We start from the raw sequence: 57,671 nt of genomic DNA on the forward strand, positions 1-57,671 counted from the left end.
TAATCTACTCACCATCACGAACAAGCCAGGCTCACGAGGTATTCTGCGACGGACTTCGGATTGCTTGGCATGGGCGTGAGGTATTACTTCAACGTTCGGCGCACCAGTTGATTTCATAAGATCAAAACGCTGTTGAGGAGTCAGGACAACCAGAGCATCCATCAACTTAAGGTTTTCCAGAGTCTCGACAAGTTCTGGCTTCACGGGTGCACCATACCGGTGAGGATTGCTTAGGTGGCTACTGTGAAGAGTGTAGATGACCCCGCAGTTATTCGTGATTCTCAGTTTTTGAAGTCCACCAAACATGAACGCGTACTCAGAAATCAGGACGGAATTCTCGACCAAATCAGGCCGAAAGTTGCTGAGCCAATAGTGGATTAGCTCACCTCTGGACGCAAATATTGTTTCGTTCATTTCTGAATCATAGGCTCTGATCCGCCCGATATATTTGCCCGGAGATTCGTCCAGGAGGTATCTCCGACCCGACTTGGTGAAGAACTCTTCGGCCTCAAGATCGTTAGCCTGATTAAACCAAGCGACCTTTATTTCTAAGTTTCCTGAGTCGAAAAAGGATCTCTTATACCGTTTTCCGTTACGAAGATGGTCCGCAAAAAGGACCTGTCCAGAGAACGCCTCGTGCATAACGAATAAGACGTACTCATCTTCTGCGTAATATCTTACGACGTCTGCACTCGAATCATCTGGTACTTTTCGAAGCCCCGATTCATACCCTTCGAACGTTTGAAGAGCATATGGCGAAGGAGAATTACCTGGATCATCGCGAGATAAATCCTCGTGCAGATTCACTACAGTTGTATTTTTCAACAACATTCCATCTAACCTGAGTCGCTCGACTTCGAATCTCAGATTGGGCTGCCAAACATGAACCAGAAGGCAAGCCGAAATCCCAAATCCCGAGAACCCAGAAGCTCTGTTAAGTACAGATCTAACCAGTCCCGTTGCATCACGGACTAGAGACCCAGGCAGCAACATTGGGATAGGTGTTGAAATATTCGACGCTTCAGGAATCAATTTAGCTCCAATAGAAACCAACATGTTGAAGCAACCAAAGGGTGGATGCTCTTTAGCTCTCGCTCGTGTCCAAATTACACTAGTCTGGCTTCTGAGACGGGATCAGCGTTGTTCGAATATCAATCTGTGAGCGTTCAATTCCGAGTTGCATGGAGGTAATTTTCATTGTCGTGATACCGACAGTGACCAAGTCACGCGCGCCACACTGCAACTTTCGTCCGCGGCATTTCCCGGTCGTAGAGCAGGATTGTGACTATCACCGTTCCCTTTCGCATCTGCTAATCAACAATATCTAGCATGGCGAGTTCCCAATGTCCCTAAGACTCCCATGAATGAAGATCACGATCAAATGTGAAACTCTCAGGCGGACGTTAGTAGCTCCAAGTCCAGCCACCGGACTTCTCGGGGTCATACACTATTTGACCAGTTCCGTAGGGTGAGTCGAGCATCAACCTGCCATGGTCAACATCGCCGGCGATAGTGGACACGGTCTTGGGGTAGGAACCATTGCGGGAGTTCGGCGCGAACCGTCCTTGCCCGTCGCCTTTGTCGTAGCCCAGGTGGTTGCTGAGCTCTGATTTCAGGCCGCGTTCCAGCCCTGCGCGGATGATCTGCTGAATGAAGCCGTTTTTGCCGTCGAGCTGGATCTCGCCTCGGTCAATGAAGCCCATGAGTTCGTCAAAAGCACCTGATTCCTTCACGGCGTCCATGGATCCCAGGGCGGCGATTTTCTCGGCGATATCGGAGGCGTTTTCCACTGTCTGTTCGGCCTGGTCTTTCTGGATGGTCATATTGTGTTTTCCTAGTCTCTTTCTATCAATTGACTAGGGGTCTTACACAATCCATCTGACAGGCTCTACGAGTTTTCAGATACTGTGTCGCAGACCAACCCGCAGACCAACCCGTCTTTGAACCCCATTTGAGCTGGCTCCAGTTGCCTTGTTCTTTGCCGGTGAGTTTAACGACGGTCCCCTTGGACATGACGCCCAAGGAATCGGAATTCGTGGCTGGACTTTTACGCAACTTCAGATTCACCGTGGTGCTGGTCTCGGTGACTTTTTTCAGGTATTTCGACGGTGGAGCGTGTTCGGCTTCATGCCCCGCGCTTTGAATCCGTACGGACATGACCGGCTCGACGGCATGCGCCGAAGGCGTCAGTGACAACGGTGCCGCCAACGCGAGAAAGCCAACGATTGCCACAACACGTTGACTGAATTTAGGTTGTTTGCGCATCAGAAAAACTCTCCACCCATAACCACCAAGTAACCGATTTATTGGTAGCGATTAAATAGAGAGTACCGCCACGATTCTGATCATAGATAGAACGGCGGCGTCCTACAAGTCTTTTGTCGACTGTTTGTAATTTGTTCATCCTTGCAAGCGGGATATCTGGTCAAACTGCTACGAGGCCAGTCACACAACGTGGTTGATTCACCTGCTGGTGTGGAATTACGCCAAAGATATAGCTGTGGGTCGCGTTTCTTCCTAAGAAATGCGACCCACAGCCATGTTCGGATGCTTGCCGCCGAGCCGTACCGGCAAGGCCTTGGATTGGTTTTACTCTTTGTTCGAGGCGAACAGCTTGTCGTTGTCCAGTGCCGCTTTCAATCGGGCATCCAGTGGTGTGGCCAGATGCGCGGCCATGGTCTGCGACAGATGCGAGTGATCCCAGAAGGCGATCACCCCGCCGATAACGCCGTGGCATGTCTCATCCCGGCAGAATTTGTCATTCATGCTCAGCGCCACAATATTCGGATCGTCCAGGGAATTCACCGCGTCAACCTGTGGATCCATGGGAATCCACTCTTCGGCCGCGCCGCTGCATTCGCCCAGGCGCTGCTCATTTTCGGCCACGCAATCGGGCAGGTTGTCCACGGTGCTTCCGGGGAATGGGGTATCGCGGATGACCGCGACCTGCGCTCCGGTGCCTTCCCACTCGCGCAGGGTCTTTTCGAATGCTTTTTTCGCTGGCTCTGCGGACCCTGCCAGATCTTGCCCGAGCACCGGCAGCGACTGCCGGCTCGATGAGATGACCAGGTCGTAGTCCTCTTTCTCGATCTCGCCGGTGACCCACCCGGCGTACTCGGTGCAGCCATCGATGGAGGCTTGCTCGTCATAGTCCTGCGGCTCGCCCATCACGGCGCAGCGGCTGATCAGGTAGGTATCCAGTGCCCACCCGCGTTTTTCTGCGATGGACTTCACTGCGGGGACCCACTGCCCGGCATGCGAGTTGCCCACGAGCGCAACCTTGATTTTCCCCTCGCCGAAGCTGCACACGGGACGCTCGGCGTAGTTGTCCCCTTGGCCGGCGAAGCAGTCGTCCTGGTAGATATCGGGCTTGTCCTCCTTGGCCATGATGGGCGCCGGAGCTAATTGCTGATATCTGTCCGGAATGCCCTTTTTGGCCACGCATTCATCCGTCAGCCCGTTGGACGCAAAGCAATCGACGCCAACTTGGGCGCTAACCCGCTTGACGGACGCGGAGATGTCCTTGGACTCCTCCATGATGGCGCCGCTCATCGAATAGAACGCGCCGGCGGCCAAGGCCAAGGTCGCGGAGCCCGCAAGCAAGAATCGCGGCGCGCTGAAATGCTTCGATACCTCGATGAACTTGCGGAAACGGACTTCCACGAGCTTCTGCGTGAGCACCGACAGCACCAAGGTCAAAGCCAGCGCACCGAGCTGGGCCGCCACTCCAAAATCTGCCACCACGTAGGGGGCAAGGATCAGTATCGGCCAGTGCCACAGGTAGATGGCGTAGGAATTATCGCCGAAGAAACCCATGAAGCGGTTTGCCAGTAACTTGTTCGGAGACCACTTGTGTGTCGAATGAGCTAGCAGCAGCAGAGCGGTGCCAAGGACCGGAAGGAGTGCAATGTATCCGGGGAAAGGCATCTCGCCGTCGAAGCTCAGCGCACTGAACACGATGGCCGCTAGCCCCACCCAGGTGGCCAGCATACTCAGCACGCTGTTCTTTGCGGCGTAGGCGCGCTTGCCCAACGCAGCGACCAACGCGCCGGCGGCAAATTCCCATGCACGGGTGAAGGTCGAGAAATAGGCGGTACCCGCATCATTGGCCGTAGCGTACATGGAATACCCCAGCGACAAGGCGAAGATCAGCCCGACGCCGGCCACGGCAACGTTGCGCCGGTTCCATCCCAAACGCACGGCCGCCATGATCAGCGCGCCAATGAGAATCGGCCAGACCAGATAGAACTGCTCTTCGCCCGAGAGGGACCAGAAGTGCTGGAAGGGGCTTGGAGAATCCGCCTCGGCCAGATAGTCGACCTTGGAGGTGGCCAGATACCAGTTCTGGAAATAGAAGGTGGCCGCGATGGCCTGGAATCCCCAGTCCTGCCAGAGGGTGACCGGCGCCAGCAACCAAACTCCGACGAGTGCACTGAGGATCACCAGAAATGAGGCGGGCAGCAGGCGCTTGACGCGGCGCATCCAAAATTGCGCTACGTCCTTGAGGTTCTGCGGTGGACGTTTGATCAGGTGCGTGGTGATCAAGAATCCAGAGATCACGAAAAAGACGTCGACCCCGACAAATCCGCCGGGCAGGGCGGTGGGCCAGAAATGATAGAGCACCACGATTCCCACCGCGATGGCACGCAGCCCTTGGATGTCCCCACGGAAAACCGCCGGTTTGGGTTGTGGCGCGGACGCGACAGTCTTGGTTTGCTGCAGGCTCACGTGCGGCGGGATCCTTTGTCCGGGGATAGATTCGCAAGGCAAGACGGGGTATGCGCGGCTTGCCAACGTAGAAACGGCCTCGAATACTCGAGGCCTACTTTTCATGTCTATCGATCTAAGCTGAACAAAGACTGAACAGTTACCTAATCTTAGCTTGACGCGGGAGCGGCTTGATCTGCATCTATATATAAACTTCCCTACCCATCGGTGCATTCAAGGTGGTTGTTGCCCATCTGCATCGATGGCATTGTGACCCAAGGCTCAGCAAAGTTCGGTAATTGCGGGCAATAGTAATCGGCGGTGCGCAAGCATTCCCGGCAGCATCGGCATCCGTTGCTGGCTAGAATCCCCAGGTCCAACCGCCTGTTTTCTCCGGATCGTAGATCACCTGGCCTGAGCTAAACGGCGAATCGAGCATCAGCTGACCGGTGACCGTATCCCCGGCTCCGACCGCAATGTCCAAGGCGTTCGGCACCTCGCAAGAATAGGAAGCAATGGTATCCAGGTCATAGGTGATGTTCTCGTTCTCCCCCTGCGATACCCCAAAGACCGACGCGTCCAGAGGCATCAAGGCAATGTCCTCATCCACCGCGGCTGCTGCGGAGGCATCTAGGGTTGCGCTGATGTCGAGCAGCAGGAAGGTGCCGTTTTCGGGTTCGAGCTGTTGACCGAACCCGCGAAGTTGGCAACTCTCCAAGGCCTGCACCTTCCTGACCGTGATTTCGAACGAAGGCGCCTGCTCGCCTTCGACGGTGAGTTTTCCAGCCTCGCCAAGTTTCTTGACCACCTGTGATTCGGAATCCACATAGACCTTCTCCCCGGTCTGCGGATCGGTGGCTGCTACGTCTGCAATCTGGTGTTCCGCGGTATTGCTGGCCTGCGCCGGAGGGCCGTCGTTGGCGTTGGCCATGAGCACTGCGCCGGTGACCGCGCCGGCGGCGAGCATTGCACCGGTGGTGAGTCCGATAACCCGTTTGTTCGTGTTCATAGTGCGGCCTTTCGGCTTGAGCCGCCGGCGGGCGGCAGGGTGATGATCCTGGCTAGGAGCGCTTGAGGAAATCGCCGGAAGAAATAAACCGGCCCGAGTTCTTCACGACCTTCTCGGATTCGCTCGTGGTCTTATAGGTCCACGACTGCGAACCGTCTGTCATGCCGACCCGCTGCCTGGTATACATCGGCTTGCCGTTGTACTTCAGTTGGCTCTCGTAGATGTCCAATTTCCGGAGCATCTCCGGTCCGCGCGAGTCGGAGTACTGGAACTGTTCGTTGACCACCGTTCCACTGCCGTTGGTCAGAAAGGTCCAGTTGGCGTTCCATAGTTGATACAGCGAAGACCGTGCAAAGCGCTGATCCATCACCTTCTGCTGGAATCCCGCCATCAGGTTGTAGGCCGACTGTCCGGTGCGCAGCGTGCCGTACACGGCTATCGAGTACGGTCCATCTTGGCGGAGGTCATAGGATTCTTTGACGTAGCCGGTGCGGCTGCCGTAGTTCACCCTGACCCAACCGCCTTCGGCCTTGCCGGTGACAGTGACCTTATCCCCCTTTTTCAGAGTAGTCAGGATGCTGTCATACGGGTCGCTGCGCGGGGTCTTGCGCAAGGGAGCATTCTTGGAGCCAAAACAACCGTAAGGCGAAACGGAAATGGTATCCGGGATATATCCGGGAGGCTTCATGCGGTTGGTGACCCCGGTCCAGACCCAGCGGCCGTTGTGCAGGATCTCGTCCCGGCGGTTTGCCGAGCTCCAGGCGCCCCAACGCACCTTGGTGCCGCGCGAGATGGTTCCGACTTTGGTGTCGCTGGATTTATCGGCCTTGTTGTAGGTGCTTCCGTTTTCCTGTGCGTAGCGGTACTGCGGTGAGACATACGGCCTGTCGGTCACCGAACTCCAAACCCATTTGCCGCCGACCAGGATTTCATCGCGCCGGTTTGCGGAGTCCCAGCGCCGATATTCGTATTTTTCGGAGTGGTGGATGCGGCCAACGACCCTCGAGTTGCTCTTGTCCTGATGGGAGTAGATTGGGCCGCTCTTGTAGACGTAGCGGTACGCTTTGGCGGGGCGCACCTTGGTGACCTTGGAGGATGGCACCCAGCCGTAGTAGTAGGCCGTTTTGATTTGGGACCACGAACCGCTGACGTTGAGCAGGCTGACCTGGGTGCGGAAATTAACCCCGCCAATCGCACGGTTGTCATTTGCTTCCGCGAAAATCTGGGTGAATGAGGTCATGTACCGCACCGATTCGTCCTTGGTATAGGTGCGTGTTTCCAGATATTGGCTGGCTGCCCATCCGGTCCGGGATCCCCATTTCAGCTGGCTCCACGCACCGTCTTTCTTGCCGGTCGGCGTGACGACAGTTCCCTTGCTCATCACCCCGTAGGAGGTGGAATTCGTGGTCGGCTGGGAGCGCAGGTTCAGGTTGACCGTGGTTCGGGTCTCGGTGACTCGTTTAATGTATTTGGAAGGTGGCGCATTTTCGGGGTCGAAGGCGCCGGTCGCTACGCGGATAGTCTGTGCTTGGAGGCCAGAATCCACTGAAGCGGCGGAGGTGGCCGGTGCGGTCAACCCGAAGGCCAGCATGGCGCACAATGTCACCCACACCGTCAGCGCGTTGCGGGGTTTGAGATGTTCAGGTGCCATGAAATGTTCCTCTGATCCCCGCGCCATTGCGGGAGTCCAAGTTATCCGGCTGCGCCAGCTGAGGTCGTGCCGGACCTGTGGCCTTCGATGATAGGCCTCTGCGGGCGTTAGTACAACACTTATAGCTTTAAGTTCATATTGAAGAGGCCAAAGCTGGTTAATGCAGAAGGCACCTGGCGCCGTACCTAAGTACAGGGCCAGGTGCCTTTTGCCGGCGTTCGAAGATCAGTCTTCGAGCAATGCGTCCACGAATGCTTCTGGATCAAAGGGCGCCAGATCATCCGGGCCCTCACCCAGACCCACGAGCTTCACCGGAACACCGAGCTGACGCTGGATGGCCACGACGATGCCGCCCTTGGCGGTGCCGTCAAGCTTGGTCAGCACGATGCCGTTGACGTTGACGACCTCGGAGAACACCTTGGCCTGGGCCAAGCCGTTCTGACCGGTAGTCGCGTCCAAGACGAGCAGCACCTCATCGATGGTTGCCTTCTTTTCGACCACGCGCTTGATCTTGCCAAGCTCGTCCATCAGGCCGACCTTGTTCTGCAGGCGCCCGGCGGTGTCGATCATGACGATGTCGACTTCCTGGTCGATGCCGGCCGAGACCGCTTCGAAGGCTACGGATGCCGGATCCGCGCCGTCGATCTGCGAACGCACGGTGGGCACGCCCACCCGGTCACCCCAGGTAGCCAGCTGCTCGGCGGCTGCGGCACGGAAGGTATCCGCCGCTCCGAGCAGAACGTCCTTGTCCTCGGCAACCAGCACGCGGGCGAGCTTGCCGATGGTGGTCGTCTTGCCGACACCGTTGACGCCAACCACCATGATGATGCTTGGACGGTCCGGATGCGGGGCAGGCAGGTAGCTGCGGTCCAGAGTGGGGTCCACCAGCTTGAGCAGCTCTTCACGGAGCATTGCCTTCACCCGCTGCGGGTCGCGGCTGCCTTCAACCTTCACTCGCTCGCGCAAGGCGTCCACGAGTTCGAGGGCTGGTTCGGTGCCCAGGTCCGCCAGCAGCAGGGTCTCTTCAATCTCTTCCCAGACGTCCTCATCAATCGAGTCCTGGCTGAGCAGGGCCAGCAGGCCCTTGGAGAACATGTTGTTCGACTTGGTCAGGCGAGCGCGCAAGCGCGCCAGACGTCCCTGCACCGGCTCCGGAACATCCAGTGCCGGGGCGGCGGGAGCCGCCGGCGCAACGGGAGGTTCTTCGGTCAGGACTGCGCCAGCTGGGCTCTGCCCCTCTGCCGGGGTATCGCCTGGCTCGGCTGGGGACGCGCTGGTTGGCGTATCGTCTGCGTCGCGCTCGGAAGTGTACGGAGTCTTGGGCTTGCGCCCCTTGGCCACGAACGCGATGACACCAATGGCCACCACGGCGATGACCGCGACAATGATAATGGTAAATAATAGCTGATCGGTCACGAGTGAAATTCTCTCATAGTCTTGCCAAGCCGATGCTCTTAGGACCCGCACGAGTCTTCGGTCACCAGTTGAACGCCGGCTCGCCAAGACGGCATAGACTTGCTGTGGCCTTACCGCCAGCAGTTTTCATTGTCCTCAAGAAAGGTCTCGCCACGCTGTCGCGATGACAGTTTGGAACCGGTCACCATGCCACGTCAACGTTCGTCTAAGCCACGTCCGCCCATCCCCCGTGAAATCGGGATCCTCTTGGTCGCAGCCTTCATCATTGCCTTGGGCTTCGGGCTCATTGCACCGATCTTGCCGCAGTATGCGGTGAGCTTTGATGTCGGCGCAGCCGCCGCCAGCGTGATCGTCAGCATCTTTGCCTTTACCCGGCTGATCTTCGCCCCGGTCGCGGGCGTGCTGGTGGGCAAGCTGGGCGAACCGCGCATCTATGTCACCGGCGTGCTGCTGGTTGCGGTCTCCACGCTGCTGTGCGCGGTGGTCCAGGATTACACGCAGCTGCTGATCGCGCGCGGGCTCGGCGGCTTCGGCTCCACCATGTTCACCATCTCGGCCATGGCGCTCATTGCCCGTCTGGCACCGCAGGAATCGCGCGGCCGGATCTCGGGCATGTATGCCGGTTCCTTCTTGCTCGGCAACGTGATCGGCCCGGTGCTGGGCAGCCTCTTGGCACCCTTTGGCATGCGCATCCCCTTCGTCATCTACGGCACCGCCCTGGTGATCGCCGCGGCCGTCGTCTATTTCGCGCTGGGACGCCGGCGTGACCTGGACAAGGACCCGGCAAAGAACGGCGCCGCCTCCGCGGTGGAGGTGGTCACCACCCGCGAAGCCTTGAGTTCACCGGCCTACCGGGCGGCCCTGGCCTCGGGCTTCAGCTATGGATGGCTGGCTTTTGGCATTCGCACCAGCATGATTCCGCTCTTCGCGCTGGCGGTCTTCGGCGAGGACCTCGGCCCGAAGGTCGCCGGCATCTCGCTGGCCATCTTCGCCGTCGGCAACGGAATCGCGCTGATCTTCTCGGGCAAGCTCACGGATCGAATCGGACGAAAAATCCCGATCCTGGTCGGTATGACGGTACTGCTCGGCTCCATTGTGGCCATGGGCTACTTCACCTCGCTGACCGGGTTCATCATCCTCTCGGTCTTGGCTGGTTTCGGCGGCGGCATCTTGGGCCCAGCCCAGCAGGCGGCCGTGGCAGATGTCATTGGCTCGGGACGCAACGGCGGCAAGGCGCTGGCCGGATTCCAGATGTTCACGGACCTTGGGGCGATTATCGGCCCGCTGATCGCCGGGGCCATGGCGGATGCCATCAGCTATCAGGTGGCCTTGAGCGCTTCGGGGGCCGCTTGCCTCGTCGGCGTGGTCGCGTGGTTGCTGGTCCCCAAAACCATTCGCCCGGTTGCCGTTGACGCGGAGAACGCAAACCAAGGCAAATAACTGAAGTCTCCCGGACCCGCACGCGGAACAGGGCGACTTTCGTTTGTCGGTTTTATAGACTGTGGGGAATCACCGCTGACACACTCGCATTCCCTACAGGAGATTTTATGCCTGAACACCGTTGGGCAGGCACACGCCTGCTTGCGCTATCCCTGGGGGCGGCATTAGTTTTGCCGCTGGCCGCCACAGCACCAGCCGTGGCTCAACCCGCCGAAGAAACCGCCCCTAGCGCTTCGCCCTCCCCCACGCCATCACCGGGCGGCTCCGCAGAGCCGGATACCCCCGAACCTTCCGCGCCAGCAAGCACCCCTAGCTTTGCCGGGTCTGCAGCCAAGGCCATTGAAGACGGGCTAGCCAAGCGCACCGATCTTTCGGCGGAGGAACGTATTTCGCTGGCCGACCTGGCCCTGGATGCCCTCGGCGAAGATTTCATCGACGCGACCATGGGCCAAGGCCAGAAGCGAATCGATGAGTCCGGGGATCCAACCGCTCCGACGCTGGCAGAGCTCGCAGACCTCGCGCAAGAGGTGGCCGACGATACCGGGCAGAAGGAAGAGCTGGACCTCGCGGTGCCGGGGTCGCTCGAAGAACTGCGCACCTGGCGCCCGCCGGGGACATTGGGAATCGACGTCTCCCACCACCAAGGGACCGTCGACTGGACGCAGGCCTATAAGAATGGTGCGCGCTTCGGCTACATCAAGGCCACCCAGTCATGGCCTTCCACCCTCTTCAAAGATCCAAGGTTCAAAGCGAACTACGCCGCTTCGCGCAACGCAGGAGTCATCCGCGGCGCGTACCACTTCGCCATGCCCGCCCACTCTTCGGGTGCCGCGCAAGCAAAAGAGTTCCTGGCCAATGGTGGCGGATGGTCAGCCGATGGCAAGACCATGCCACCGCTGCTGGACATCGAATGGAACCCATACTCGGCCAAGGCCTACCCGCAGGGCAAGGGCGATGTCTGCTACGGCATGTCTCCGGCCCAGACGGTGAACTGGATCAAGAGCTTTGGCAGCACCATCAAGGCTAGCACCGGACGCCTGCCGATGATCTACACCGCCCAGTCCTGGTGGGATAAGTGCACCGGCGATTCCGAGGTCTTCAAGTCCTGGCCGCTGCATGTTTCAGTCTTCCCCACCGCAAACGTTCCCAAGAACCCACGTGAGCTTCCCGAAGGATGGAAGACCTTCAGCGTGTGGCAGTATTCATCGAATTCGAACCTCATTGGCAGCGCAAAGAATGTGGATGCCAATGTGTGGAACGGGGACCTCACCTCGCTGCGTGACTTCGCCAAGAACACGCGCAGCACCCCTTACCGGATGGTGACCTCATATCTTGGCAATGCGGATGTGTGGCCTACCCGGCTGGAGCCCGTACGCCTCTACGGGCACCGCTGGTTCGATACCCCGGTGGCGATTTCCAAGCGCACCTTCCCGTCCTCGGCATCCACCGTGGTGATCACCTCCGGCGAACGCTTCCCCGACGCCCTCGCCGGTTCGCCCCTTGCCTCGTTGAAAAATGCGCCGCTGCTCTTGACGCAGAAGAATTCCTTGCCCTCTTCCGTGGCCGCCGAACTGAAGCGGTTGAAGCCAAAGAACATCGTCGTCTTGGGCGGTCCGATTGCCATCAGCGAGAGTACCGTCAAGAAGATTAAAGCCTACGGCCCGGTGACCCGAATTTGGGGCAACGACCTCTACGACACCAGCGCCTTGATTTCCAAGAATTGGAAGAGCTCCAACCAGGTGTTCCTGGCCACCGGCGAGCGATTCGAAGACGCGATGTCGCTGGCAGCCGTGGCCTCCGGACGCGAGGCCCCGATGCTGCTGACCAAGAAAGCCTCGGTTCCGGCGGCAACCATTCGCGAACTCAAGCGCCTGAAGCCAACGCGCGTGTATCTGGCCGGCGGCCCGCTCGCCATCTCCGCGAAGGCCGAACGCCAGGTACGCAATGCGGTTCCCAACGCGAAGGTGATTCGCTACGAAGGTGCTACGCGCTATGACACGAGTGCGCTGATTGCCAAGACCTTCTGGCCTAAGGGTTCACAGCGCCAGTTTGTGGCCACGGCCGACGATTTCCGGGACGGGCTCACCGGTGCCGTGATTGCTTCTTACAATGATGCGCCCTTGTTGCTGACCAAGAAGAGCTGCATGCCCTCTTCCGTGGCCAGCGCCATGCGGTCCATGAAGGGCTGGACCAATGTCTTGCTCGGCGGCCCGGTGGTGCTGGACGAGACCGTGGCCTATAAGAAAAATGGCCAGCAGAATATCTGCTGACCATTTTAGCCAGGTAGTACCGAGAGGCTCGGCGGGCGTTAGCCCCGCTGGGCCTTTCGTGTATCCACGCTCAAATAACCGTAGGCGGTGCGGTAGACCCGCACGCCCCCGTGAACCACTTCTCCGGCTTCCTCCGGGAGGCTGATCCGGCGGCGGTCCGTCTCGGAGTAGTGGACAAGTGCATTGCCCAGGCGCGGGATCTGCGCTATCAGCGCGTGGTGCGCGAACTTCGCGACGTACGTATGGGAAGCGGTCGCTACCAGTTCGGCGTTCACGGTAGTTTTTGACTCGCGGTCTTCGAACAGCAGGGCCTTGGGCACCGGTGCTCCGGCCGGTGAGGTCAACACGACCTCGAGAGTGGAATCGGCGGCGCGGATCTTCTCCACCACGGGGTTGGCGGTGGCCTCGATTTCGCCGGTGGCCAGGCGTTCCAGAGCTGCCAGGTCTCCGCGGGCGATGAGCTCGACCTTGACCAGCCGGGCAGGATTGAATACCGTCTCGCGGTCGGTGGCGATGAACTCGTCGAGGTATTTCCGGTGATGATCCACCCAGGCTTGGCGTGCCTCGGGCGTGTATTTCATAAAGCGCCGACCTTCGTAGAAGGACAGGGCCTTGCGCGTGAATAGTCCTGCCATCAGGCGCCGGGTATAGGCGGCATCCTGCTGGGTGTGGTTGCGTACGGTCCGGGCGATGTGGCTGAGCGAAGCGACGTAGCCGGCCGGGTCGATTTTCCCTACGCTGATATTCTGCCCATCGGAGCGCAGCCGAATCTCGTAGTAGTCGTAGTCGGCGAGGATGCTGATGCGTTCGGCCGCCACATAGGCCTGGACCATCGCCATGCCGTCCTCTAGGCGCACCTTGTCTTCGCGGAAGCGTATCTGGTGCTGCTCGATGAGCCGGCGGCGAATCATCTTCTGCGGGGACAAAGAGGCCAGCACGAATTCGAGGGAGATCTCCGGGCGCGTCTTGGCGAAGAATCCTTGCTGGACACGGCGCCCGCCGATTCCGACCATCCGCGGTATGAGGATGTCGAGGTCATGGGTGGTGGCGTAGCTGGTCATCCGCCGCAGTGCTTCGGAACCCAAGCGGTCATCGGCGTCGCAGAAGAAGACGTAGTCGCCCCTGGCATGGTCGATGCCGACGTTTCGCGGTTTGCCGGGCCAGCCGCTGTTTTCCTGATGGATGATCCGGAAGTTGGCGTTCCGCTTGGCGTAGATATCAAGAATTTCATCACCGAAGTCCGTGGATCCGTCGTTCACGGCGATAACTTCGAACTTCTCGGCTGCCAGATCTTGGGTCTCCAGCGAATTCAGCAGCTCGGTGAGGTAGGGCATCGAGTTGTAGACCGGGATGATCACGCTGATCAGCGGCGCCGTGCCGGATTGTGCTTCCAGGCCAGCGTTTTTCGAATCGTCCGCAGCCGGAGGAACAACGGTTTTGTCCCGTTTGCGATTACTGAACAATGCCATGGAACACCCGCATAATCATTTGTCACTGAATTCGACCAGATGGCCTATGACCAGTATATCGACAGACGTGAAATAGATGCTAAACGGGCTGGGACCGAGCCATCTTCTGGCTGATCACCGTGGAGACACCGTCCCCGCGCATGGTCACCCCGTAGAGCGCGTCGGCAACTTCCATGGTCTTCTTCTGGTGCGTGATGACGATGAGCTGTGAAGCTTCCCGGAGCTCCTCGAAGACGGTGATCAGGCGCCCCAGATTCACGTCATCGAGTGCGGCCTCAACCTCGTCCATCACATAGAAGGGCGAGGGGCGGGCCTTGAAGATCGCCACCAGCAGCGCAACGGCGGTCAGCGAGCGTTCGCCGCCGGAGAGTAGGGAGAGCCGCTTGATCTTCTTGCCTGCGGGTCGCGCCTCGACCTCGATGCCGGTGGTGAGCATGTTCTCCGGATCGGTGAGCACCAGCTGGCCCTCTCCCCCGGGGAAAAGGCGTTCGAAGATTCTTTTGAACTGCACCGCGGTGTCGTCATAGGCCTCGGTGAAGACGCGTTCCACGTGTGCGTCTACATCCTTGATGATCTGCTGTAGATCGCTTCGCGACTTCTTCAGATCCTCCAGCTGTCCGCTGAGGAATTTATGCCGCTCTTCAAGGGCCGCAAATTCCTCCAGTGCCAGCGGGTTGACCTTGCCCAGGGCGGCGAGGTCGCGCACGGCCTTTTTCAGCCGTTTTTCCTGCTCCGCGCGGTCAAAGGGCTTGGTCCCCAGGAGGTTGCCTTCTTCATCCACGTTTTGGCGAAGCTCGGCCCATTTGTCATCGGGGTCCGCTTCTTCGGGAATCAGCTGGTCCGGGCCGAAGTTGGCGATCAGGTGATCCGGGGAGAGCCCCAGATCTTCCAAGGACTTGCTCTCCAAGGCCTCGATGCGCATGCGCAGTTCGGCACGCGCCATTTCGTCGCGGTGCACCGCATCGGAAAGGCGGGCGAGTTCCGCGGTCAATTGCTCGGCTTCGACCCGCTGGCTGGAAAGCAGCTGGTCCAGATCATGCTGCTTGCCGGTCAGCTCTTCGCGTTCCTGGGCCGCCAGGCCCACCGAAACCTCGATGAACTGCAAGACGCGTTCGGCGGCTTGCGCTACGCGTTGCGCGTTGGCCGCTTGCGCCCGGCGTTCCTCGGCTCGGCGGGCGGCCACCTCGCGGTGGGTCCGCTCGGCTGCGGCGGTCCGGCGCAGCCCCTCTACGCGCGAGCGCAGGGCGCTGACGCGTTCCTCACTGCTGCGCAGGGCGAGGCGAGCTTCAAGTTCGCGCTGGCGGGCCGAGGAGGCGGCATCTGCCAAGGCCGCCCGCCCGGCATCATCTACGGCGTCTTCCTCTTCGTCTTCGGAAGCCCTATCCATGCGTTCGGTGATCTCTTCCAAGGACTCTTGCTCGAGTTCAAGCTTTTCCCGGGTCGCCAGAACCCGCTCGTGCAAGGTGTCTTTATCGGTGCGCGCGGTGCGAAGCTTCTGCCCCAGCTTGGCCAGGTAGCTGGAGATCTCATCGATGCTGGCATCCGACTCGGCCAGCGCACCTTGGGCGTCCTCATAAGCCAGTTGCGCCTCGGAGAGCACCGGGGCCCGGGCCGCCAGGCTGGCTTCGCAGGCTTCCAGCTCACGCTGGGCGGTGGCCAGTTCGGAGGCCGTCTGCTCCACCAGGGCCTGTTGGGCGATCAGCGATGCTCCGGCCGAGTCCCCGACGGAGCTTCGCAATGCGGAGACCGTGGTGCCCTCCAGGGTGGTGAGCTGAGCGCGTGGGTCGATATGCAGAAGTGCTGCGGCTTCGGTGAGATCCTCCACGACGTAGTGGTGCGTAAACAGCGCGTCCAGGAGATTGCCGATCTCCGGTCCCGCAGCGACGACGTCCCTGGCGGCGATCGCGGCAGAAGGCGGCGTTTGGATGCTTGTATGAGTTGCCGAGGCATGGACAAAGCTCGCATGCGTGGTTTCGTCCGAGCCGATGGCCTCAAGCAGTTGCAGCGCCGACTCTTGATCCCGAGTGACCAAGGATTCTGCCGACTCACGCAGGATGGCAGAAATTGCCTGCTCATATCCGGGAGTGACCGAAATAAGCTCGCCGAGGCGACCCAAGATCGCCTCTGGCGCCTGCTGGATGATTCTTTCGGAATGATCATCGCGTTTGGTGTTGAGCTGCAACGCGTCAAGGCGGGCTTTCAGTCCGGAGATCTGCACCGACAGTGCCCGTTCCTGCGTGGCGGCTTCCGACTGTGCCTTGGTGTGCTGGGAGTATTCCTTTTCCGCACGGTCGAATTCGTCGTTCAACGCGGATTCCTTGGCAAGGCGATGCTCTAGTTCCACCGACAGCTCGGCGTGCGACTTCGCGTCCGCTTCGAGATCCGCGTCAAAGGAACGCAACCCGTCTTCCAGGCGCGCAATCTCTGCCCGCGTGACATCCACACGGCTGCGCGCCGAGGCAACCTGGGATGCCAGGCGCGACATGCCTTCGCGGCGGTCGGCGGCCGCGCGCAGCAGCGCGGCCATCCGCTGTTGTTCGGCCCGCGACTGCTCCTCGGCCAGTTCTTTGGCTTCGATTGCCTCGGCCAGGATTTCGTGCCGGTCTTCGACCGATTCCTCGAGCTCTGCCAGCTCTTCGGCTAAGCGCTCTGCTTGGGATTCCAGCCGGTCCGGGTCGCGGCTTGAATCGAAGTGCGCCTGGTTGCCTTCCAGCAGCTTCCCGCGTTCACGTGCCAAGGCGGCCAGGGAGCGGAAACGCTCGGACTGGGTAGTCAATGCCACCCATGAATCGTTGATCAGGCCGAGCCGTGGCGCCAGTAGTTCCATTTCGCCGGCCAGCTTGGCCACATGCTTCTTCACATGTTCCAGCTTGAGGGTGGTTTCTTGCTGGCGAGCTTGGATCTTGGTCTCGTCGTCAATGTCCTGAGCCAACTTGTTATTCAGCGAGACCAGGTCATCGGCGAGAAGCCTGGCTTTGGCATCACGCACATCGAGCTGCACGCTCTGCGCGCGGCGCGCAATTTTTGCTTGGCGTCCCAGCGGCGCCAGCTGCCGGCGTACCTCCGAATTCAGATCCTCAAGACGGTCCAGGTTGCCCTGCATGCCCTGGAGCTTGCGCAGGGTTTTCTCCTTGCGCCTGCGGTGCTTGAGCACGCCCGCGGCTTCTTCGATGAATCCGCGGCGGTCTTCTGCCGTGGCGTGCAAGATTCTATCCAGCTGGCCCTGGCCGACAATGACGTGCATTTCGCGGCCCAGACCGGAGTCCGAGAGCAGTTCTTGGATATCCAGCAATCTGCACGACGAGCCATTGATGGCATATTCGGATCCGCCGGCGCGAAAGAGGGTCCGTGAAATGGTGACTTCCGCATAATCGATGGGAAGCTTGCCGTCGGCGTTATCGATGGTCAGCGACACATGGGCACGGCCCAATGGGGCACGGCCGGAGGTGCCTGCGAAGATGACGTCTTCCATCTTGCCGCCACGCAGGGTCTTGGCCCCTTGCTCCCCCATCACCCAAGCCAGCGCATCGACCACATTGGACTTGCCTGAACCGTTGGGGCCGACCACGGCGGTGACGCCGGGCTCGAATTCAAAGGTGGTCGCCGAGGCAAAAGACTTGAATCCGCGAACGGTGAGAGTCTTCAAATGCACGGCGTAAAGTTCCTATGTTTGGCGTTGTGTCGCTATGGTTGGCTAGGGAAATCTATCCAATCCTTGCTCGTAATTCTAGCGAAGCGATGCCTCGATTGGGTGTTTCCCGCTCGCTTTCACGAGAACGAATATTGAGGGATTGGTCAAATAATGAGCGTCTTAGCCGAGATCGAACAGTGGCCGGCAGATAACGCGGTATCGGTCGTGGTCAATAGAGATGGTGCGATATCCGACCAGCACGGCGACATTCAGCGGGTATATCCTCTAGCCTCCGTGACGAAACTTCTGAGCACCTACGCGTTCCTCATCGCCCTTGAAGAAGAAGCAATGACGTTGGAAGATCCTGCGGGCCCGGAGGGTTCCACGGTTCACCATCTGCTGGCGCACACGGCCGGCTATGACTTCGACTCGACCACCATCCGTTTTGCCGTTGGAACCAAACGAGGCTATTCGAACACCGGGTTTGAGGTTTTGGCTGAGCACCTGGAACGCGAAACTGGCATGAGGATGTCGGAATACGCTCGCGAGGCTGTTTTTGCACCCCTAGGTATGGAAAATACCGAGATTGCCGGAAGCTGCGCCAAGGACGGCAGGTCGACCGCGTCCGATCTTGCGTTGTTCGCAGCAGAATTGCTCAATCCAACGTTGCTGGCTCCGCAGACCATGGCCGATGCGACCAGCGTCCACTATGAAGACCTGGCCGGCATCCTGCCCGGATACGGAAGGCAGAATCCGAATGATTGGGGCTTGGGATTCGAAATCCGCTCCACCAAGAATCCGCACTGGACCGGCCCAAGCCACCCGGCAACGACCTTTGGACACTTCGGACAATCAGGTACGTTCCTGTGGGTTGATCCAGAGAATCGGCTTGCTTGCGTGGCTTTGACCGATAAACCATTCGGGCAATGGGCCGTGGACGCATGGGCGCCTTACAACGAACGCGTACTCTGCGCGTCCAGAAAACAATAGACACGCGCATCCACAAATTCAGCAGACAGTCGTTAGATTGATTGTAGAAACAACAACACTGATGGGCGCTATTCTCAAACACGAATGCTTAGTGTAAGAAGTGCTAATTTCTGCACAGTCCCAAAAGTGCCTTCAAACGCGCAGTTTCCAGATCCCCTACTCAAATCTGATTTGCTTGGCATGCCATTGCACCTACCGCTTATACTGATCAGATGTACGATCGCTCACGAGACATCTCGAAATATACTAGTCTGGGGTATCACGAGTTCCATGACGTTGGCTCTCTCCTTTCTCAGCCACTCCAGACAGGTCTCACCTCACTCAAGCTAGAAGACCAGTGGTTTGACTTCCTATTCGAAGATCGACATTCAGCCACAACGTTGGTCACCTTCACGGCCGCAGTTCCGGCGAAAGCTGAAACATTTCCGATATTTTCCAGCAGGCATATTGCAGAAGAGTTGGGATTGAATTTTCTCGCATTCGCAGATCCTTCGTGTGGTGGACCCCACGCCCTTCCAACTTTTTGGCACCTCGGAACCCAAAAAATTGATTCACAGACACTTATTCCATCAATCGTTTCCATGGCTCGATCTGAAACAAATTCAAGTTTACTGTTTTTCGGTTCGTCCGCTGGTGGTTTTGCCGCATTAAACTACAGTTCTCATTTCCCTAATTCAGCTGCATTAGTCATGAACCCAAGGATCAGTCTGCTTAACACGCCCAAGCGGACCCAATCGTATACACCTGTAAATTTCCCTGACATGGAGACTATTTCTGTCATCCGCTCACTCCCCTACGATCAGTCCAAGGTTTATTCCGTACCTCGCGGCAACCGAGTTTTCTACATTCAGAATCTTCAAGACAGTAACTACACCCGACATCACTACGCTCATTTCAAAAAAAATACTCTCGGACGTGAGGATATCGAGTTCGTCGTTGGCAATTGGGGAAAAGGGCACGTGGTTCCACCTAAGAGCGTCTACGTTGATCGGCTACGTAATCTGGCTCGCTCAGCACCGAACTGGACCATTAACCCTTCAATCGAATCAAGTGGAGAAGAAATCCATAGCTTCGATTCCCAAAAGCGCACGGGCAACAAAACAGATGATTTTATGAAAATACTAGAATTAAAACTTCGAGAATTAGAGAATAATTCAACGGACGAGGAGTTTGAGAATATTCTCACTACCATTAAGTCATCAATCCATGCTTCCCAGTCGCAACACAAATCAAACTAGGCGCCCCTCGGAGGAAAACATCTTGGAAACTGCTTTACCATTGAAACCATTGCTCGTAGAAAGCGCCCACCACGGCGCCTATCCGGAACCAGCCAATTCTTCAGGAAGTCTGGAATCCATACAACTGGGACACAGGAAGTTCTGGTTGGACGGTAGCATCGTCCTGAACGGACGAGTTGCGACAAACTTAGATGAGCTAGCGAAAATCTTACCCGTCGACTTGGCATTGTGGTCAGTAGAGAGAATTGCTGACTGGTGGTCGCGCTCTGCGCGAAACGTGGGCGCACTATTTGTTCAAGATAACGAGGAAGAATGGTCGGCTTGCCTGCCGGATCCACTGGGTGGCGCGCTTGCCTTCTACTCCAAAGAACAAGGTTCAATAGTCGTATCAACCGACATTAATGAAATAATTAATTTTTATTCTTCTAATGGTAGACCGCTAGAAAAAGATCCACTATTTCAAGTTGAGCGAATTATTTTCGGAAATGGGGGCCTAGTAAATTCTAGCTTCAAAAATATAAATACTATTAAGCCATTTCAATACTTGGTAATTCGATCAGGTAGCCTGAGGGTAAACGACTACAGTGTCCTCGATAGTCTGCTAGAAATGTCTTATGCGGATCTTTTTCAACGCCTCAAAGAAGATGTTCTATCCTCAGTAAATGCAATTCTAGATTCACCGTTAAATCAAAAGATTGGTCACGTAACAGGCGGGTTTGACTCAAGACTAGTCATGTCTGCGATCCGCGCCCTTGGCAGAACATCCGAAGTGACGTTTTTCTGCTCCGGTCCCGCAGGAACGACTGACCGTCTCGTAGCTGACAGTTTAACTTCTGACTATGGATTGAGACGCGTTGATGGCGCCGGGCTCACGCCAGCACCAACCAACCTGATGGCAGAACGGCTACTCGGGCCGCTCTTCGCAAGCGGTGGAATTACAAGTTCTGGCCCAATCGGAAGAGAACGCTCAGTCGCAGTTAGTGCCCTGGGTGGCGGTTACGGAGAAGTACTTCGTACCTTTTACGGGCAACGAGCCATTGCGGACGAATTGGGCGCACTGAGCAACGACATAGTCAGGGGCTCTTATCTTCAAATTGACAAGAGCCATTTGAACAACATATCTTCCGAAGCCCTGAGAAGTCTCGAAGACCTGCTGCTAAAGCAATTCCGACATCTAAATGATCGGTTTGAGAATGTCGATTTTATCGGTGATGCCCACTACACTTACGGAAGAAACAGGTATCACATTGGCCAGAACTCACTCCTCTGGAGCAGGATAGGCGCAAGGTTTGATCCTTTATACTCGGTCGCAGGATTCGCACTTGCTTCTAAAGTGCCTCAGACTGTTCGGTTTAGCAATGTCATTGGATTTGACCTTATGGACACTTTTGATCGCTCACTCTTGGAACATAAATTTGACTACGATCGCTTCAATGATTCGCTTCTGACGATGCGGCGCCGACCAGTTCAACGTGATCTCTCACCAGGCAATAATTCCATCACCTTCGAAACGGCGCAGTCGCCGGGATATCGTGAATCTAGTGAATTTTTGGGAATTCTTAAGAATTTAAAAGCAGAACCTCCACAAGTAACAGCAAGGGAACGCCAAGCAATCATTGACCAATCAAATAAAATGGGCGTAAATTTTTGGCAGTTATTCAATAAAGCCAGTGGGCAACAGCTGTTAAAGGCTGCCTACGACAATGTTACCGATAGGTCAGTTTTCAATTTTTTCAATGAGAAATACGTCATTGAACTATTTTCTAAAGAAAATCTCAACAGGCAACAGCTGAGAGATCTCTATAATATTGGCGGCATAATATCATGGTTAAGTTTCGGGTGATTTAATCAATCTATCATTTTGCGCATAAGGTTACCATCAAGTCAGGCAGCCCACGGTGCTGGAAAAAATCCGAACTCACTTATCAAATCCTGATTCCGCGCGAATAGGACAACCCATCCTTGCACCTCGCTTTCTTTCTACTCGTGCCCCTTGTATCCCGCTGGGGTGCATGAATAGGAAGAATCGCAGGATACTACGTGGAAACATGTATTTTGTAGTAAATCAACAATTTTGGGAATAATTGCTACGAAAATCAACAGCTTTAGGAATCGATACTACCGACGAGCAATACGAGGCCGCGGCTGGCATACAGGACAGCTGTACGAGGAGCGTCCCATGAAAGGGTCTCGGCGGATCAGCGATTCTCGCCCATTTCCGGCGCAGCGTCGGCAAGCCTTGCCTTCGCGTCCATAGGCGTTCAGGGACCGGGAAAAGTAGCCACTGGCGCCGTTGACATTGACGTATAGGGAGTCGAAGCTGGTTCCTCCGGCGTCTAGCGCACGGGACATCACATCGGTGAGTGCCGCGTCCAGGCGTTCGACCTCTGGGCGCCTGATGGTCGCGGTGTTGCGGAGTCCGGATAGTCCTGCCTGCCAAAGCGCCTCGTCGGCGTAGATATTTCCAACCCCGGAGATCACCCCCTGGTCAAGAATCGCCCTCTTCAGATCGGTGGTGCGTTTACGCAGCGAAAGATAAAGCGAATTAGTGTCCCTGTAGGGGTCCAAGACATCTCGGGCTATATGCGCGGCGGCTTGTGCAATACACGGTTTATCGCTACCGGCACCGCCTGGATGCCCATCCGCGGTCGGCACCAGCGGGGACAGGAACATCCCGCCAAAAATTCGCTGGTCGACGAAGCGCAGCTCGGATGGTGCGTCGCTGCGTTCGCTGAGCGACAACCGGACCTTCAGGTGCTTTTCATCCGGCGCATCTGGCTCTTCGACCAGGAGCTGACCGCTCATTCCAAGATGCACCACTAAGGCTGCCGGCTCAGAAAGGCCTTCGAGGTCCATCCAGAGAAACTTGCCCCGACGTACGACCGAAGCCAGGGTGCATCCGGCCAGGGTTTCTTCGAAATCGCGCACACCGTCGGCATGCCGCCGAACGGACCGTGGGTCCAAGACCTGCGCAGATTCGATCAATCGCGAGCGAACCCATTTATCTAGTCCTTCACGGACAACTTCTACCTCTGGCAGCTCAGGCATATCCGTGCCTTAGCGTTTCGGGAGATCTTCACCGGGGTGAAGCATATTCCAAGTGTTCCGCGCGGCTTCTTGCTCGGCTTCCTTTTTCGACGGACCGGTGCCTTTGCCGTGCAGCTTATCGCCAATGAGCAGTTCCGCTACGTATGAGCGAGCATGGTCAGGGCCGGATCCGGTGACCGCGTAGCGCATTTCACCGTTTTTGGCGGCGGCGACTTCTTCTTGGATAACGGTCTTCCAGTCGGTGGCGGCACCGAGCAGTTGCGGGTCGGAGAGTAGCGGGCCGACGAGGCGCATCACCATGTCACGCGCTTCATCCATGCCGTGCACCAGATAGACGGCACCGATAAGGGCCTCTACGGTGTCTGCGAGGATGGAAGACTTGTTAGCACCGTTGGACTGGCTTTCGCCGCGGCCCAGGAGAATGTGCTGTCCAAGTTCGAGGCCTCGGGCAATATCTGCCAAGGCGCGGGTACTGACTACTGCGGCACGCAGCTTTGCTAGATCGCCTTCAGGGAGATCGGGGCACGTCTTATAGAGGTGCTCTGCAACGCTAAAGCCCAAGATGGAGTCGCCAAGAAACTCCAGGCGCTCATTAGTGGGTATGCCACCGTTTTCGTATGAGTACGAACGGTGGGTCAACGAAAGATGAAGCGTCTCGGAATCGATGTCGATTCCGAGACGCTTCAAAAGTTCTTCTTTAGAAGACATGTCTTAGACGTCTGCGACCTTGCGACCCTTGTATTCAAGGAACAACTCGGTACCTGCTGAGTCAGTGACAACCTTTGCCTGGTGAGGCAGGCTGTAGGTTACGCGGCCGTTTTCAACGGTCTTCACCAAGCTCGGTGCGGTAGCCTTCCACTGTGAACGGCGGGCACGAGTATTCGCACGGGACATCTTCCGCTTTGGAACAGCCACGACTACTTCTCTTCTCTCTCGTCTGACGTTTTATCTGTTGCCACATCTTCTGTGGCGGCCTCGGACAGCTGCGCAAGCGCTGCCCAACGAGGATCTACTACCTCGTGGTGGTGCTCAGGTTCATCGTTGAGGCTGACTCCGCATTCATTGCAGAGGCCCAAACAATTATCCCGGCATACCGGCTGGAACGGTAGGGCTGTGCCCACTGCGTTCCGCAATACCGGATCGATGTCAATATAGTCACCGACAACCCAATACTGATCTACATCATCATCTTCTTCGAATTCATCGCTCTCTTCATAGTAGAAGAGTTCCTGAATATCAGCCCCGTAGTTGAACCCGATAGGCGCAAGGCACCGTCCACATTCGCCAGCGATTTCCACCGTGGCAATGCCGGATACCAAAATTCCCTCGTGCACAGCTTCGAGGCGAAGATCTAAGGAAATCTCAGATCCTCCACGAATACCAATGAGTGCGTTACCCACATCAGCGGGTGCCGGAACTTGTTCGTTAAGAGCCTTCATGGATCCCGGCGCTCGGCCAAGGTCCATGGCTGATATAACCAATGGCGAGTTGCGATCGAGTGCGCCATGTGACGATCGATCAGAACGCTTATCGCTAATGATGACTCCTATAAAAACATAGTCCGACATTTCATCTTAGCTTGATTGACGCTCACTTCCCAAACCGGGAACGCTTCAAACGGCATAGAATCAATGTTGCACTAAACACACAATATCGCACCTTCCTCTTGCATCAAGACAAGAAGGCGCCCATTTCCGCTATTTTTGCTTGCATGAGCCCAGATCATCACACGATTTGAAATTTTTCGGCCATTTGGCCTGTCTACCAGTTACCGAAATAATCTCTTGCATAGAATGATTCATGAGTTTCTGAGGTTCATGAGAGGGATAAATGCGCGCGATTCCAGTTTTGGCCGGTGCAGCTAAATTTGCCAAGATGCGCTTGGACGCCCGCCAGCAGCGCGCTTACGTCCAGCGGCACGCTCGGCACCTATTCCATCAGCCCACCGGTGAGCAACGGTATCGGGTGGCACTGTACTTTGCCGATGCGATGGTCAATGCGTATCAGATCCGCCAGTGGTATGAGCCGTTGAAGCACTTGGCCGAGTCCGCTCCGGTCGTGGTGATTACCCGCAACGCCGGTACCGCGCTGGCCTTGTCTGAAGAATGCCCGCTTCCCGTGTATCTTGCCCCCACAATTGGCGACATCGAAGAATTAGTTGATTCCCAGAATCTCAACGTGGTGTTCTACATCAATCAGAACATCCGCAACTTCCAGATGCTCCGCTTCAACGAACCCAACCACGTGTTCATCTGCCATGGGGAAAGCGAAAAGGCCTATATGTGGTCTAACCAGCTCAAAGCCTATGACTATGTTTTCAGTGCAGGCCAGGCCGCACGTGACCGGCTAGCGCTGAACTTGCGTAACTATGATGTCGAGCAGCGAACCCGATTGGTTGGCCGGCCGCAGATTGATGCGGAATATCTGGCTCCCTATGCGCTGAATAGCGCGCTGCCCACGGTGCTCTATGCGCCCACCTGGGAAGGGGACCGTCCGTCAATGAACTACGGATCGGTATCGAGCCACGGCGTGCAGGTCATCGATTCGTTGATCAATGACGGAGGCTTCAACGTCATTTTCCGCCCGCATCCTCGGTCAGGGGTCAACGTTGAACAATTCGGCGCGGACGTGGCCAAGATCCGGGAAAGACTCAATTCGGCGAATCCGAAATCAGCTGGACGGTTGCTCTTTGACGACACCGCGCATTGGGGATGGCAATGGCATAAGGCGGATGCCTGCATCACGGACATCTCGGCTGTAGCCTACGATTTCTTTGCTACCGGCAAACCCATATTCATCACCACACCCGTGTCCTCGGAGGCCGTCGTGGCCGACTCCCCCGCATTGGAACAGCTACCGAGCCTAAGCTCAGTTCAAGCCGCGCACACTGCCGATCTAGTCCGTGAAGCGCTGGAAACCAACGACGCCGAACGTGATGCCCTCATTGAGAAGTACTTCGGGGACATCACGCCCGGCGCGAGCATGACGCGGTTCCTGGCGGAGTCGCTCGCCCTGCTCGACTCCTAGCCCAAGTGCGAACCGGTAGGCACTGGCGATTTCACCAGAGTTTCGAATTGTTCTAGCGCCTGCAATTGGTAGCGTTCGGCATCAAACTCAAGCTCGGCCTTGTACCCGTTGAGATGATGTTCCATGCCTTCGGCCAATCCCTCGACGGAATTTTCGACGAGCAGTCCGAATCCTCCGGTCAAGACGCTGCGCGAACCGACGACGTCGGTGGAGATTACCGGTAGACCAAGCATCATCGCCTCGATCATTGCGAGTCCTTGTCCTTCATAGTCCGAGGAGAAGACGAAACAATCGGCAGATTTCAAGGTCGGGAACGGGTTGGCCAGCAGACCGGTGATAACTACCTTGCCGGCTAAGCCAAGTCCGGTTATCTGCTCTTCGAGGCTCAGACGCAACGGTCCGTCGCCGATGAGCAGCAGACGGGTATTTGCATGAGCGGCGTGCACCCGAGCGAATGCGTGCAGCAGCTTTGCCTGCCCCTTTTCGGGGGAAAGTCGTGCCATATTCGCGAAGACCGTCAACCCCTCTCCGCTGAACTCGTGCACCGGCTCGGACAGTTCTGCCCAATCCGAAGGCTTGTTCAGATCCAGCAGGTTTTCCGAGACGGTGAATTTTGATTCGTCGATACCGAACCGTTCACCTAGTTGCAGTTGATTGATCTCCCCCACGCTGTCGGTCACCGAAACGAGGGCGTCATAGTGGCCGTAGGTGGCGAACAAGCCTGGCATGGTGCCGAAGCGCAGCAGCCATTCGCCCACCATATCGTTGTGAAGGTAGATGCTCGTGCTAGCTGCGTGGCTGTGGGCCGCGGCGAAGAGCGCGGCCCAGAACCGTGAATATCCTTCAAAATTGATGGCCATGTCAAAGCGAGCGGAGCCGAAGCTGCGGTTCATTTCCCGCGCCATGGTGCCCAGATGAATATTCTCTGCCTCTGCCGAGCTGAAACCGCGCTGGGCATGGAAAGAATCCGATACCCAGCGTTCCTCGGCGGACATCGCCGTGGCTCCTGCGCGCGGCAGCACCTTCACATGGCTGGGCAGCGAATTGAGGATTTCCATGGCCGCCGGGTCGGAACCCGTCGCGTTCATGTCCACTGCCACCGCGACGAGATACTTAGCGGGATCCAAGGACCCAATCAGATTCACGAAGGCCGTTGCGATTCCGTTGGGCTTGAATGGGCCCTGGTAGAAGAGGAGTTTGGTCCGAGTGTCGGCTTCTGGGGCGAGTACGTGCGCCTGATCGTCAAAGAAGAAGAATTCGATGACCCGTGCGCTCGCGTTTCCATCCTCCATCGGAGCGAACTCTGCAAGGTTCTCCTCGAAATTTGGGTGCGCGGTGCCTGCAGGGGCTTGCAGCGTCTGGCGCAGGCTGCTGACCAAATCGTCAATGTTGTCGCTGACTTCTCCGGGCCAGCTTTCGCGCTCGAAATACAGCCCGCGTTCGGCATCATAGGCTTCGAAGTCCGGGGTGTAGAAGAGTACGGGCTTTCGCGCCGGGAGAAAATCATAGAAAATCGATGAATAGTCTGTGATCAGCACGTCGACAACGGCTAGAAGTTCGTTGGTATCGATCGAAGCCGGAACCACTGTGGCGTCCAATTGCGCGTCGCCAATGAGCTGTTCGGCGAAGCGGTGCGCGCGGAACAGCATCTGGTGGTCGCCGCGCGCCATTTTGGCTACGTCCGTCACCAACGAATCCACATTATAGCTTCGGTCATTGAGCTGTCCGCGCCAGGTGGGGGCAAAGAGCACGACAGGTTCTTGGTTCTGCGGATCAATCCCCAGCTCGGTGAGTATTTCTGCACGGCGCTGCGCGCTGAGGTTCACCATCGAGTCAACACGTGGGCTGCCGGTCAGTGCCACCGTAGCCGGGAACATCCCGTCCAGGTCGTGATCCTGCGACAGCGTCTTCAACGTGTGCCGGTTCGGCACCATCAGGTGTGTGGTGTGCAGGAAGTTGCGCTGCACATTTCTATGTTCTCCAACGGCGCCCTTGACGAGCTTTCCCATGAATTTCAGCGGGGTGCCATGCCAGGTATTCAGGACCTGCTGCCCCTCGCGCCTTGAGTAATATGCCGGGAAGGTAGCGTTATTCACCAGGAATTTAGCCGTTCCCAGCACCCGGATATAAGCATCCGAGTGTTGCTTGATAATCGCTACATCCAGATCTTCCGAAAGCTGCGCAGGGACCTCGTTGTGGTCGTTGTAGACCCACGCGTAGCGGAACCCGTCGAAGCGTTCGTCTTGGCGCATGGCCTGGTAAATGGCCAGAGGGTGGCAATGCACGTTTTTTCCATGAGAAGACTCAAAAAGCACCAGCTTCTCATCCAGCGGAAGCTGTTCGCTCGCGTGAATGTATAAGGCGCCCCGGTGCCGCCCCACGCCCTTGAGTGCGGTTCCCAGACCTGCCACCGAAATCTCGGTGAAGAGCAGCATATTCTCAAAATAGCCGCAGGCAACTCGCGGCTCACCGCTCTTGGCCAGTGCTTGTCCTGCCCGTGCCTGCCACGTCCGTTGGGTCGTAGAGGTGTGCCATAGCGCATCTCGATAGGCTTCCGCGGCGTCATCCCACTGCCCGCGTTCTTCGGCCGCCTGTGCTAGGTCGATATGGTGGGCGGCGCGTGGCCCGGCTGCGGCCGGGACCTTCAGCGTTCCGTCGAGGTAGCCCCACGCGCTAGCCGCCCGAAGGTACACTCTTGCCGCTTGTTCATAATCGTTCATTCGATGCAGCGCATGGGCATAACGGTAGAGCGCTACGGGTTCTTCCACACGGCTTTGCTCCGGCAACAATTCGACAAAGCTCGAGTAGGTATCCGCGGCACCGGCGAAATTGCCGGCGCGGGCGTAGACCCGGGCTTGGGCGTAGGCCGATAGTACCTGCTCTTCGACCGTAGTGGCGGCTTCACGAGCGTCGCCGAAGTGCTTGGCTGCCGCTTCCAGATTGAACAGCTTGCTGTTCACTTCGCCTGCGCGATAGTTCAGTCCTTGCCTCGTCCCCGGGCTGTTGGAGGCGGCCAACGCTTCCCGGTAGGATTCCGAGGCTCGCATCCAGTCGTTTGCTCGTTCATGCAACCGTCCCACACCCAGCGTCGATATTTGTTCGTCATTGCTGGTGAGCACGGCTTGGGCGTCGGCTCGTTGTGCGTTCTCGTATTCGCCTAGTTCCTCGTAGGCACGAGCCAGGCCATACCAGGCCTTGGAATACTCCGGATCCAGTGCCGTGGCCTGCTGGAAATAGTCTCGGGATATTTCGAACCGAGCCATGAATTGTGCCGCCTGGCCGGTGAGCAGCATCCACTTGGCTTCAAGCTCGTGCACCGGGGCGTACGCCTGGCGTACTTCGAGCTCACGCCATCGCTGCCCGGTTTGAAGCAGATGATCTGCGAGGGACGCGGAGCTCGAAGGCTCGGAGGGGAACCTGACGACGAGATTCTCTAATATTGACCCGGCAAGATCCTTCTTGCGGGCAGCAACCGCGCACTTGGCGTAACGGGTGTGCCACCGAATATTTTGCGGTTGTCCAGCGCAAGCCGCCGCGAACAGCTCCAGGGCGCGGTCGAACTTTTTCATCCGCTGCATGTTCATGGCAAGGGCTTGGATCCAGCCGAAGCGGTGCGGTTGGTGCGCGATGGCGGATTCCATATTGACCATGGCCAAGGAATATTTCTTCATCTTGAACTGGCAGAATCCGAGCCGGAAGCGAATTTCGTCGGATTTCAGGAGTTTCGTTGCCAGCGCCCGTTCATAGAATATTGCGGCAAGGCGGAATTTGCCGCGATGTTCGATACGTCGTCCAATTCCTAGGATGACGCGGGTACTAAATCTATTCACAATGTTCCTTTAACCATCGGCCCGTGCTGGATCACGCAGGCTGTCCATCGGTGGCTCGCGAGCTACCTGATGATTCTTCCCTATTTACCCGGACAATCAGCTATATTTCAGCCGTGTTGGCTGCCATCCGAAGTAAAGCCCGGCATCGATAGATCGATGCCGGGCTTTACTGGCTAGCTGTCAGCTGCGTGGGAAGAAGCGTTCAACGACGCGCCGTGAGGCTGATCCGTCGTCGTGTGGCGCGAAACGGGCAATGAAGCTCTCACGGTCCGCTCCCCCAATGTCCTTGCCATCCAGAGCTCGCTGCACCGTATCCCACAGCTCCGTTTCGGTCTCGACAATCGGACCAGGCATTTCCTTCTGGTAGTCCAGATAGAACCCGCGGAGGTTATCCCGATAATTTTCCAAGTCATAGGCGTAGAAAACGATCGGTCGGCACAGCAGGGAATAGTCGAAGAACACCGAAGAATAGTCCGTGATCAGAACGTCTGCCGCCAGGTATAGCTCCTGGATGTCCGCGTAGCTCGAGACATCCATGATCCGCGTTTGGAGCTCTTCCGGAATGCTGATCGCGTTGGAGACGAGCACGTGCATGCGCAGCAGCAGCACGGTGTCCGCACCGAAGCGCCGGTCAAATTCCTCCAGGTCCATGGGAAGTTCGAAGCGGAATCGCCCGCGGCCCGTTCCTGCGTCATCCCGGAAGGTGGGCGCATAGAGGATGGTTTGCACTCCCGGTGCAAGACCGAGCCCTTCACGAATTTTTGCCTCCCTGGCTGGTGCGTCGCTGGACATGAGGATGTCGTTGCGCGGATAGCCAAGTTCGGCGGCAATCCCTGAGAAAGAATACGCCGATTTCATGATCTCAGTGGTGTACTGCGACGGCGAGATGAGGTGGGACCACTGCTTGGTGGCATTGAGTACACGCTGGACGTAGCCCTCATCACGGCCATGGATCTCTTCGATGTCCAGGGCCATATGCTTCAGCGGCGTTCCGTGCCAGGTCTGCAAGAAGATGCCATCCTTGCGACGGCGCAGGTAGTGCGGGAAGCTCTGGTTGCTCACCCAGTATTTAGCCCTCGCCAAGTACCAGAAGTACTCGGGAGAGAGCCGTTTGATGGTGATCGTGTTGGCGTCTGTGAAGCGATGCGCACCCGAATAGATCCAGACCTTTTTACGGGTATCGCCGCTGCGAACCAGTTCCTCATAGATGTACCGCGGAGAGTCGCCGTATTGCTTGCCCAGTCCCGACTCGAAAACAATCAGGTTATCGTCGGCCGGTGTGCGCGACACCGCCTTGAACAGGGCGCGCATGACCGAGAAGTAGCGCTTGTCCTTCCGGAATCGGCGCATGAGCTTTTCGGGCAGTTCAGCCTTCCATCCGTCCTGTGCACGGCGGCGCAACGCGGCCTGCTCGATCTCAGCGGTAACTCGCTGGCTGTTGTGTTGGTCCCGGTGGGTCATGAAGGCATCTGCACGCAGGACGTATTCGGCCTCCATGGCCTTGTCACGGTCCATCGTCTGCGCAAGATCCTGCAGGAGGGTCGCGCTGTCAAACGCGATACGCCCCGGCAGCTCGGCATCCAGGTCAAGATGCGAGCCTTGCTTGCCAAGGAAGCGCGCACGGTCGAATTGGAAGTAGTGCACCGGTTTGTGCAGGAAGCTGAAGTCGAAAGCCACCGAGGAGTAGTCGGTAACCATCACCGCAGCGGTTTTGATCAGTTCCTGGACATCGACTTCGCCCTGAACGATCAGTCGCGCGGGAGTATCCTTGAAATGCTCGCGGAAGTGCTGCATATTCGGGTGCAGGCTGAAGACAACCTCCAGCGAATGCTCGGCAGCCAATGCCGCGAGTTCCGGAGACGAGAGCAGATCCTTCCACTGCTGCAGGTACTCTGATTCGAGGAATGCTTCCTCGTTCTGCAGCCAGTCCCGCCAGGTGGGAATGATCAGCAGCATGTTCTGGTTGGTTGGAATATCACCGGCAAGCAGGGAGTCGAACCTCGACAGGCCCGTGACTTTGACATCTTCGGAGGAATACAGGAAGTCCGAGACGATGTATTGCTTTTCGCGTTCGGAGGACACCATGAACAAGTCCGTGGTGAAGCCCGGGGAGTTCTTTCCGTAGTTGGGCACCATCCATTTGGTGCCCATGACACCGTGCTGGAGGAAGACTCGGGTTGCGCGGGTCCGGGAGGAGAAGCTTTGGTGACGGGTGGGGTACAGATAGTCCGCATGATGGGTGCCGACAAATCGGGATGCCCTAATGGCCAACTCGAAGTGCTCTTTGCTGCCATGGAAAACAACATGGTCCATCGAGTCGAAATTGCGCAGATCCGGGGCATTCTCGTCAATGACATAGTAGGCATCGATGTCCTTGCGCTCGGCACGCAAATAGCGGAACAGGTGCAGCCCATTGTCCTGAGCTTTGTAGGACAGTTCTCCGACAATCCAGATGGGCTTGCGCCCCGCCTCAAGAATCGGGAAATTCCGCGCCTTTGAATCGGTCAGGACCGCGAAGGCCTCCTTGTCGAAGACTTCAAGAGTCAACGACGTGGATTTGGCCTTGAAGGTGAAGTACGGCGAGATTGCCAGCGTCTGGTTCCCCACCTGTACCGCACCGGCACGGGTGGTTGAACGGACCACGAATGGGGTTCTGGTGACACGGATGCGACGTGGTTCATCGCTTCCGTGGGCGGTGACCATCAAGTAGACATCGTAGTTATCGCCCCGGTCGATCGCTGACCAGTCCTCTTTGGCGAAGTCCAAGGAAGTCTTCCAGGAGTACGTAGCCTTGCCAAACCGGCGGTCCGCAAGAGCATCGTCCAAGGCCAGGTCCACGGGCGACTCGAAAACCAGTTGGGAACGGCGCCCGACAATGCTCAAGTGCGCCCCGGTCAGCCGATCGGTTTGCGTGTCAAGAATCCCGGCGAGGCTGAAGACTCCCTCTTGGACTTGCGTCTTGTCGGTTCGAATGCGGTAGGAGTGCGAAACATCGCGGTTCAGCCCAATGGAGACCTCGGCGCGTTTGTTCACGTAGACACCGGCGCTGCGTTCGCCGGCATGGAAGTGGGCGGCACTGCGCAGTTCGGTCTTTTCGAACCTGCCCATAATGCGGTGAGCGATCACCGGACCTTCGAGGACCAGAGCCTCCTCGGCAATGAGAGCGTTGACTTCCTTGCGGCGCATCAGCTCGCCATTGGGTTCTAGCTGTACCCAGGCGATCCCGGTGGGCAAGTCCTCAAAGGGGCAGTTGAAGCTGAATGCCAAGCGTACGGTGCCGGCGGGAAGTCCCTCGTCCTCCACTGCAGCCTCTTCGGATACCGCAATCTCGTCATCATCCGGGACGGCATTCTCCGCATCTGCAGCTTTCTGGGCGCGGTAGTCTTCCCACGCTTCGAGCAGTGCTGCTAGCTCGATCTTTGCTTTGGCAGTGAACCGCCCGGTGTCCGCCCGCTCCACGTTATCCGTGTCCGCGCTGAACACGAGGGTCCGGCCGTGCAGCACCGAGACGCCGGAGGGAGCGTAATTCAGCTCCGCGTCCACGAGCAGGGCACCGTCGTGTGACTCCAGGCCTAGCGTGTGATGACCAGCGTAATAGCGGAATGACTTCCTTTTCAGCCGCTGGCCGCGGACATCGCTGACGAGCGACTGGACCAGCGATTGTGCGGAAAGCTTCTTAAGAACCACTGACGATATTCCTTAAAATTGTGCGTCACTAACTTTCAGATTCTGGCGTTGCAGCCGCAATCTACTTTTCGAACGAATGACGAGAGCGGAAAACGACTGCGCTTGGCATTTTCACCACGCGCGTTCTTTGGCGAATGTCCGTTGGCTGCCGAATCTCGTTCAAGCGGAACATTCGCGGCAGGCTACGCCGGGCGAGCTGAAGCGACCGCGCTGAAAGACTTCGACAACCTATATCTGAATGAGCGTAGTCGAGTACCATGGGATATCCCTGACCGGTCCGTAAAGCTAATCGGTACGGAAGTGAACACCTAAGCGGAATATCTCCGGAATTGCGAATCCATTTGCGAGAGCCCCCGTCCCCAGTTGTGCAGGTTGCGTTCGAGCCAGGCTCAGCTGTTGGGAAGGAGGACATCCCTGGTAATTGAAACGCCGTCTCCAACGGGTGCCCTGACTCTTGATTCGTGGCATAGCGTGCGAAATTCCCATCCCAGAAATAGCCACGTCCATTCCGGTCGCCAACAGCATTTTCGTTTTCCAGGCTTTTTGGAGCTTTGGACGACGCTCCCGGCAAGGGACCGGCAAGTTCGGACGCAAGAGTCTCTTGGAACAGTGGCGTCGGCAGCATCCCATTTGGTGCGCCACGCCATCGAGCGAGATCCACGAATTTTCCCATTTCTTAGTCAGCATAGAGGTTCGTAACTAGTCTATGGACTGAGGAAACCAGAGAAGCGCGAATTGACGTGCGTCGATCCCTAGAATTCGCTGGCAATCTCCTAGCGATGCCACTGCCGAATGCCGCTAAGCTTCTGCGCCCGTTCCATAATCAGCTGCTCGATGACCTGCTCAAAGCGTAGCGTTGATTCACCACGGTCCAGTTCCCCGAAGTAGAAACGACGCATATCCTCTCGTGCTTCTTGAAGCTGGTTGTTGATTAACGCAGTTTCAAGAAGCTCAGCAGCATTCCCGATCGTGCTCGCGTCTACGACTTGACATGCCTGGGAGACCGGAGCGTCCCGCTGGAGGTTCACCTGGTTGGTCCTCCGATCCGAAAGCACCAACGGTTTCGCAGGGTGCAGGTACAGGAAATCCAATGCCACGCTAGACACATCGGTAATCAACGCATCCGTGGCACCAAACATTGAAAGGATATTCCCTTCCAAACACACCAAGTGCTTGGCCCCGAGGGCATTCGCCGTTTCCAGTTTGGCCACGATGTTCTCGTGCGCCCTTGCCACGGCCCGATCGATACTTCCTTGTACGCGCGGATGCGGCTTATAGATGACTCGCAAATTTGGGTTCGCTAAGAGAGCGTCAACAATTTCTTCACCGTAAAGATCTATTGAGGTGTAGTTATTGTCGTCGTTCTCGCCCTCCCAAGTTGGCGCGTACATTACATCCATCTGCAAACTTGGTTCTAGCTCGGGCTCAAACTCGATGTCCAACTGCGGGCGGCCAGTAATGACAAGTTTGTCGAAATCGAAATCAACAAGCATTGATTCATGACGTTTAATCGCGGCGGGGCCAGCCACAAAGACCTTGTCGTAGGCCTTCGCCCGATTGGAAACCATAGACAGCTTGTCGCTCTCGCCGTGGTTTACGTGCACGTGAACCAAGCGCGGATGTTCGATTGACTGGAAGTTCATGTACGAGTTATTGACGTAAATAATGAGCTTTAGATCATTGTCGTCGTAGAAATCCATGAGATCTGAGTATCGCCGGATGTACACCTTCGGCAAAGACGTACGCTTGGACGCTGCCCGAAATGCACTTAGCGTACGAAAGACCAGAAGCACTTCTTGCTTCTGGTGGAGTTTCTCTAACACAGGTAGCCATTGAGCCACTTGATAGATCTTGCTCGAGGCATCCCCGAAATACATTGCGACTCGACCGGGAACAGGTACATCAGCTATGCCAACGCGGGGACCGCCTTGGGCCACTGGGTTGAGCAGCTTCGTCGCGGTTCGCACGGCTGGCTGACGCCCGATAGCCCTCAGAGCGTTTTTTACGACGGACTTTGCAATTTCAGGAAAGTGATCTGTAGGCAAGGTTAACTTTCTGAGGGTAGGGAACGAGGCGCGTACTCAAGATTGCTAACTAAGCTCTTTGACAATCTGGCTCAAGGAATCAAGCGTATTCTTCAACGACTCGACGTGCCTTTCATCGAATTCGCTCAATACGCGTTTCATCTCGGTAGTCGAGATGCCGGCGGTGCGCGGCAAGTAGACTACTTCAACTTCGTCGCCCAGGTCATCAAATTTGCCCTTCCAATCTTCGCCGATGCCAAAGACCTTCGCGTCATATTTTTTGATGTCCAAGCGCTTCTGCTCCCAGTTCTCTTCCGGGATCGCCAAGTCTACATACTTGATGGCTTGGACGATTTCTAGACGCTGCGCAAACGGAACAACAGGCTTCTTGCCCTTGATCGCATTGAACTCGTCTGTTGATACGCCGACTACGAGCCGGTCACCCTTTTCCTTCAGGCGCTTGAGAATATTCAGGTGTCCAATATGGAACAAGTCGAAGGTTCCGTAAGTAAGAACTGTTTTAGCCATGTTTACCTCCGCGCCATTTAGCTGGTGCATAGTTAGAGTGGCGAGCTCTGTCGCTCGCCATAAGTCTTAAAGTACTGGTGGTCTTCCTGCCATAGTCATTCTAAGCACGGTTGACCATCTAAGCTTAGGCCGGGGTTCTCGATGCCATGGGCTTCCACGCCAGCCAGCGCGCCAACCAGCGACATATTGACTGACAGCAGAACGATTTTTCCGCATCCTGAGGCACTCTACCAAGAGCCATGAAGTTGGATAGATCCAGCACAAGGGAGCCGGCAGATTACGACGTGCCAGCCAAACCCTGTTCCGTGCGTTTAGCCGGTAGAACTCATCATGGCGACGCGGGTCCACGACCGGATGGCCGATCCTCATGTCTCCGGCATACCAAACATAATGTCCGGTGTCCCAGATACGCCAAGCAAGTTCAATTCCCTCATGCGCATACCAAAAACCTGCGGCCCAGCCGCCTGTTTGGTCAAACAAGGCACGTGGGCTGACCAAACAGGTCTCCCCCACGTGGAAAACCTTGCTCGGTTCTTCTGCCGTGCGCTTATTCAGGCGAGGTATCCAACGGGTGGGATCATTCTCGAAAGATTTCGGATCGGTAATGCGCGGCTGCAGCAAGCCCATCTTCGGATAGCTCTTGAAACGCTCGACTGAGGTAATCAAGAAATCATCGTCAAGGAACCAAGAGTCATCATCTAGAAAGCAGAGGAACTCGCCTTCTACTAGACCCACACCAGCATTGCGGCCCGCAGGAATTCCTAGATTCTCCTGAAGGAAATGCGTCTTTATGGAGGCAGGGATATCAACAGGATCCCAACCATTGCCAACGACCACGGCATCAATCTGTACAGACTCCTGCGCGAGCAGGGAGTCCAAAGCGCGCCGCAACTCTGCGGGGCGGTTTCCCATGGTCAGCACTACGACACCGACGCGAGGCAATTCCTTTTCAGACATCTTCCTCCTCCCTTCGAACTAACTGGCTTTAAGCCGTGTCGAAGCCATGTTCGCAATGAAATGACCAACGTTAACCAGGACGGTTGCAGGCAAGAGAATCCAAATCATCCATTTCTCGGCAACTCCAGGAATACCTACCAGAGCAGAGATGATTGAGCAGGCCAAAATTACCAAGCTGAGCTCCACCGCGTGAAGCATCCGGTGGAAGGGCAAGAAGCGGGCCAGCGAACGCAAGCGGCCCACGAGGGATGTCACCGGAATTGAACGCGCATCTGCGGTATCTGGAAGTTTAGCCAGTCCAGCCATGCTCCGGGCGGCATGCACCATCAGTGACTGGGACCTGTTCAATACCAGCAACACAGCCAGGCACCCGGCCATGAACAACGTTGGCCAGGCTTGAGCTGCATTCGCTCCGGCTGCCGAGAGTTCTAGGAAAACGCGATATCCCAGGGCAATAGGTATCAGGGCTTCGGTCGTATGGTGACCGACCATGTCGATAAAAATGCCACGTGGTGACTGCGTACCACGCCACCGAGCCACTTCTCCGTCCGAGCAATCAAAGTAGAGCTGGACTTGCGATAGAACCACAGCGAGAATCGGGCCCCAGATCCCCGGGATCAGCAGTGCCAGGGACATGCACCAACCGGCAAGAATCATCAACCCGGTAACGCCGTTGGCCGAGATTCGGGTGCGGACCAACACCGCGGTCAGATAGATCGAGATATGGCGCAGGTACAGCTCAGCCGTCCAGTGCTCCGCGTTCTTGCGCGCGCGGACTTCAGGGGGTTGGCAAACGGCCCGCAGCTCTTCTAGCGTGGGCCGAGCCGGGCGTTCGGCGATCATTTGATTCGCCCTTTGTCGAGAGTGCTTCCTGCTCCCATTGCGCGGCCCTTGATATAGCCGGCGGCCCATGGAAGGTGGATGGCCGGGAAGGTGGCTGCGGTAAGCAGCTTTTCTTTCAGGCCTTCTCCCTTGGCCCGGAAGCCGGCGAGCAAAGTGCACGCGCCGTAGAGAACCGGAATCGATTTACTGAGCGTCAGCAGGATATTGACTGACTTCGGAAGTCTTTCACCGGCCAACGGCTGAATTACTGCTGAAGCTATCCCCGCGCTAATCCCGGCAAGGAGCAATGGTGGAAGGTCATGGCGCAACGACTTGCCCTCTGGGAAACGACGCGCAATTTCCCCGCGCCAAGTTCCGGAGGCAAATGACTGTTTAATCAGGGACGGGAAGTTGTCTCTCGGGTAATAGCCAACCTTGAGCTCCGGATCAAACCAGACCTTATGCCCCGCCTGGCGGATCCGGAGGCATAGCTCCCAGTCTTGGGCACGCCACATGTTTTCGTCGAAATAGCCCACTTCTTCAAAAACTTCGCGACGGAAGATACCTAGGTATGCCGACTCCGCTTCGCCCTCGGGTGCGCCTGAATGATATGCAGGTCCGCCGAAACCGAACTTGGAGTGATATGCCGCGGCAATCGCCCTCTGGAGGGCCGTGCGCCCACGGGCGTCCATCAGGCCACCCACGTCGTGTGCGCCAACACGATTCAACGTTTCAATGCCCTGCTTCGTGTAGGAAGCGGGCAGCTCGCTATGCGCATCGACGCGAATAACAATCGGATTAGTCGAGTTGCGGATGGCGAGATTCAACGCAATCGGGGTTCGTCCTTGCGGGTTATCAACCAAAGTGATGCGAGAGTCTTGAGCCGCTAGGCGCTGTGCGACAAGATTCGTTTCGTCCGTGCTTGGACCTAGTGCAAGAACAAGCTCCTTGTCACCTTCGTAGTCCTGCGCCAAGATAGAAGCGACGGCCTCGTCGAGGTAATCTGCTTCGTTCAGCACAGGCATTACGTAGGCAACGCCAGGATATTCAGTCATCCGTCCCTTTATTTCTTCTTCTTCAAGTGTGCTTGGTACGCCTTGATAACGGCATCGGGATCGCCGTCCATTTTCTGGACGCCCTTTTCAATCCAGATGCAGCGATTGCAGGTTTCCTTGATCGAGTTCATCGAATGCGAAACGTTGAAGATCGTTCCCGCGTTCTCACGAATTTCGCGGATTTTCGCTTCACTGCGTTTTTTGAACTTCGCGTCACCGACCGCCAAGGCTTCATCAATAATCAAAATGTCGTGCTGCTTCGACGCCGCGATCGCAAATTTAAGTCGCGCGCTCATGCCGGAAGAGTAGGTGCGCATTGGCAAATCGATAAATTCTTCAAGTTCGGCAAACTTGATGATGTCTTCGCGCATCTTCTCGACTTCTTGACGGTTGTAGCCAAGGGCGAGTCCACCAAGAGTAATGTTCTTATCTCCCGAGAGTCCGGGGATAAGAGCAGCGCCGACGCCCAAAAGGCTGGGACGCGATCTTGCAAACACACTTCCGGAAGCAGGAGGAGTCAAGCCCGTAATGGCCTTAAGCAACGTCGACTTACCTGAACCATTTGATCCGATCACGCCAATTGACTCATTCTCATAAGCCACGAAGGAGATCCCCTTCAATGCATGAACCGTTCTAACGCCTCGCATATTCGACTGGAGCAACCGGCGAGCACCTGAAGCTCCCACAGCTTTGCCGCTTGAATACACCTGGTACTTGACGTGGAGATTGTCCACCATGACTACCGGTTGGCGGCTCGAATCGATATTTAGGTTCGGACTCTTAACGTCATCTGCGGACACCACATCGATAAATGAGGTGTCATCTGAAAAAATCCGTTCTGGTTCATAGTCTGGATGCAATTCAGGATTTATTAGGTCATCAAAACTAATCCGCACGGCCGTAACGCTCCTCAGCTTTCCAGAAGTAAATAAGCCCGACCACCAGAGTAGCGATGGCCCAGATGCCCACGACAAGCCACGCGTGTGGATCGTAAGGGCTATTGTCCATAATCATTGCTCTTGCGATCGTCAGAGTTTGGTAAAGCGGGTGATAGTCAAATATGGCAAGCATCCAAGGCCATTGATTGAGGATACGATCGACGCTGAATAGCACGCCTGAGGTATAGAAGAGAACACGTCCGATCAACGGCAATATGTTCGTAAAATCTCGGATGTGAACCGTTATTCGTGCACATATTAGCGCAATACCCATATTGAAAACGCTAAATAGGAGCACCAGTGGAATGATCACAAACCACGTCCATTTTGGAGCGGTTCCTAGGATGAGGGCATAAATGAACATCACACCAAGCATTGGAACAAGAGTCAAGAAATTCTGGGTGACTTGAGCTACAGGAAGTGACAGTCTTGGGAAAGCCAATGATTGTACAAGCGCGGTATTTCCGGTGATCGATTTTGCCCCGCCATTCATCGACGTAGTGAAGAACTCGAAGAGGAACACTCCGATAACCACGAATACAGGGAAATCAGCAGGACGGTTCCCGCCCTGCAAGATGCCAAAGATGAATCCATACATTAGGGCATTGAACGTAGGTTTCAGGACAACCCAAACCATGCCCAGACGGTTACGTTCGTTCTGAGACTGAAGTCGGGCCTTGGCAAGTTCATAAATGAACTCGCGACGACTCCACGTCTGCTTCAGGTAATCGACCAATGACGGTCTTGCCCCTACTCGGTGCAAGCCGTACTTCTCGGCCTCCTCCGCAACTGTCATGTGCAAAATGTCCTCTTGTCGAATGCTAACTACTACTTGAATTCGTAAGCACAGATGATCAAAGTCTAGTTTACGAGTGGTGGTAACACGTGATTTCGCGCTTCGTACGCGAGTGCAATTGCTCCCACTGACGCTTGAGCACGTCTATTCTGGCGGGTACTCAGCCAAATATTCGGCCATCGTATCGGTTTGCAGCGCCTCTGAAATTTGAGCGACTGCTAGTTCGCTGGCAAGTTCGATTGACTGACCATCGGCACTAGTTGAGCTTCCCGCAGTCGGCATCGTGAACATCTCCAGGTTTTCGGTGTCCACATTTTTAAGTTGCATTCCTAAACCAACCATGGTCGCAGCGTCGAATTGCGAGTCGAAAGTGAGGTAGGGCGAAACCTTGTCGACAATATCGTAGAGTTTCACCGGATTGGTGAGCGTATCGTTGGACAGCATCTGATTCACGGCCGCAACGAGGAATGTCCGTTGGTTCTTGACTCGCTGGTAATCACCGTCGCTGAAAGACTTTCGTTCGCGTACGAAACGCAAGGCGCGATCCCCTTCAAGAGTGATCTCTCCTGCTGGGTAGAAGTAGTCGGTGTCATTCGCAGTGAAGGGTATCTCATTGGAAACCGTAACGCCGCCCAAGGCCGTGGAAAGCTCTCGGAAGCCCTCAAAATCAATCATCGCCACGTGATCAACTTTCGTGTCGAATAGACCTTCCACGGTTTGCATCAGCAGCGGTACCCCTCCAAGCGACACCGCAGCGTTGAGCTTGTTCTGGCCATATCCTGGGATATCTACCCACATATCTCTGACCAAAGACATGATGTAAATTTGCTCTCGGTTTTCTGGAATATGCACCAGCATCATGGAGTCACTGCGCTGATTCACAGCACCGTCTAGCGCCGCTGCGTCCGATTGCTCATCATCAGCATGATCTACACCTAGCATCAAGATATTCATGGAGCCATCGTCTGGATCTTTGACGGGTCGCGAACTCTGCTGCTCATCGGTGTAGTCGATGGACAAGGTATTGGTTTTCGAATTGAACTGATGTTGAAGACTAAATAGGTAGAACCCTGCACCCAAGGCTGCAACGACTGCAACCGCAACTACGGATAACAGTACGCCGCGCAGGCGGCGCTTCCGCCGTCGCTCCACACCGTAGCGAGCGCTACGAGACGTAAAGCTTTCACTTGTGTTTTGGGTATTCATTCCTGCAGCTTCTCAAAGAAAATCTAGGGTATGCCCATGTGGCAAGTTCTATGCTCGCTACAGGGGCAAAGAAAAAGACTACTCAAGATAAATGTGATTATCCTGAGTAGCCCCTTACGATTAGTCTTCGAGGTTCGCGACGAACGTCCTTAGCCAGGTCTTCATGCCCGCGCCTAGTTCTTCATTTTCAACGGCCAAAGTAACATTTGCCTGGAGATAGCTCAGCTTGTCACCGGTGTCATAGCGTCGGCCACGGAAGACTACGGCATGCACTCCGGATCCTTCATCGCTGCCCACAGCAAGCTCCTGAAGAGCATCCGTCAGCTGAATTTCACCGCCGCGTCCCGGAGCGGTGTGCTCAAGCACCTCGAAAACCCTGGGGTGAAGCAGGTAACGGCCGATGATTGCCAGATTGCTTGGGGCTTCCTCCACGCTTGGCTTCTCAACCAGGGCGTTAACTTTCACATAGTCCTCGCCCTCGACAGTAGAAACGTCCGCACAGCCGTAGGCACTGATCTGTTCAGGTTCGACCTCCATGAGCGCGATCACCGACCCACCGGTCTTCTGCTGGGTTTCCACCATGAGCGACAACAGTTCATCGCGTGAATCAATTAAGTCGTCGCCCAGCAAAACCGCGAATGGTTCCTGCCCTACGTGCTGCTTTGCGCACAGGACCGCATGCCCGAGGCCTCGCGGATCGCGCTGGCGCACGTAGTGAATATCGCCCAGTTCCGTTGCTTCCTGAACCGAGCGCAATTTCTTCACGTCCCCCTTGGCTTCCAAGGATGCTTCCAAGGAGGGAACCCGATCGAAGTGGTCTTCGAGGGCGCGCTTGCTGCGCCCAGTAATCATCAGCACGTCGTTCAGCCCAGCGTTCACGGCTTCGGCAACGACATACTGGATCGCAGGCTTATCGACTACGGGAAGCATCTCTTTTGGCATTGCCTTCGTTGCTGGCAAAAATCGAGTTCCCAGCCCAGCAGCTGGAATGACTGCCTTCGTAATTTTCGGAGTCAACGCCATTCTGATAATCCCTACTGTTCTCAAAAGGTAATTTAAATCTGATGAAGCAAGCAGTCTTCATCATCCGTGCAAGGTTTCTAGCTCTTTTTTGACAATCGCTTGATCACTGCGCGTGGAAAGTACTCAGCGACATCGCCACCGAGTGCCTGCACTTCTTTGAGCAGTGACGAAGACAAATGAGTAAATCTAGTGTCCGCCTGCAAGAAGACGCTTTCCACGCCGGTGAGGTGGCGGTTCATGGTGGCCATGGGGATCTCATAGGCATAATCCACGGTGCTGCGCAGTCCCTTGACGATAGCTTCGGCGCCTTGCTCCTTGCAGAAATCCGCGAGGAGCCCTTGGCCCATGGGCATTGCGGAAACTCCGCGAAGACCTCCTACGGTCTCTTCAACGATGGCGACTCGTTCGTCTTCGCTAAATCGATACTTCTTGGAGTAGTTCGTCGACACAGCAACGATTACCTCGTCGAAGAGGCTCGCCGCACGGGCAATGATCTCAACATGGCCATTGTGAATGGGATCGAAGGATCCTGGGCATACAGCTCTGCGCATATATTGAATCTATCAACAAACCGCTAATAGTGCGTGATTTTGAACGGGCTGTCACGTAACGATTCATGCGTGTTACCTAACGCCAAATTCCTGAGACGAAGCATAATTGACCTATGACCTATGAATCCAAGCCATGGCGACGTACCGCACGCAGTGCAAACCTGCTGGGACCAACGGGAGAACCCGGGGTCACAATCTTCGAGGAGATTACCGGTCTGGCAAATAAACACCAAGCAATAAACTTGGGTCAAGGTTTCCCCGACACCGAAGGCCCGCTAGGAATTCGCGAATTGGCAGTCAAAGCCATCCATGACGGAGCCAATCAGTACGCTCCAGGCAGCGGCATTCCCGCGTTGCGACAGGCTATCTCGGAGCACCAGAATCGTTTTTATGATTTGATAATTGATCCGGATACACAGGTGGTCGTCTCCACCGGTGCCACGGAAGCTATCGCAGCGACAATTCTGGCATTTGTCGAAGCCGGTGACGAGGTAGTCACTTTTGAGCCTTACTACGACTCCTATGCAGCCATGATTGGGTTAGCAAATGCTACCCACAAGGTAGTGAAACTGCGAGCACCATCATTCGCGCCAAACCTGGAAGAACTCCGGGCTGCCGTCACCGACAAGACTCGACTGATCATTGTCAATAATCCGCATAACCCCACGGGCACGATTTTCGACGAGAGCGTCCTGAACGAAATCATAGCCCTCGCGCATAAGCATGATTGCATCATCATGGCGGATGAAGTCTATGAACATCTCACCTTCGACTCGCCGCATATCCCCATCGCGACTCTTGCCGGCGGTTTTGAACGCACCGTCACGATTTCCTCTGCCGGCAAATCGTTTTCCTTCACCGGCTGGAAAGTTGGGTGGGCATCCGGGCCTCGCGAACTCATCACCGCGGTACGAACGGTCAAGCAGTTCCTTTCGTATTCCTCCGGGCCTGCTTTCCAGCCAGCCGTCGCTGCAGCTCTGGCACTTCCGGATTCATTCTTCAGCAACTTTTCCGCCGATCTCGGTGCGCGAGGTGGACAACTTGCCGACGGCCTGGAAAAAGCGGGAATCCCGGTGATGCGCCCCAAAGGCACCTATTTCTTGGTCGCCGATCTCAATGGACAAGGGATAGCAAGCGCTGTGGACGTTGCGAAGCTAATGCCTGCACGAATCGGCGTGGCCGCAATACCGCTATCGGTTTTTGCGCACCAAGAAAATCAGTCGGAATATGCCTCTCTGCTGCGTTTTGCCTTCTGCAAGAAACCCGAAGTCATCACGCGCGCCGTAGAGCTGCTGCAAAACCTACCCGGAGAGCTCGCTAAATGAGCAATAAACCCGTCAAACGCTGGCTCGGTGGTGTTCAGGCTCATGCAACCATTTATGATGATGCTCTAGTTCCCGGTGCCAAGATTCTCGCCATTGGTGGCGCCGAACAGTCACATGTAAATCTGGCTGATCCGGAACAGATTTTCTATGAATACCTGGCTCGGATTGCCAATCATTTGAGCGTATTGCGCCCCGAGCCAGAACCGTTAAAATTCCTCCATCTGGGTGCCGGAGCACTGACCTTAGCCCGTTGGGGTGCTCTGCGCTATCCAAATAGCACGCACGTTGCCGTTGACATCGAACGCGAACTGCTCGACTTCGTTCAGACGCACCTTCCCTTGCCGAAAGAATGCGATTTGCGGGCGGTTGTGGCCGATGCCCGTGCGGTGCTTTACGAAGAACTGGCAGGTGAGCTCTATGACGTCATTGTCGTCGACATTTTTAGCGGACCGGAGGCTCCGGAGCATCTGACCACCGCAGAGTATTATGCAGAACTTGCAGACTCGCTGGCCGTGGATGGACTGCTCTTCGTGAATATCGGAGATGACCCGCCGTTGGCCTTCACCGATCGCCAGGTGGCGGCCGCACAAACTGCCTTCGGCCACGTACTGCTCAGCTCGACTCCAGAGATGTTTACCCGGCGATTCCCCGGGAACCTCATTCTTACCGCGTCAAATGCCAGGATCGACGAGCCGGCTATCGAAGCTTGCCAAGCCGCAGGCCCTTATCCGTCGGAGATCAAGCATTCTCTAGCCTTGGACCGGTTCGGCAAACCATAGGTGCGTCTCTCCGTATTTCTTATCCGCGATCTTCTCTAGACGCGACGGCCATTGTGGTTCAGGAGAACGGCTGGAACGTTCAACAATAAGGGTCGCGTCCTCGGAAAGAACCTTGGAGACTTTCTCCAAGGTCGCCGAAAGCTCCTGTTCCGTCAACGGGTATGGCGGATCCATGAAGACCAGGTCAAAGGTCTTTCGGGGCAAGGACGTTTCTTCGTCGAAGAAACCTGCGAGTACAGAATCCACCTTGCCTCGTTGGACCGAAGCAATCTGTCTCTTCAAGGCCTCGTTGATTTTTGCTGCGTTCTGCTGGCACACGCTTACAGCTTTTGGCGCCAGCTCCACCAGCAGGACCTGACGCGCGCCACGGCTAGCGGTTTCCAGACCGAGGGCTCCGGAGCCGGCAAAAAGGTCCAGCACCCGTGCCGAAGAAATGACGTTCCAGCTTTCCAGCCGGGAGAACAAAGCCTCTTTGACCCTGTCGGTGGTGGGCCTCGTGGCATCTCCAGGAACCGACTTCAAGGTAGTGCCACCGGCTATGCCGGAGATAATACGGCTCATGTGATGCTGCCACTTTCGAAAGATAGATATTAGTTTTTATTCAAGAATTCGCTGGTGGACTGATCGATCCACGATCCTACAACCGAGGCGAGCTGTGAGTGCTCGGTGGCCCAATTCCCGGATCGCATGAGCAGTTGAACGTCGTCACGGGCCGATTCGATCAAGCCACGATCTTTGATGATACTCAATTCACGCAGTGTTGACCGGCTACCGGACTGTTGAACGCCAAGGATATTCCCTTCCTTGCGTTCGGCAAGGTCCGCTTCGGCTAATTCGAATCCATCCAAAGTCGATTCAATGGTGCGCAGCCTATTGACCGACTGGTGATCGGCATCCAACCAGGTAGTCAGCAGGCAGGTGCCCGGCAATCCTCCACGGCCGACACGACCGCGCAGCTGGTGGAGTTGTGAGATCCCGAATCTTTCGGCGTCCATGATCACCATCAAGGTTGCGTTGTGCACGTCCACACCGACTTCAATCACCGTGGTGGATACCAGGACATCTATCTGCCCGGCTGCAAATTCATCCATGATCTCTTGCTTGTCATAGGAGTCAAGCTGCGAATGCAAAGCTTCCAGACGAACGTCCGTGAACGAAGGCATAGAGGATAGAAGCTCAAACATTGCTTCAACGCTCATGGTTTGGTTGGCCCCGTCTTCGGCGGTGGCTACCAAGATTCCTTGCTCCGCTGCCGTTTCTGAAATTCTCGGACAGACCACATACACCTGATGCCCCTTGGTGACTTCTTCTCGTATCCGTGAGAACAGCCGGTCCCGGTATCCGGTGAGCTGCATGGGAACGATATGCGTGGAGATGGGGGCGCGACCGGCAGGAAGCTTCCTGATGGTGGAGGTGTCCAAGTCGCCGAAGACAGTCATCGCCACCGTCCGTGGAATGGGCGTAGCGGTCATGACAAGGGTGTGAGGTACTGCGTCTTCGCCCTTGGCCCGCAACGCATCACGCTGTTCGACACCGAATCGATGCTGTTCATCGATGACGACTAGGCCGAGCTCGGCAAATCGTACGTGTTCGCCGAGCAGCGCGTGCGTGCCGATGATCAGTCCGGTCTCGCCGCTGGCAATGCCTAACAAGGCTTCCCGGCGTTGAGCCGTTTTGGCGGAACCGGTCAGCAGCGCTACCCCAGTTCCCTCGCCTTCACCGAAGAGGCCTGGTTCAGCTAGGTCCCCCAGCATCTTCTTAATCGAGGAAAAATGCTGCGCGGCGAGGACCTCCGTCGGTGCCAACAGCGCCGCTTGTCCCCCGGCGTCAATGACTTGCAAGATTGCACGGAGGGCAACGACGGTTTTACCCGAACCAACTTCGCCTTGCAGCAATCGGTGCATGGGATGCGCTCTAGCTAGGTCGGCGGTGATCGCAGCCCCGACCTCTAGCTGATCGTCAGTGAGTTCGAAGGGCAATCTTGATTCGAATTTATCGGCGAGCCCGTTTTTGACTTGCGTTCGGGCGATGGCTGGCTGGTTTCCCAGCTTCCGATTTCGTTCGGCAAGCGAAAGCTGCAGCAGAAAGGCCTCTTCGAAGGCGAAGCGCTGCCGGGCAATATACGCCTGTTTGATTTCCCGCGGGCTGTGCCTATCCAGGTAGGCCTTCGCCCGACGCGGATAATGATGCTGCTCGAGGATTGTCTCTGGCAGGAACTCCGGAAGCTGCTCTTCAGTGAACAGTTCCGCGAGCAGGGCCATCAGATCGCGAATTTTCTTATTCGGCATTTTTGCCGAGGCCGGATAGATCGGTATTGGCCGCGGGTCTGCTTGTTCGGCCGTGTCCAGAATTGCGTAATCCGGTTGGCTCAGCTGCAAATGGTCTTGGTACCAGCCCACCTTGCCGCTGAACATCGCAATGGTTCCGATTTGCAGATCATTGCGCGCTTGGTAACCGTTGAAGAAGGTCATCCGCAGTTCTTGCCCATTGCTGGCAAGTTCATCGCTCACCGTCACTTCAAAGATGAAACCACGCCGTGAGTGCATCTGCCGCTGGCTAACGTTGACCACCTGGGCTACTACGGTGACATGTTCGTCAAAGGGCAGCTCGGCAATGGGGGTCAGCTCCCCTACGTCCACATAGCGGCGGGGAAAATGCCAGAGAAACTCTCCAACGGTGATGTACCCGAAGGCCTTCTCTAGGGCTCCAGCATTCTTGGCACCCAGAACCTCGGAGAGCTCGGCAAGCTCAAAAGTCTTCAAACGGACTTCATCCATCATGGGTACACAGATCTGTGACGCTGACGTTCACCGGCTCGCCCTGTTGACGGATGAGGTCTAGCGCAGCCTCTGCTTGGGCAACATGAACGTGGACTCGCCAACGGTAGAATTCTTCGCTGGTCGAATTGACCGGCGACATGATGACCGAATCTCCGACTCGATCCAGTTGGCCACGCAAGGTCGCAGCTCCCAAAGCGTCCAAGGTGATGGTGCACATGACCTCAACACCCTGGGCGTCGTTTTGGATCAGATGCACATGTGGGTCTTGGATATGGTACCCATGGAATCCTTCATAATATTCGAAATCCGTCTCGGTGCCGCGGACGGCAGCGCAAAGCTCATCAAGAATAACCAGCATCCCAACCGCCCCGGCATCGACTACGCCGGCACTTTCAAGGCTGGGCAACTCATTTTCGGTGCCGTGCACGGCCATACGTGCGGCTTGGGATACCTGGCTTAGCACCGAATCCAGCGCTGCACGGCTTTCGGCATCGGTTTTCAGGTGGGCTAGCGTGGATCCGGCTGCCAGCGCGGCGGCACTGATCACCGAGAGCATGGTGCCCTCGACTGGCTCGCTTAGCGCAGACCATGAGCGGACCTTGGCGCGTTCCAGCCCCTTGGCCAGAATGCTGGCATTCAGCCGGTCATGACCCAGCCAAGGTTCGGCTAGGCCGCTGAGGAAGACCGCAAGCAGCGTCCCCGAATTGCCACGCGCCGACTCCATGGCGGCGCGGGCGGCAACTTCCAAAAAGGCGCCGATATCATCGCTTTCCAACTTGCTGACCGCGTCTTGCCCCGCCCGGGCGGTGAGGTACAGGTTGCTACCTGTATCTCCATCCGCCACGGGGAAAACATTGATGGCATTCAGCCGATCGGAATGATTCCCGAGACTCTTCACGCTCCGCTGCAACCATTCACCGATGGCGCGCACGGAGGTATCGAGTTTTTGTGTCATGGGAAATCGGGTCTTTCAGTTCTTAGCGGGAAAGGTCCGTGGTATTCACGAATTCTTCCATCTTGTCTTCCTGCAACGCGGTGCCAAACTTGTCTATGGTTGCCATATCCGGAATGACAATCGACTGACCGTCCGCCGAACGGCCAGGGCCATTGTTCGGGAGCGTAAAGAATGTCATGTCGTTTGGACGCACATTCATCATCGAGGTGGCATAACCGGCCACGGTAGATGCATCCAACGATTCATCAACCGCGATAAATGGTGCCATCTCGCTGACCACGCTGTTAAGCTTAGCCGGATTGGTCAGGGTTTCCTTAGACATAATCTGCCCAAGCATTGCTTTGACAAACAGCTGCTGGTTCTTGACTCGTCCATAGTCGCTGCCCGGGAACGATTTGCGTTCACGAACAAAGGCCAAGGCCTGTTCTCCATCAAGGGTCTGGACACCAGCCGGGAAATACATGCCATTGGTAATTGACTGGCGGAAAGCCTGAGGATTGTTAACGGTCACGCCGCCAAGCGCGTCCGTCAATCCCTTGAATCCCTCAAAGTCAATTGATGCTACGTGGTTGATGCGCACCCCGAAGAGGCCCTCTAAGGTCTCAACTGCTTTTGGAACACCTCCGCTGGCAAAAGCACGGTTGATCTTCGCAGTACCGACGCCCGGAATATCCAGCCAGGTATCGCGCATGACCGACGTGACATAAACGCCGTCGCGGTCAGCCGGAATATGCACCAGCATCATCGTGTCCGAACGACCACCATTGGGCAGTGTGCCAAAGTCATCTTCCGCATCATCAACATCACGAGTGGCTCGTGTATCGCTGCCAAGGAGCAGAATGTTTACGGCGTCCTTTGACTCTTCCTTAACTTCTGGACGAGTCTCCTCGGCCGGGAAAGCCTCGGCGATCTTGTCGCTCTTCTCATCGAAGGTGCGACCAAGATTCCATACGTACCCGCCGGCTACCAATCCGGCAATAACGACCAGTGCCAGAATACCGATAAGGATCCCACGCCCCGTACGTTTCTTCTTCGCACGCGGGCGTACAGGCTGTTCTTCAAAGGACATATGCTACCTTTCACAGTTTCAACTCTTTACATCCTATCTTTCAGAAACGAACGGTAGGCTGATAAAGTGCCAGTTTTCAGTAATAAGAGTCAAGAGTCATCAAAACTTAATCTAAGGATTAGGCGTACAGGAGCGCTATTCGTTGGAGTAGCAGTACTTGCACCGACGCTCTCCGCGTGCGCCTCCATTGCCGCCGTTGAGCCTGCCGCAGATGCAGGAAATCCATTGTGCGCCGAGATGATGGTCATCCTCCCTGAATTCGTCGGCGATGCTGAGCGTCGCGGCACGAATTCACAGGCAACGTCCGTGTGGGGCGACCCCTCAAAGGTAGTCTTGCGATGCGGTGTCGAGGTGCCGGGACCAACTACGGATCCGTGCGTATCAGTCAATGATGTTGACTGGATTGCCCGCGAAGGTGACGACGGGGTATGGACGCTGACCACCTACGGCCGCACGCCAGCTACCGAAGTTGTGTTGGATCCGCAAGTCATTCCATCCAGTACGGTCCTGGCTTCGCTTTCCCAAGCAGCCTCGCGCATTCCGGCAGAGGGTGCTTGCCTGAGCGTCGATAAGAATGTGAATCTCTGATTAATGCAAAAGAAGTGTTTGACCTCGATCCTAGATCATGCGCGGTCAAACACTTCTTGAGCGGTTTAGCGTAAACCGATCTTCCGCTCGCAGGCCAACGCAATCAACTCGTCAATCAAAGCGCTGTAGCCAATCCCGGTTTTGTCCCACATCTGCGGGTACATGCTTGAAGGCGTGAAGCCAGGCATGGTATTGATCTCGTTGATGATCCACTGGCCATCTGGCGTGTAGAAAAAGTCCACCCGGGACAATCCCTCGGCATCGATGGCTTCGAATGCTTTGACCGCCAGCTCACGAATGCTCGCCGTAGCCTCATCGCTGAGTACCGCCGGGCAGCTAAGTTTCGCGGCAGTGCCATCAACGTATTTAGCTTCGAAGTCATAAAAGGTATGACCATTATCAGCAACGGCGATTTCGCCGGGCATTGATGCACGGGCAGGCGCTGAGCGACGGCCTTCAAGTACCCCGCACTCAATTTCACGGCCACTGATTCCTTGCTCAACAATGACCTTTGGATCTTCAAGACGTGCCGCTTCAATGGCCGCTCGGAGATCTGAGAATTCATCAACTTTGGTGATGCCCACCGAAGACCCGGCCCGTGCAGGCTTGACGAACAAGGGGTACTGCAAGTTTTCGCAACGAGCCAGTGCCGTTGCGCTGTCGCGCAGCCATTGCTTGCTGGTTATCACTTCGTAGGGACCTACATTGAACCCCGCGTTTTCGAACACGACTTTCATAAAATGCTTGTCCATGCCCATGGCGCTGGCAGCAATGCCTGAACCTACGTAGGCGACGCCAGACATCTCAAGCATTCCTTGGATGGAGCCGTCCTCGCCGAAGGGCCCGTGGAGCAGAGGGAACACAACGTCGATCTGTCCCAAATCCGTGATTTGAGAGTCCGAGTAATGCAGCAGGGATGTACGTTCAGAATCATTTGAGAGGTGGACCGGCCTGTCAGCCACGGCGATTTCGGGAAGTTTCCCGGAACTCAACGTCCACCCCGATGAATCTTCATCGACCAAGGTCCAAGCACCATCACGAGTAATCCCGACAGGGATCACATCAAATCGATCCTTGTCGATTTCCTGCATCACGCCGGCTGCGGTTACGCAGGAGACCGAATGCTCAGAGGAACGGCCGCCGAAGAGTAATAGCACCCGTGGTTTACGCTGACTCATTAATGCTGTTCCCCTTCAGATTTCAATTCTCGTGCCAGAAGTCGCTCAGCCATGTTCTCCACGCTTAAGTTTCCTTCCAAGACCATCACCACTGCTTCGGTGATAGGCATTTCTACCCCATGGCTGCGTGAGAGATCAAAGACCGCACGGGCGGATTTGATCCCCTCGGCCGTCTGCGACATCCGGTCATTGACTTCTTCGATGAAAAGCCCCTGACCGAGCAGACGTCCGGCGGTGTTGTTTCGCGAAAGCGAGGATGAGCAGGTTGCGACTAAGTCGCCCAGACCAGACAGGCCAGCCAAGGTGTCCAACCGTCCGCCTAAGGAAATAACCAGGCGAGTGGTCTCCGCCAGTCCACGCGTAATGACCGTGGACTTGGTGTTGTCCCCCATCCCCATGCCGTCGCACATTCCAACTGCCAGGGCAATGATGTTTTTTACAATGCCCCCAAGCTCTACGCCGAGCACGTCATCATTTGTATATGGACGGAAATAAGGCGCGGAGCATAACTGTGCGATCCAATGGGCAGTTTCATTGCTGGTGCAGGCAACCACCGAAGCGGTTGGTTGCTCGCGGGCAATTTCCATGGCCAAATTCGGACCGGAAAGCACTGCAATGCGATCTGCAGGAATTCCAGTGACCTCTGCCATGACTTCGCTCATGCGCAAATCCGTCCCGCGCTCCAGGCCCTTCATCAGGGAAAGCAAAACCACGTCTTGCTCAAAGTGCGCGGCGAACTTCGCTAATTCCTCACGGAGCGACTGCGCCGGAATTGCCAAGACCACCAGGTCTGCATTGGCCAGCACTTCTTCAACATTGGAGGAAGCAGTCACATTTGAGGGAAGCTTCGTGTCACGCAAATAGCGCGAGTTCGTGTGCCGTTCATTGATTTCCTGTGCGGCTTCATCGCGACGAGCCCAAATTTGCACCGGAATGCCTTGTTCAGGCACCGCGTCCGCAAGCACCTTCGCAAAGGTTGTTCCCCAGCTTCCGGCACCCATGACGGCGATCTTACGTGGTAGCGGCTTACTCAAGGCATTTCCTTCGCTAGGTATTGAGACTTAGTCGTTCGGAGGTTTTGGGGCATCAAATTCCCGACCCGTAACTGCTTGTCCATGTTCGGTCGGATTCCAGAGCTTCTCGGGCGGAGTCTGCTGTCGCAGTTCGGCCTGCAACTCGGTAATCGAAGCCATGATTCGCTCGGTTGCTGCTTGCAGGACCGAACGCGTTCGCGGACCACTACGCAGATCGTCAAGTTGCACCTGATCCCCCACGCTCAAGGTGACGTGTTTTCTCGGGAATGGGTACATCTTCTTGGCATAGCGAGGGAACAGCTCTTGGTCACCCCAATGCGCCATGGGAACTACTGGGGCACCAGTTTGCAACGCGAGTCGCGCGGCCCCGGTGCGGCCGACCATTGGCCACAAGTCAGGATCACGGGTCAAGGTACCCTCGGGGTAGATGACTATGACACCGCCTGCTTCAAGAACCCGTTTCGCCGCACTTAACGAATCTGCCGCGTTGGATCCACTACGTGAGACAGGGATCTGACCGGTGGCACGCAAAGCCGCGCCGAAGACCGGAATCTTGAACAAGGATTCCTTGGCTAACCAGCGAGGCAGACGACCACTGCTATAGATCGCGTGACCGACAACGAGCGGGTCAATTTCGGTGAGGTGATTGGGGCAAAGAATAAATCCTCCGGAGGGAAGCTTGTCAAAGTCCTTCCAGGTCTTGCCGATCAACACGTTCATTGCCGGTCGGACAACCCCGGCCAAGATGGCAAAGACAGTCTTGGTTTTAACTGTTTCCCGGTGCACTAGATTATCTGTCACGATCCAGTGTTCCCCTAGTTGCTCAGTTCAACATTTGCGCCCAGGGCAGTGAGCTTCTCCATGAAGTGCTCGTAGCCACGGTTGATGATTTCAATTCCGGTAACTTTGCTGGTGCCTTCGGATGCAAGCGCGGCAATCATATGGGAGAACCCGCCACGGAGGTCCGGGACATCAATGTTTGCACCTTTGAGCTGCGCTGGGCCCAGCACCACTGCAGAGTGCTTGAAGTTCCGCTGCCCAAAGCGGCATGGGGTGGATCCCAAGCAATCCGTATGCACCTGAACCGTAGCGCCCATGCGCACCAAGGCGTCAGTGAAGCCGAAGCGGTTTTCGTAAACGGTTTCGTGGATCACCGAAACGCCATTGGCCTGCGTCAACGCGACAACCAACGGCTGCTGCCAGTCCGTCATGAAGCCTGGATGCACGTCGGTCTCCAAGATCAACGGATTTAGCTCGCCGCCTGGGTGGAAGAAACGTATACCGTTGTGGGCGACCTCGAACTCGCCACCGATCTGGCGGTAGACATGAAGGAATGCGGTCAGATCCCGCTGCTGAGCATCTTCTACGAAAATGTCACCCTTGGTGACCAGCGCTGCCGAAGCCCATGAGGCTGCCTCATTGCGGTCGGGCAACGCGTAGTGGTCATAGCCGCGCAGTTCATCAACGCCCTGGATACGGATGACACGGTCACGGTGAACCGAAATGATGGCACCCATTTTTTGCAGCAAAGAAATGAGATCCAAGATCTCAGGCTCGATAGCAGCGTTGCTGACTTCGGTCACGCCCTTGGCGCGTACCGCAGAGAGCAGGACTTGCTCAGTGGTTCCAACACTTGGGTATTGAAGTTCAAGCTTGGCGCCGGTCAGCCCCATGGGTGCAGAAATGCGGATACCTGCCGCTTCCTTGTCCACGACCGCGCCGAATTCGCGCAGCACCTCTAAGTGGAAGTCGATTGGCCGGTCACCAATACGGCAGCCACCCAGATCAGGAATGAAGGCTTCACCTAGGGAATGGATGAGCGGGCCGCAGAAAAGAATTGGAATACGCGAGTCGCCTGCGTGGGCGTCAATCGCCTGATTCGAGGCACTCTTCGCCGCGACCGGATCCATGGTCAGGTCGCCTGTTTCAGGATCCTGGGAAACCTTGACACCATGGATCTCCAAAAGGCTACGCACTACCGCGACGTCTTTGATTTCCGGTACGTTGCGTAGTACCGAGGGAGAGCTTCCGAGCAGGGCTGCAACCATTGCCTTAGGGACCAGGTTCTTAGCGCCGCCTACTCGAACGGTACCCTTCAAGGGGACACCGCCATGGACCGTTAGAATCTTACCCATGTATGAATAAACCTCATCGCGTAGTCGTTTTTCCTGCCCGGACCGGTGGGCCAACAAAACAGGCAGGACTTAGCAAGCATACCGCCATCGTGGGAGCAGTTCTGGGCAGTTTAGCCCGTGGCGCACACATTGTGAGCATGCTTTCAGGGTTGGACCATCGATGGACCCGCTCGCAATTGCGGCAAAACGAGAAAAGCCTCGCCCGCAGACACTTACTAGTGGGTACGGACGAGGCTTAAATTCGTTGTTAGCCGGCAGTTCTTGCAGGTAAGGTCTGCGGCTTGAACGCTGGACGAGTAGCTTCGAAGGATGTGATGTCTTCCTCATGCTGCAGGGTCAGGCCAATATCATCAAGGCCCTCCATCAGACGCCAACGCGTGTAGTCATCGATCTGGAATGGTGCCAGGATCGAACCGCACTGCACGGTGCGTGCTTCCAAATTTACGGTGACCTCGGTACCGGGATTGTTCTCCAGTTCCTTCCAGATCAGTTCGATATCGCTCTGCGCGACCTCGGCAGCAACTAGGCCCTGCTTACCCGAGTTGCCGCGAAAGATATCGGCAAAACGTGAGGAGATCACCGCTTTGAAGCCATAGTCCTTCAAGGCCCAGACCGCGTGTTCACGGGATGAACCGGTGCCGAAGTCCGGACCGGCAACCAGCACCGAACCATTGGTGTACGGCTCGGTATTCAGGATGAAATTTTCATCCCGGCGCCAGCCGGCAAACAACGCATCTTCAAAGCCCGTGCGAGTGATTCGCTTGAGGTAGACGGCCGGGATGATCTGGTCGGTGTCGATGTTGCTCTGACGCAGTGGGACACCAATCCCGGTGTGGGTAATAACTTTTTCCATGATGGTGTTCCTTCCTAGACCGATACCGGAGCGTTAATGAGATCCGCGGGCGAAGCCAGCGTGCCACGGACGGCGGTGGCCGCGGCGACCAGCGGGGATACCAGGTGGGTGCGTCCGCCCTTGCCTTGACGTCCTTCAAAGTTTCGGTTTGAAGTGGACGCGCAGCGCTCCTGCTCGGCCAACTGATCCGGGTTCATCCCCAAGCACATGGAGCAGCCAGCAAAACGCCATTCGGCACCGAAGTCCTTGAAGACCTGGTCGAGGCCTTCGGCTTCGGCTTCGAGTCGAACTCGTGCCGAACCGGGAACCACGATCATGCGGATCTGCGGGTCCTTTTCACGGCCCTTGATGATCTCGGCCGCGGCTCGCAGGTCTTCCATCCGCGAATTGGTGCAGGAACCCAGGAATACGGTGTCGACACGGATTTCCTTCATCGGTGTTCCACCGATGAGTCCCATGTATTCGAGTGCGCGTTCGCAGGCCTTGCGATCGTTTTCGTCTTCAAAATCTTCAGGTACCGGAACCCTGGAGGAAAGTGAAACGCCTTGACCCGGGTTGGTGCCCCAGGTGACGAATGGTTCCAGTTCATCCGCGTTCAGGAACACTTCATTGTCGAAGCGTGCGCCTTCATCGCTTTGCAGGGTCTGCCAGTATTCAACGGCAGCATCCCAGTCGGCACCTTGCGGCGCATGCGGGCGTCCCTTGACATATTCGAAGGTTGTTTCGTCCGGCGCAATCATTCCTGCGCGCGCACCGGCCTCAATGGACATGTTGCAGATGGTCATGCGTGCGTCCATGGACAATGCACGGATCGCGGAGCCGCGGTATTCCAACACGTAGCCCTGCCCGCCGCCGGTGCCGATCTTGGCGATGACAGCCAAGATAATGTCCTTTGCGGTCACTCCGGGCTTGAGCGTGCCTTCAACATTGATGGACATGGTCTTGAATGGCTTCAGGCTCAACGACTGGGTTGCCATCACGTGCTCAACCTCGGATGTGCCGATGCCGAAGGCCAATGCGCCGAAGGCGCCGTGCGTTGAGGTGTGGGAGTCACCGCACACCACGGTCATGCCCGGCTGCGTCAGACCCAGCTGCGGGCCAACCACGTGCACGATCCCCTGTTCCTTGTCACCCAAGGAGTGCAGGCGAACACCGAATTCCTTGCAGTTATCGCGCAAGGTGAAAATCTGTGTCCGGCTGGTCAAATCCGCAATGGGCTTGTCGATGTCGAGGGTCGGGGTGTTGTGATCCTCGGTGGCGATAGTGAGATCTGGGCGGCGCAGCTTGCGCCCGGCCAACCGCAGGCCTTCGAAGGCTTGCGGCGAGGTGACCTCGTGTAGCAGGTGAAGGTCAATGTAGATCAAATCGGGCTGACGGGCTTCGCCCTGCCCTTCTCCCTGGCGCACTACGTGCGCGTTCCAGACCTTTTCTGCCAAGGTCTGGGGCGACTGCATGGTGGACATGCGACACACTCCTCAAGCTACGAACTATCAATACCTTTACTTTGACACTTCACAGAACCCCATTTCCAGTATCTGGACTTGAATCTCAAATACTGAGACATGATAATGGTTTCATGACTACAGGTAGCGGTGTTGGTGTTCTGGATAAGGCAGCAGCCATTCTCAATGCATTGGAAAATGGGCCAACGTCCCTCTCGCA

At 56.3% G+C, this 57,671-nt stretch carries 44 protein-coding genes and 1 pseudogene (2 of these 45 running past the window's edge); 10 read left to right on the forward strand and 35 right to left on the reverse strand.

Annotation, left to right across the window (positions count from 1 at the left end; translation table 11 throughout):
• The 7 genes and pseudogenes from CQ019_RS06180 to ftsY form a co-directional block, all read right to left on the reverse strand.
• Window positions 1–825 carry the 5' portion of a glycosyltransferase gene (locus tag CQ019_RS06180; RefSeq protein WP_181148271.1) on the reverse strand. It extends 540 nt beyond the left edge of the window, so 825 of the gene's 1,365 nt are visible here — the first part of the coding sequence; the start codon lies at window positions 823–825; its stop codon lies off the left edge, out of view.
• Between the two features lie 668 nt (window positions 826–1,493).
• Window positions 1,494–1,823, reverse strand: a pseudogene (locus tag CQ019_RS06185) (transposase); the annotation flags it as partial.
• Window positions 1,824–1,848: 25 nt separating this feature from the next.
• On the reverse strand, window positions 1,849–2,265 hold the full coding sequence (locus CQ019_RS06190; protein ID WP_105569183.1) for an SH3 domain-containing protein: 417 nt from the start codon (window positions 2,263–2,265) through the stop codon (window positions 1,849–1,851).
• 324 nt (window positions 2,266–2,589) lie between these two features.
• Window positions 2,590–4,728: an acyltransferase family protein gene (locus CQ019_RS06195; RefSeq protein ID WP_181148272.1), complete on the reverse strand. Its 2,139-nt coding sequence runs from the start codon at window positions 4,726–4,728 to the stop codon at window positions 2,590–2,592.
• Between the two features lie 340 nt (window positions 4,729–5,068).
• Window positions 5,069–5,716: a hypothetical protein gene (locus tag CQ019_RS06200; protein ID WP_105569185.1), complete on the reverse strand. Its 648-nt coding sequence runs from the start codon at window positions 5,714–5,716 to the stop codon at window positions 5,069–5,071.
• 52 nt (window positions 5,717–5,768) lie between these two features.
• On the reverse strand, window positions 5,769–7,367 hold the full coding sequence (locus tag CQ019_RS06205; protein ID WP_181148273.1) for an SH3 domain-containing protein: 1,599 nt from the start codon (window positions 7,365–7,367) through the stop codon (window positions 5,769–5,771).
• Between the two features lie 225 nt (window positions 7,368–7,592).
• Window positions 7,593–8,783 (reverse strand): signal recognition particle-docking protein FtsY, encoded by a 1,191-nt coding sequence (gene ftsY / locus CQ019_RS06210; protein ID WP_105569187.1) that lies wholly within the window; start codon window positions 8,781–8,783, stop codon window positions 7,593–7,595.
• Between the two features lie 186 nt (window positions 8,784–8,969).
• On the opposite strand from ftsY, the gene CQ019_RS06215 reads away from it, so the two are divergent.
• On the forward strand, window positions 8,970–10,223 hold the full coding sequence (locus tag CQ019_RS06215; protein WP_181148275.1) for an MFS transporter: 1,254 nt from the start codon (window positions 8,970–8,972) through the stop codon (window positions 10,221–10,223).
• Between the two features lie 107 nt (window positions 10,224–10,330).
• Window positions 10,331–12,493, forward strand: a complete 2,163-nt coding sequence (locus CQ019_RS06220) for a cell wall-binding repeat-containing protein (RefSeq protein WP_105569188.1) — start codon at window positions 10,331–10,333, stop codon at window positions 12,491–12,493.
• Between the two features lie 38 nt (window positions 12,494–12,531).
• Here CQ019_RS06220 and CQ019_RS06225 read toward each other — a convergent pair whose 3' ends face one another.
• Window positions 12,532–13,962: a glycosyltransferase gene (locus CQ019_RS06225; RefSeq protein ID WP_105569189.1), complete on the reverse strand. Its 1,431-nt coding sequence runs from the start codon at window positions 13,960–13,962 to the stop codon at window positions 12,532–12,534.
• Window positions 13,963–14,041: 79 nt separating this feature from the next.
• Window positions 14,042–17,614 carry a chromosome segregation protein SMC gene (gene smc / locus CQ019_RS06230; protein ID WP_105569190.1) on the reverse strand — a complete coding sequence of 1,191 codons (3,573 nt, stop codon included), beginning with the start codon at window positions 17,612–17,614 and terminating at the stop codon, window positions 14,042–14,044.
• 150 nt (window positions 17,615–17,764) lie between these two features.
• Here smc and CQ019_RS06235 point away from each other — a divergent pair, with 150 nt between their 5' ends.
• The 3 genes from CQ019_RS06235 (at window position 17,765) to CQ019_RS18235 (ending at window position 21,664) form a co-directional block, all read left to right on the forward strand.
• Window positions 17,765–18,583, forward strand: a complete 819-nt coding sequence (locus CQ019_RS06235; protein ID WP_105569191.1) for a serine hydrolase — start codon at window positions 17,765–17,767, stop codon at window positions 18,581–18,583.
• 212 nt (window positions 18,584–18,795) lie between these two features.
• Window positions 18,796–19,821: a hypothetical protein gene (locus tag CQ019_RS18230; protein ID WP_146113335.1), complete on the forward strand. Its 1,026-nt coding sequence runs from the start codon at window positions 18,796–18,798 to the stop codon at window positions 19,819–19,821.
• Between the two features lie 22 nt (window positions 19,822–19,843).
• Complete coding sequence (locus CQ019_RS18235) at window positions 19,844–21,664, forward strand: hypothetical protein (RefSeq protein WP_146113336.1); 1,821 nt, start codon at window positions 19,844–19,846, stop codon at window positions 21,662–21,664.
• A 275-nt stretch (window positions 21,665–21,939) separates the two neighbouring features.
• Here CQ019_RS18235 and mutM read toward each other — a convergent pair whose 3' ends face one another.
• Genes mutM through CQ019_RS06260 form a run of 4 tightly spaced genes read right to left on the reverse strand, consistent with a single transcriptional unit; the run spans window position 21,940 to window position 24,350 of the window.
• Window positions 21,940–22,869 carry a bifunctional DNA-formamidopyrimidine glycosylase/DNA-(apurinic or apyrimidinic site) lyase gene (gene mutM / locus CQ019_RS06245; protein WP_105569193.1) on the reverse strand — a complete coding sequence of 310 codons (930 nt, stop codon included), beginning with the start codon at window positions 22,867–22,869 and terminating at the stop codon, window positions 21,940–21,942.
• A gap of 9 nt (window positions 22,870–22,878) precedes the next feature.
• Entirely contained in the window at window positions 22,879–23,577 is a 699-nt protein-coding gene (rnc, locus tag CQ019_RS06250) for a ribonuclease III (RefSeq protein ID WP_105569194.1), read from the reverse strand.
• Window positions 23,578–23,580: 3 nt separating this feature from the next.
• Window positions 23,581–23,784: a 50S ribosomal protein L32 gene (gene rpmF / locus CQ019_RS06255; RefSeq protein ID WP_060701450.1), complete on the reverse strand. Its 204-nt coding sequence runs from the start codon at window positions 23,782–23,784 to the stop codon at window positions 23,581–23,583.
• Between the two features lie 2 nt (window positions 23,785–23,786).
• Window positions 23,787–24,350, reverse strand: coding sequence for a DUF177 domain-containing protein (locus CQ019_RS06260; RefSeq protein ID WP_374954785.1), 564 nt, complete (start codon window positions 24,348–24,350; stop codon window positions 23,787–23,789).
• 349 nt (window positions 24,351–24,699) lie between these two features.
• On the opposite strand from CQ019_RS06260, the gene CQ019_RS06265 reads away from it, so the two are divergent.
• Window positions 24,700–25,896 carry a CDP-glycerol glycerophosphotransferase family protein gene (locus tag CQ019_RS06265; protein ID WP_105569195.1) on the forward strand — a complete coding sequence of 399 codons (1,197 nt, stop codon included), beginning with the start codon at window positions 24,700–24,702 and terminating at the stop codon, window positions 25,894–25,896.
• Here the strand turns inward: CQ019_RS06265 and CQ019_RS06270 are convergent.
• The 12 genes from CQ019_RS06270 to coaD all read right to left on the reverse strand — a co-directional run bounded on the left by CQ019_RS06270 (window position 25,893) and on the right by coaD (window position 43,313).
• Window positions 25,893–29,726, reverse strand: coding sequence for a CDP-glycerol glycerophosphotransferase family protein (locus CQ019_RS06270; RefSeq protein ID WP_105569196.1), 3,834 nt, complete (start codon window positions 29,724–29,726; stop codon window positions 25,893–25,895). The genes CQ019_RS06265 and CQ019_RS06270 overlap by 4 nt on opposite strands.
• Window positions 29,727–29,906: 180 nt before the next feature.
• Window positions 29,907–33,413 (reverse strand): CDP-glycerol glycerophosphotransferase family protein, encoded by a 3,507-nt coding sequence (locus CQ019_RS06275; protein WP_105569197.1) that lies wholly within the window; start codon window positions 33,411–33,413, stop codon window positions 29,907–29,909.
• Between the two features lie 773 nt (window positions 33,414–34,186).
• Window positions 34,187–35,113: a CDP-glycerol glycerophosphotransferase family protein gene (locus CQ019_RS06280; RefSeq protein ID WP_181148277.1), complete on the reverse strand. Its 927-nt coding sequence runs from the start codon at window positions 35,111–35,113 to the stop codon at window positions 34,187–34,189.
• A gap of 390 nt (window positions 35,114–35,503) precedes the next feature.
• Window positions 35,504–35,965 carry an adenylyltransferase/cytidyltransferase family protein gene (locus CQ019_RS06285; protein ID WP_105554586.1) on the reverse strand — a complete coding sequence of 154 codons (462 nt, stop codon included), beginning with the start codon at window positions 35,963–35,965 and terminating at the stop codon, window positions 35,504–35,506.
• A gap of 66 nt (window positions 35,966–36,031) precedes the next feature.
• Window positions 36,032–36,922 (reverse strand): glycosyltransferase family 2 protein, encoded by an 891-nt coding sequence (locus tag CQ019_RS06290; RefSeq protein ID WP_105554585.1) that lies wholly within the window; start codon window positions 36,920–36,922, stop codon window positions 36,032–36,034.
• An 18-nt stretch (window positions 36,923–36,940) separates the two neighbouring features.
• Window positions 36,941–37,765, reverse strand: coding sequence for a CDP-alcohol phosphatidyltransferase family protein (locus CQ019_RS06295; protein ID WP_105554584.1), 825 nt, complete (start codon window positions 37,763–37,765; stop codon window positions 36,941–36,943).
• Entirely contained in the window at window positions 37,762–38,799 is a 1,038-nt protein-coding gene (locus CQ019_RS06300; protein ID WP_105554583.1) for a glycosyltransferase family 2 protein, read from the reverse strand. Before CQ019_RS06300 ends, CQ019_RS06295 begins: the two co-directional genes overlap by 4 nt.
• 8 nt (window positions 38,800–38,807) lie before the next feature.
• A complete protein-coding gene (locus CQ019_RS06305) occupies window positions 38,808–39,536 on the reverse strand; it encodes an ABC transporter ATP-binding protein (RefSeq protein WP_105554637.1) in 729 nt (242 codons plus the stop codon).
• A gap of 148 nt (window positions 39,537–39,684) precedes the next feature.
• On the reverse strand, window positions 39,685–40,533 hold the full coding sequence (locus CQ019_RS06310; protein WP_105569199.1) for an ABC transporter permease: 849 nt from the start codon (window positions 40,531–40,533) through the stop codon (window positions 39,685–39,687).
• A gap of 144 nt (window positions 40,534–40,677) precedes the next feature.
• A complete protein-coding gene (locus CQ019_RS06315; RefSeq protein WP_105554581.1) occupies window positions 40,678–41,739 on the reverse strand; it encodes an LCP family protein in 1,062 nt (353 codons plus the stop codon).
• Between the two features lie 120 nt (window positions 41,740–41,859).
• Window positions 41,860–42,762: a UTP--glucose-1-phosphate uridylyltransferase GalU gene (gene galU, locus CQ019_RS06320; protein ID WP_105569200.1), complete on the reverse strand. Its 903-nt coding sequence runs from the start codon at window positions 42,760–42,762 to the stop codon at window positions 41,860–41,862.
• Between the two features lie 77 nt (window positions 42,763–42,839).
• Window positions 42,840–43,313, reverse strand: coding sequence for a pantetheine-phosphate adenylyltransferase (gene coaD / locus CQ019_RS06325; protein WP_105569201.1), 474 nt, complete (start codon window positions 43,311–43,313; stop codon window positions 42,840–42,842).
• Window positions 43,314–43,426: 113 nt separating this feature from the next.
• Here coaD and CQ019_RS06330 point away from each other — a divergent pair, with 113 nt between their 5' ends.
• Complete coding sequence (locus tag CQ019_RS06330) at window positions 43,427–44,638, forward strand: aminotransferase class I/II-fold pyridoxal phosphate-dependent enzyme (protein WP_105569202.1); 1,212 nt, start codon at window positions 43,427–43,429, stop codon at window positions 44,636–44,638.
• Entirely contained in the window at window positions 44,635–45,417 is a 783-nt protein-coding gene (locus CQ019_RS06335; RefSeq protein ID WP_105569203.1) for a spermidine synthase, read from the forward strand. Before CQ019_RS06330 ends, CQ019_RS06335 begins: the two co-directional genes overlap by 4 nt.
• Here the strand turns inward: CQ019_RS06335 and rsmD are convergent.
• Genes rsmD through CQ019_RS06355 form a run of 4 tightly spaced genes read right to left on the reverse strand, consistent with a single transcriptional unit; the run spans window position 45,388 to window position 50,221 of the window.
• Complete coding sequence (gene rsmD, locus CQ019_RS06340) at window positions 45,388–45,978, reverse strand: 16S rRNA (guanine(966)-N(2))-methyltransferase RsmD (protein ID WP_105569204.1); 591 nt, start codon at window positions 45,976–45,978, stop codon at window positions 45,388–45,390. The genes CQ019_RS06335 and rsmD overlap by 30 nt on opposite strands.
• A 29-nt stretch (window positions 45,979–46,007) precedes the next feature.
• Window positions 46,008–48,179 carry an ATP-dependent DNA helicase RecG gene (gene recG, locus CQ019_RS06345; RefSeq protein WP_258134057.1) on the reverse strand — a complete coding sequence of 724 codons (2,172 nt, stop codon included), beginning with the start codon at window positions 48,177–48,179 and terminating at the stop codon, window positions 46,008–46,010.
• 7 nt (window positions 48,180–48,186) lie between these two features.
• Complete coding sequence (locus CQ019_RS06350) at window positions 48,187–49,152, reverse strand: DAK2 domain-containing protein (protein ID WP_181148279.1); 966 nt, start codon at window positions 49,150–49,152, stop codon at window positions 48,187–48,189.
• A gap of 22 nt (window positions 49,153–49,174) precedes the next feature.
• Window positions 49,175–50,221: an LCP family protein gene (locus CQ019_RS06355; protein ID WP_096287104.1), complete on the reverse strand. Its 1,047-nt coding sequence runs from the start codon at window positions 50,219–50,221 to the stop codon at window positions 49,175–49,177.
• A 66-nt stretch (window positions 50,222–50,287) separates the two neighbouring features.
• On the opposite strand from CQ019_RS06355, the gene CQ019_RS06360 reads away from it, so the two are divergent.
• Window positions 50,288–50,809, forward strand: coding sequence for a DUF3515 domain-containing protein (locus CQ019_RS06360; RefSeq protein ID WP_374954778.1), 522 nt, complete (start codon window positions 50,288–50,290; stop codon window positions 50,807–50,809).
• Window positions 50,810–50,874: 65 nt separating this feature from the next.
• On the opposite strand, the gene CQ019_RS06365 is transcribed toward CQ019_RS06360, so the two are convergent.
• From CQ019_RS06365 to leuC, 6 genes are all read right to left on the reverse strand, one after another.
• Window positions 50,875–51,987 (reverse strand): D-alanine--D-alanine ligase family protein, encoded by a 1,113-nt coding sequence (locus CQ019_RS06365; RefSeq protein WP_105569206.1) that lies wholly within the window; start codon window positions 51,985–51,987, stop codon window positions 50,875–50,877.
• A complete protein-coding gene (locus tag CQ019_RS06370) occupies window positions 51,987–53,021 on the reverse strand; it encodes an NAD(P)H-dependent glycerol-3-phosphate dehydrogenase (protein WP_258134058.1) in 1,035 nt (344 codons plus the stop codon). The genes CQ019_RS06365 and CQ019_RS06370 overlap by 1 nt, the downstream gene beginning before the upstream one ends.
• 27 nt (window positions 53,022–53,048) lie before the next feature.
• Window positions 53,049–53,822, reverse strand: a complete 774-nt coding sequence (locus CQ019_RS06375; protein ID WP_258134059.1) for a 1-acyl-sn-glycerol-3-phosphate acyltransferase — start codon at window positions 53,820–53,822, stop codon at window positions 53,049–53,051.
• Between the two features lie 14 nt (window positions 53,823–53,836).
• Window positions 53,837–55,156: a UDP-N-acetylglucosamine 1-carboxyvinyltransferase gene (gene murA, locus CQ019_RS06380; protein WP_105569207.1), complete on the reverse strand. Its 1,320-nt coding sequence runs from the start codon at window positions 55,154–55,156 to the stop codon at window positions 53,837–53,839.
• Window positions 55,157–55,403: 247 nt separating this feature from the next.
• Window positions 55,404–56,009, reverse strand: coding sequence for a 3-isopropylmalate dehydratase small subunit (gene leuD / locus CQ019_RS06385; RefSeq protein WP_105569208.1), 606 nt, complete (start codon window positions 56,007–56,009; stop codon window positions 55,404–55,406).
• 14 nt (window positions 56,010–56,023) lie between these two features.
• On the reverse strand, window positions 56,024–57,463 hold the full coding sequence (gene leuC, locus CQ019_RS06390) for a 3-isopropylmalate dehydratase large subunit (RefSeq protein WP_105569290.1): 1,440 nt from the start codon (window positions 57,461–57,463) through the stop codon (window positions 56,024–56,026).
• 122 nt (window positions 57,464–57,585) lie between these two features.
• On the opposite strand from leuC, the gene CQ019_RS06395 reads away from it, so the two are divergent.
• On the forward strand, window positions 57,586–57,671 hold the 5' portion of the coding sequence (locus CQ019_RS06395; protein WP_096287226.1) for an IclR family transcriptional regulator. The gene runs 637 nt beyond the window's last position; 86 of the gene's 723 nt are visible here — the first part of the coding sequence; it begins with the start codon at window positions 57,586–57,588; the stop codon falls past the right edge of the window.

It is taken from the genome of Arthrobacter sp. MYb229, assembly GCF_002975405.1.
Taxonomy (GTDB): domain Bacteria; phylum Actinomycetota; class Actinomycetes; order Actinomycetales; family Micrococcaceae; genus Glutamicibacter.

Excerpts from the sequence above, each read along its gene's own strand:
- CQ019_RS06190 (WP_105569183.1), bottom strand. The coding sequence starts at position 2,265 with ATGCGCAAACAACCTAAATTCAGTCAACGTGTTGTGGCAATCGTTGGC.
- CQ019_RS06200 (WP_105569185.1), bottom strand. The coding sequence starts at position 5,716 with ATGAACACGAACAAACGGGTTATCGGACTCACCACCGGTGCAATGCTC.
- CQ019_RS06205 (WP_181148273.1), bottom strand. The coding sequence starts at position 7,367 with ATGGCACCTGAACATCTCAAACCCCGCAACGCGCTGACGGTGTGGGTG.
- CQ019_RS06215 (WP_181148275.1), top strand. The coding sequence starts at position 8,970 with ATGCCACGTCAACGTTCGTCTAAGCCACGTCCGCCCATCCCCCGTGAA.
- CQ019_RS06220 (WP_105569188.1), top strand. The coding sequence starts at position 10,331 with ATGCCTGAACACCGTTGGGCAGGCACACGCCTGCTTGCGCTATCCCTG.
- CQ019_RS06225 (WP_105569189.1), bottom strand. The coding sequence starts at position 13,962 with ATGGCATTGTTCAGTAATCGCAAACGGGACAAAACCGTTGTTCCTCCG.
- CQ019_RS06235 (WP_105569191.1), top strand. The coding sequence starts at position 17,765 with ATGAGCGTCTTAGCCGAGATCGAACAGTGGCCGGCAGATAACGCGGTA.
- CQ019_RS18230 (WP_146113335.1), top strand. The coding sequence starts at position 18,796 with ATGTACGATCGCTCACGAGACATCTCGAAATATACTAGTCTGGGGTAT.
- mutM (WP_105569193.1), bottom strand. The coding sequence starts at position 22,869 with ATGCCTGAGCTGCCAGAGGTAGAAGTTGTCCGTGAAGGACTAGATAAA.
- rnc (WP_105569194.1), bottom strand. The coding sequence starts at position 23,577 with ATGTCTTCTAAAGAAGAACTTTTGAAGCGTCTCGGAATCGACATCGAT.
- CQ019_RS06265 (WP_105569195.1), top strand. The coding sequence starts at position 24,700 with ATGCGCGCGATTCCAGTTTTGGCCGGTGCAGCTAAATTTGCCAAGATG.
- CQ019_RS06280 (WP_181148277.1), bottom strand. The coding sequence starts at position 35,113 with ATGGATTTCTACGACGACAATGATCTAAAGCTCATTATTTACGTCAAT.
- CQ019_RS06285 (WP_105554586.1), bottom strand. The coding sequence starts at position 35,965 with ATGGCTAAAACAGTTCTTACTTACGGAACCTTCGACTTGTTCCATATT.
- CQ019_RS06290 (WP_105554585.1), bottom strand. The coding sequence starts at position 36,922 with ATGTCTGAAAAGGAATTGCCTCGCGTCGGTGTCGTAGTGCTGACCATG.
- CQ019_RS06295 (WP_105554584.1), bottom strand. The coding sequence starts at position 37,765 with ATGATCGCCGAACGCCCGGCTCGGCCCACGCTAGAAGAGCTGCGGGCC.
- CQ019_RS06300 (WP_105554583.1), bottom strand. The coding sequence starts at position 38,799 with ATGACTGAATATCCTGGCGTTGCCTACGTAATGCCTGTGCTGAACGAA.
- CQ019_RS06305 (WP_105554637.1), bottom strand. The coding sequence starts at position 39,536 with ATGGTGGACAATCTCCACGTCAAGTACCAGGTGTATTCAAGCGGCAAA.
- CQ019_RS06310 (WP_105569199.1), bottom strand. The coding sequence starts at position 40,533 with ATGACAGTTGCGGAGGAGGCCGAGAAGTACGGCTTGCACCGAGTAGGG.
- CQ019_RS06315 (WP_105554581.1), bottom strand. The coding sequence starts at position 41,739 with ATGAATACCCAAAACACAAGTGAAAGCTTTACGTCTCGTAGCGCTCGC.
- galU (WP_105569200.1), bottom strand. The coding sequence starts at position 42,762 with ATGGCGTTGACTCCGAAAATTACGAAGGCAGTCATTCCAGCTGCTGGG.
- coaD (WP_105569201.1), bottom strand. The coding sequence starts at position 43,313 with ATGCGCAGAGCTGTATGCCCAGGATCCTTCGATCCCATTCACAATGGC.
- CQ019_RS06330 (WP_105569202.1), top strand. The coding sequence starts at position 43,427 with ATGACCTATGAATCCAAGCCATGGCGACGTACCGCACGCAGTGCAAAC.
- CQ019_RS06335 (WP_105569203.1), top strand. The coding sequence starts at position 44,635 with ATGAGCAATAAACCCGTCAAACGCTGGCTCGGTGGTGTTCAGGCTCAT.
- rsmD (WP_105569204.1), bottom strand. The coding sequence starts at position 45,978 with ATGAGCCGTATTATCTCCGGCATAGCCGGTGGCACTACCTTGAAGTCG.
- CQ019_RS06350 (WP_181148279.1), bottom strand. The coding sequence starts at position 49,152 with ATGACACAAAAACTCGATACCTCCGTGCGCGCCATCGGTGAATGGTTG.
- CQ019_RS06355 (WP_096287104.1), bottom strand. The coding sequence starts at position 50,221 with ATGTCCTTTGAAGAACAGCCTGTACGCCCGCGTGCGAAGAAGAAACGT.
- CQ019_RS06365 (WP_105569206.1), bottom strand. The coding sequence starts at position 51,987 with ATGAGTCAGCGTAAACCACGGGTGCTATTACTCTTCGGCGGCCGTTCC.
- murA (WP_105569207.1), bottom strand. The coding sequence starts at position 55,156 with ATGGGTAAGATTCTAACGGTCCATGGCGGTGTCCCCTTGAAGGGTACC.
- leuD (WP_105569208.1), bottom strand. The coding sequence starts at position 56,009 with ATGGAAAAAGTTATTACCCACACCGGGATTGGTGTCCCACTGCGTCAG.
- leuC (WP_105569290.1), bottom strand. The coding sequence starts at position 57,463 with ATGCAGTCGCCCCAGACCTTGGCAGAAAAGGTCTGGAACGCGCACGTA.